General features: G+C 65.0%; 54 protein-coding genes (2 of these 54 running past the window's edge). 24 read left to right on the plus strand and 30 right to left on the minus strand.

Translation table 11 applies throughout. The features are described from left to right. Window positions 1-558: the 3' portion of a lactonase family protein gene (locus tag LB554_RS00855; protein WP_224582719.1), read on the plus strand. The gene continues 540 nt to the left of window position 1, outside the view; 558 of the gene's 1,098 nt are visible here — the last part of the coding sequence; its start codon lies off the left edge, out of view; its stop codon occupies window positions 556-558. A 25-nt stretch (window positions 559-583) separates the two neighbouring features. On the opposite strand, the gene LB554_RS00860 is transcribed toward LB554_RS00855, so the two are convergent. From LB554_RS00860 to LB554_RS00870, 3 genes are all read right to left on the minus strand, one after another. After that, a complete protein-coding gene (locus LB554_RS00860) occupies window positions 584-1,576 on the minus strand; it encodes a Tim44 domain-containing protein (RefSeq protein WP_224582720.1) in 993 nt (330 codons plus the stop codon). Between the two features lie 73 nt (window positions 1,577-1,649). Then, entirely contained in the window at window positions 1,650-1,949 is a 300-nt protein-coding gene (locus LB554_RS00865) for a zf-TFIIB domain-containing protein (protein WP_140617465.1), read from the minus strand. A 185-nt stretch (window positions 1,950-2,134) separates the two neighbouring features. Next, a complete protein-coding gene (locus tag LB554_RS00870; RefSeq protein WP_140877936.1) occupies window positions 2,135-3,124 on the minus strand; it encodes a zinc-dependent alcohol dehydrogenase family protein in 990 nt (329 codons plus the stop codon). A 103-nt stretch (window positions 3,125-3,227) separates the two neighbouring features. Here LB554_RS00870 and LB554_RS00875 point away from each other — a divergent pair, with 103 nt between their 5' ends. Together LB554_RS00875 and LB554_RS00880 are read left to right on the plus strand one after the other, a co-directional pair. Further along, window positions 3,228-4,130, plus strand: coding sequence for a LysR family transcriptional regulator (locus tag LB554_RS00875; protein WP_224582724.1), 903 nt, complete (start codon window positions 3,228-3,230; stop codon window positions 4,128-4,130). A 93-nt stretch (window positions 4,131-4,223) separates the two neighbouring features. Continuing rightward, window positions 4,224-5,870, plus strand: coding sequence for an acetolactate synthase large subunit (locus LB554_RS00880; RefSeq protein ID WP_224582726.1), 1,647 nt, complete (start codon window positions 4,224-4,226; stop codon window positions 5,868-5,870). 37 nt (window positions 5,871-5,907) lie between these two features. Here LB554_RS00880 and LB554_RS00885 read toward each other — a convergent pair whose 3' ends face one another. The 8 genes from LB554_RS00885 to LB554_RS00920 all read right to left on the minus strand — a co-directional run bounded on the left by LB554_RS00885 (window position 5,908) and on the right by LB554_RS00920 (window position 14,929). Continuing rightward, the gene (locus LB554_RS00885; RefSeq protein ID WP_140661558.1) at window positions 5,908-7,077 is read right to left on the minus strand and encodes a substrate-binding protein; all 1,170 of its coding nucleotides are present in this window, start codon (window positions 7,075-7,077) and stop codon (window positions 5,908-5,910) included. 41 nt (window positions 7,078-7,118) lie between these two features. Beyond that, on the minus strand, window positions 7,119-7,820 hold the full coding sequence (locus LB554_RS00890; protein WP_015319039.1) for an ABC transporter ATP-binding protein: 702 nt from the start codon (window positions 7,818-7,820) through the stop codon (window positions 7,119-7,121). A gap of 2 nt (window positions 7,821-7,822) precedes the next feature. Further along, on the minus strand, window positions 7,823-8,527 hold the full coding sequence (locus tag LB554_RS00895; protein ID WP_015319038.1) for an ATP-binding cassette domain-containing protein: 705 nt from the start codon (window positions 8,525-8,527) through the stop codon (window positions 7,823-7,825). Then, window positions 8,527-9,510, minus strand: a complete 984-nt coding sequence (locus LB554_RS00900; RefSeq protein WP_140715256.1) for a branched-chain amino acid ABC transporter permease — start codon at window positions 9,508-9,510, stop codon at window positions 8,527-8,529. The genes LB554_RS00895 and LB554_RS00900 overlap by 1 nt, the downstream gene beginning before the upstream one ends. Then, window positions 9,507-10,424, minus strand: a complete 918-nt coding sequence (gene urtB, locus LB554_RS00905; protein WP_224582727.1) for an urea ABC transporter permease subunit UrtB — start codon at window positions 10,422-10,424, stop codon at window positions 9,507-9,509. Before urtB ends, LB554_RS00900 begins: the two co-directional genes overlap by 4 nt. Further along, complete coding sequence (locus LB554_RS00910) at window positions 10,369-11,490, minus strand: class II histone deacetylase (protein WP_224582728.1); 1,122 nt, start codon at window positions 11,488-11,490, stop codon at window positions 10,369-10,371. The genes urtB and LB554_RS00910 overlap by 56 nt, the downstream gene beginning before the upstream one ends. An 80-nt stretch (window positions 11,491-11,570) precedes the next feature. Then, window positions 11,571-14,213, minus strand: a complete 2,643-nt coding sequence (locus LB554_RS00915) for a LuxR C-terminal-related transcriptional regulator (protein ID WP_224582729.1) — start codon at window positions 14,211-14,213, stop codon at window positions 11,571-11,573. 68 nt (window positions 14,214-14,281) lie between these two features. Further along, window positions 14,282-14,929, minus strand: a complete 648-nt coding sequence (locus LB554_RS00920; RefSeq protein WP_224582730.1) for a GNAT family N-acetyltransferase — start codon at window positions 14,927-14,929, stop codon at window positions 14,282-14,284. A 178-nt stretch (window positions 14,930-15,107) separates the two neighbouring features. Between LB554_RS00920 and LB554_RS00925 the strand changes: the two genes are divergently transcribed. Genes LB554_RS00925 through LB554_RS00940 form a run of 4 tightly spaced genes read left to right on the plus strand, consistent with a single transcriptional unit; the run spans window position 15,108 to window position 19,443 of the window. Then, window positions 15,108-16,409 (plus strand): ArgE/DapE family deacylase, encoded by a 1,302-nt coding sequence (locus LB554_RS00925; RefSeq protein ID WP_224582731.1) that lies wholly within the window; start codon window positions 15,108-15,110, stop codon window positions 16,407-16,409. Further along, window positions 16,406-17,464 carry a phosphotransferase gene (locus tag LB554_RS00930; RefSeq protein ID WP_224582732.1) on the plus strand — a complete coding sequence of 353 codons (1,059 nt, stop codon included), beginning with the start codon at window positions 16,406-16,408 and terminating at the stop codon, window positions 17,462-17,464. The genes LB554_RS00925 and LB554_RS00930 overlap by 4 nt, the downstream gene beginning before the upstream one ends. Before the next feature lie 5 nt (window positions 17,465-17,469). Then, on the plus strand, window positions 17,470-18,771 hold the full coding sequence (locus LB554_RS00935) for an aspartate aminotransferase family protein (RefSeq protein WP_224582733.1): 1,302 nt from the start codon (window positions 17,470-17,472) through the stop codon (window positions 18,769-18,771). A 15-nt stretch (window positions 18,772-18,786) separates the two neighbouring features. Then, a complete protein-coding gene (locus LB554_RS00940; RefSeq protein WP_224582734.1) occupies window positions 18,787-19,443 on the plus strand; it encodes a GntR family transcriptional regulator in 657 nt (218 codons plus the stop codon). A 21-nt stretch (window positions 19,444-19,464) separates the two neighbouring features. Here the strand turns inward: LB554_RS00940 and LB554_RS00945 are convergent, their stop codons facing one another. From LB554_RS00945 to LB554_RS00965, 5 genes are read right to left on the minus strand one after another with little or no spacing between them, the layout of a single operon-like run. Beyond that, window positions 19,465-20,769, minus strand: a complete 1,305-nt coding sequence (locus LB554_RS00945) for an NAD(P)/FAD-dependent oxidoreductase (RefSeq protein ID WP_224582736.1) — start codon at window positions 20,767-20,769, stop codon at window positions 19,465-19,467. Continuing rightward, window positions 20,766-21,749, minus strand: coding sequence for a branched-chain amino acid ABC transporter permease (locus tag LB554_RS00950; RefSeq protein WP_224582746.1), 984 nt, complete (start codon window positions 21,747-21,749; stop codon window positions 20,766-20,768). Before LB554_RS00950 ends, LB554_RS00945 begins: the two co-directional genes overlap by 4 nt. Next, entirely contained in the window at window positions 21,746-22,654 is a 909-nt protein-coding gene (locus tag LB554_RS00955) for a branched-chain amino acid ABC transporter permease (RefSeq protein ID WP_224582748.1), read from the minus strand. The genes LB554_RS00950 and LB554_RS00955 overlap by 4 nt, the downstream gene beginning before the upstream one ends. Then, the gene (locus tag LB554_RS00960) at window positions 22,651-23,400 is read right to left on the minus strand and encodes an ABC transporter ATP-binding protein (protein ID WP_140724478.1); all 750 of its coding nucleotides are present in this window, start codon (window positions 23,398-23,400) and stop codon (window positions 22,651-22,653) included. The genes LB554_RS00955 and LB554_RS00960 overlap by 4 nt, the downstream gene beginning before the upstream one ends. Next, entirely contained in the window at window positions 23,397-24,197 is an 801-nt protein-coding gene (locus tag LB554_RS00965; protein WP_140661551.1) for an ABC transporter ATP-binding protein, read from the minus strand. The genes LB554_RS00960 and LB554_RS00965 overlap by 4 nt, the downstream gene beginning before the upstream one ends. A gap of 126 nt (window positions 24,198-24,323) precedes the next feature. Between LB554_RS00965 and LB554_RS00970 the strand changes: the two genes are divergently transcribed. The 7 genes from LB554_RS00970 (at window position 24,324) to LB554_RS01000 (ending at window position 30,287) form a co-directional block, all read left to right on the plus strand. Further along, on the plus strand, window positions 24,324-25,058 hold the full coding sequence (locus LB554_RS00970) for a GntR family transcriptional regulator (protein WP_140617453.1): 735 nt from the start codon (window positions 24,324-24,326) through the stop codon (window positions 25,056-25,058). Then, window positions 25,055-25,537, plus strand: a complete 483-nt coding sequence (locus tag LB554_RS00975; RefSeq protein ID WP_224582750.1) for a DUF3830 family protein — start codon at window positions 25,055-25,057, stop codon at window positions 25,535-25,537. The genes LB554_RS00970 and LB554_RS00975 overlap by 4 nt, the downstream gene beginning before the upstream one ends. Before the next feature lies 1 nt (window position 25,538). Next, complete coding sequence (locus LB554_RS00980; RefSeq protein WP_140617451.1) at window positions 25,539-25,892, plus strand: TIGR04076 family protein; 354 nt, start codon at window positions 25,539-25,541, stop codon at window positions 25,890-25,892. Continuing rightward, window positions 25,889-26,944: an aldo/keto reductase gene (locus LB554_RS00985; protein ID WP_224582753.1), complete on the plus strand. Its 1,056-nt coding sequence runs from the start codon at window positions 25,889-25,891 to the stop codon at window positions 26,942-26,944. The genes LB554_RS00980 and LB554_RS00985 overlap by 4 nt, the downstream gene beginning before the upstream one ends. A gap of 5 nt (window positions 26,945-26,949) precedes the next feature. Beyond that, on the plus strand, window positions 26,950-27,372 hold the full coding sequence (locus tag LB554_RS00990; protein ID WP_015319019.1) for a DUF4440 domain-containing protein: 423 nt from the start codon (window positions 26,950-26,952) through the stop codon (window positions 27,370-27,372). Window positions 27,373-27,419: 47 nt separating this feature from the next. Then, window positions 27,420-28,679: an ABC transporter substrate-binding protein gene (locus tag LB554_RS00995; protein ID WP_224582754.1), complete on the plus strand. Its 1,260-nt coding sequence runs from the start codon at window positions 27,420-27,422 to the stop codon at window positions 28,677-28,679. Window positions 28,680-28,892: 213 nt separating this feature from the next. Next, a complete protein-coding gene (locus LB554_RS01000) occupies window positions 28,893-30,287 on the plus strand; it encodes an FAD-binding oxidoreductase (protein WP_224582756.1) in 1,395 nt (464 codons plus the stop codon). Between the two features lie 3 nt (window positions 30,288-30,290). On the opposite strand, the gene LB554_RS01005 is transcribed toward LB554_RS01000, so the two are convergent. The 8 genes from LB554_RS01005 to LB554_RS01040 form a co-directional block, all read right to left on the minus strand. Beyond that, a complete protein-coding gene (locus LB554_RS01005) occupies window positions 30,291-31,091 on the minus strand; it encodes an ABC transporter permease (RefSeq protein ID WP_140724495.1) in 801 nt (266 codons plus the stop codon). Next, on the minus strand, window positions 31,088-31,960 hold the full coding sequence (locus tag LB554_RS01010) for an ABC transporter permease (RefSeq protein ID WP_224582758.1): 873 nt from the start codon (window positions 31,958-31,960) through the stop codon (window positions 31,088-31,090). The genes LB554_RS01005 and LB554_RS01010 overlap by 4 nt, the downstream gene beginning before the upstream one ends. After that, the gene (locus LB554_RS01015) at window positions 31,957-33,060 is read right to left on the minus strand and encodes an ABC transporter ATP-binding protein (RefSeq protein WP_224582760.1); all 1,104 of its coding nucleotides are present in this window, start codon (window positions 33,058-33,060) and stop codon (window positions 31,957-31,959) included. Before LB554_RS01015 ends, LB554_RS01010 begins: the two co-directional genes overlap by 4 nt. A 76-nt stretch (window positions 33,061-33,136) precedes the next feature. After that, window positions 33,137-34,162 carry an ABC transporter substrate-binding protein gene (locus tag LB554_RS01020; RefSeq protein ID WP_023782299.1) on the minus strand — a complete coding sequence of 342 codons (1,026 nt, stop codon included), beginning with the start codon at window positions 34,160-34,162 and terminating at the stop codon, window positions 33,137-33,139. A gap of 53 nt (window positions 34,163-34,215) precedes the next feature. Further along, window positions 34,216-35,214: an AraD1 family protein gene (gene araD1, locus LB554_RS01025; RefSeq protein WP_224582762.1), complete on the minus strand. Its 999-nt coding sequence runs from the start codon at window positions 35,212-35,214 to the stop codon at window positions 34,216-34,218. 33 nt (window positions 35,215-35,247) lie between these two features. Next, the gene (locus LB554_RS01030) at window positions 35,248-36,027 is read right to left on the minus strand and encodes an SDR family NAD(P)-dependent oxidoreductase (protein ID WP_140724504.1); all 780 of its coding nucleotides are present in this window, start codon (window positions 36,025-36,027) and stop codon (window positions 35,248-35,250) included. Between the two features lie 11 nt (window positions 36,028-36,038). Continuing rightward, complete coding sequence (locus LB554_RS01035) at window positions 36,039-37,766, minus strand: IlvD/Edd family dehydratase (RefSeq protein ID WP_224582764.1); 1,728 nt, start codon at window positions 37,764-37,766, stop codon at window positions 36,039-36,041. Then, window positions 37,763-38,563 (minus strand): FadR/GntR family transcriptional regulator, encoded by an 801-nt coding sequence (locus LB554_RS01040; RefSeq protein WP_224582765.1) that lies wholly within the window; start codon window positions 38,561-38,563, stop codon window positions 37,763-37,765. Before LB554_RS01040 ends, LB554_RS01035 begins: the two co-directional genes overlap by 4 nt. Before the next feature lie 71 nt (window positions 38,564-38,634). Between LB554_RS01040 and LB554_RS01045 the strand changes: the two genes are divergently transcribed. Beyond that, window positions 38,635-39,546: an aldose 1-epimerase gene (locus LB554_RS01045; RefSeq protein WP_224582767.1), complete on the plus strand. Its 912-nt coding sequence runs from the start codon at window positions 38,635-38,637 to the stop codon at window positions 39,544-39,546. Between the two features lie 33 nt (window positions 39,547-39,579). Here LB554_RS01045 and LB554_RS01050 read toward each other — a convergent pair whose 3' ends face one another. Genes LB554_RS01050 through LB554_RS01060 form a run of 3 tightly spaced genes read right to left on the minus strand, consistent with a single transcriptional unit; the run spans window position 39,580 to window position 42,006 of the window. After that, window positions 39,580-39,792, minus strand: a complete 213-nt coding sequence (locus tag LB554_RS01050; protein WP_224524045.1) for a hypothetical protein — start codon at window positions 39,790-39,792, stop codon at window positions 39,580-39,582. Further along, complete coding sequence (locus tag LB554_RS01055; RefSeq protein ID WP_224582769.1) at window positions 39,773-41,056, minus strand: D-tagatose-bisphosphate aldolase, class II, non-catalytic subunit; 1,284 nt, start codon at window positions 41,054-41,056, stop codon at window positions 39,773-39,775. Before LB554_RS01055 ends, LB554_RS01050 begins: the two co-directional genes overlap by 20 nt. Beyond that, window positions 41,053-42,006, minus strand: coding sequence for a sugar kinase (locus LB554_RS01060; RefSeq protein ID WP_224582770.1), 954 nt, complete (start codon window positions 42,004-42,006; stop codon window positions 41,053-41,055). Before LB554_RS01060 ends, LB554_RS01055 begins: the two co-directional genes overlap by 4 nt. Before the next feature lie 258 nt (window positions 42,007-42,264). Here LB554_RS01060 and LB554_RS01065 point away from each other — a divergent pair, with 258 nt between their 5' ends. Beyond that, complete coding sequence (locus LB554_RS01065; protein WP_224582771.1) at window positions 42,265-43,299, plus strand: LacI family DNA-binding transcriptional regulator; 1,035 nt, start codon at window positions 42,265-42,267, stop codon at window positions 43,297-43,299. On the opposite strand, the gene LB554_RS01070 is transcribed toward LB554_RS01065, so the two are convergent. After that, a complete protein-coding gene (locus LB554_RS01070; RefSeq protein ID WP_015319004.1) occupies window positions 43,287-44,240 on the minus strand; it encodes an alpha/beta hydrolase in 954 nt (317 codons plus the stop codon). The two genes, LB554_RS01065 and LB554_RS01070, sit on opposite strands and share 13 nt — an antisense overlap. A 75-nt stretch (window positions 44,241-44,315) precedes the next feature. Next, on the minus strand, window positions 44,316-45,464 hold the full coding sequence (locus LB554_RS01075; protein ID WP_140661536.1) for a Gfo/Idh/MocA family protein: 1,149 nt from the start codon (window positions 45,462-45,464) through the stop codon (window positions 44,316-44,318). A gap of 601 nt (window positions 45,465-46,065) precedes the next feature. Between LB554_RS01075 and LB554_RS01080 the strand changes: the two genes are divergently transcribed. Genes LB554_RS01080 through LB554_RS01105 form a run of 6 tightly spaced genes read left to right on the plus strand, consistent with a single transcriptional unit; the run spans window position 46,066 to window position 51,357 of the window. Next, on the plus strand, window positions 46,066-46,887 hold the full coding sequence (locus LB554_RS01080) for a sugar phosphate isomerase/epimerase family protein (protein WP_224523744.1): 822 nt from the start codon (window positions 46,066-46,068) through the stop codon (window positions 46,885-46,887). A 4-nt stretch (window positions 46,888-46,891) separates the two neighbouring features. Next, window positions 46,892-47,968, plus strand: coding sequence for a Gfo/Idh/MocA family protein (locus tag LB554_RS01085; RefSeq protein WP_224523742.1), 1,077 nt, complete (start codon window positions 46,892-46,894; stop codon window positions 47,966-47,968). Continuing rightward, complete coding sequence (locus LB554_RS01090) at window positions 47,968-48,786, plus strand: sugar phosphate isomerase/epimerase family protein (RefSeq protein ID WP_224582772.1); 819 nt, start codon at window positions 47,968-47,970, stop codon at window positions 48,784-48,786. Before LB554_RS01085 ends, LB554_RS01090 begins: the two co-directional genes overlap by 1 nt. After that, window positions 48,786-49,616 carry an alpha/beta fold hydrolase gene (locus LB554_RS01095; RefSeq protein ID WP_224582773.1) on the plus strand — a complete coding sequence of 277 codons (831 nt, stop codon included), beginning with the start codon at window positions 48,786-48,788 and terminating at the stop codon, window positions 49,614-49,616. The genes LB554_RS01090 and LB554_RS01095 overlap by 1 nt, the downstream gene beginning before the upstream one ends. Beyond that, entirely contained in the window at window positions 49,613-50,335 is a 723-nt protein-coding gene (locus LB554_RS01100) for a ribulose-phosphate 3-epimerase (RefSeq protein WP_224582774.1), read from the plus strand. The genes LB554_RS01095 and LB554_RS01100 overlap by 4 nt, the downstream gene beginning before the upstream one ends. Then, the gene (locus LB554_RS01105) at window positions 50,335-51,357 is read left to right on the plus strand and encodes an ROK family protein (RefSeq protein WP_224582775.1); all 1,023 of its coding nucleotides are present in this window, start codon (window positions 50,335-50,337) and stop codon (window positions 51,355-51,357) included. Before LB554_RS01100 ends, LB554_RS01105 begins: the two co-directional genes overlap by 1 nt. A 174-nt stretch (window positions 51,358-51,531) precedes the next feature. Here the strand turns inward: LB554_RS01105 and LB554_RS01110 are convergent, their stop codons facing one another. After that, entirely contained in the window at window positions 51,532-52,860 is a 1,329-nt protein-coding gene (locus tag LB554_RS01110; RefSeq protein ID WP_224582776.1) for a dicarboxylate/amino acid:cation symporter, read from the minus strand. Window positions 52,861-53,163: 303 nt separating this feature from the next. Here LB554_RS01110 and LB554_RS01115 point away from each other — a divergent pair, with 303 nt between their 5' ends. Further along, window positions 53,164-54,981, plus strand: coding sequence for an ATP-binding protein (locus LB554_RS01115; RefSeq protein WP_411962608.1), 1,818 nt, complete (start codon window positions 53,164-53,166; stop codon window positions 54,979-54,981). Then, window positions 54,978-56,137 carry the 5' portion of a sigma-54-dependent transcriptional regulator gene (locus LB554_RS01120; protein ID WP_140724545.1) on the plus strand. 196 nt of this gene lie beyond the right edge of the window, so the window shows 1,160 of its 1,356 coding nt (coding positions 1-1,160); the start codon lies at window positions 54,978-54,980; its stop codon lies off the right edge, out of view. The genes LB554_RS01115 and LB554_RS01120 overlap by 4 nt, the downstream gene beginning before the upstream one ends.

A 56,137-nucleotide genomic window follows, 5' to 3' on the forward strand; every position in this document is an offset into this window, starting at 1 on the left:
GATCTCGGCATCGACCGGCTGGTGTCCTATCGGATCGGACAGGACGGAAGTCTGGTGAAGCTCGCAGAGTCCGCGCTCCCTCCGGGTGCCGGCCCGCGTCACATTGCCTTGCACCCGAACGGCCGCTTTGTCTTTGTCATGAACGAGCTGGATTCGACCGTCGCGTCGATGGCGCTCGACAATGCGACCGGCAGGCTATCGATCATCGACACCAAGCCGGCGGTGCCGGCCGAGGCCCGCGACAGCAATCACTGCGCCGATATCCAGATCTCGCCGGACGGCCGTTTCGTCTATGGCGGCAACCGTGGCCACGACAGCGTCGTCATCATGGCGGTCGACCAGCAGACCGGCAGCTTAAGTCTTGTCGGCTATGTCCCTTGCGGAGGCGCCACGCCACGCAACCTGGCGCTGACGCCTTCGGGCGGCCATCTGTTCTCCGCCAACCAGAATGCCGACCGCATTTCGATCTTCGTCCGCGACGCCGGCAACGGCATGCTGACCAATACCGGGCGCAGCATCGAGATCGGCACGCCGATGTGTGTCAAGATCGTCGCGTGACCGCCGGCCAGCAGACTAGCCGGGCTCAAGCCTCTTGGATGGCCGAGAGCTTCCAGGTCGAGCCATTCTGGCGCGTGAACGTCCACAACTCGGTCGTCTCCGTCGGATGCTCTTCGTCGCCCTCGACGACCTTGCCGCTCGCCCGTTCGCGCATCACGTCGCGAGACTCGTAGCGCAACGCCGCCGTGGCGTAGTCGCGGTCATCCTCGCGCCAGCTTTCCGCGATGTCGGCCTGCAGCAGGGTGACGTCGGACACTTCGTTCCTGAGACCTTTCCGGGCATTGTCGGCCAGCTCTTCCGAGAGATAGGATACCATTTCGGGCGTGACCGACCGGCGCAATGCCGCATGGTCTTCGCGCCCGAACGCTTCCTGGACATCGGTCAACAGCTGCTGGAACGCGTCAAGGTCGGCCTGGGCCAGCGTGATCTCTTCGGATCGGGTGGTCTCGTAGCCTCCGCCCGATCCCCCGCCAAACCCGGGAATTGTGAAGGAGCCAGCGCTGCTCGTGTTCTGCTGTGCCGTTGCGCGGTTCTCGAACCGTGAAGCTTGGGCATCGCCCATGCCGGCGAGCGCGGGCGCGGGGCCACGCGCGGATTGCGACCGGAAGAACCTGATGGCCAGCATGATCGCGCCACCGATGAGCAGGGCCTGGAGCAGGAATCCGAACATGCCGGCGAGGCCGCCGAAACCTTGGCCAAGGAGCAGTCCGATCAGGCCGCCGATCAGCAGGCCGCGCATCATCGTTCCACCGAAGCCGCTCATGAAGCCGGGCCTCTGCAGGCCGGTCTGTGGTTGCCGGGCAGCATTGTTGACGCCGGCGTTGGGTGTCATCGAACGCTCGACCGGAGCGGTCGGCGCCGGCGCGGTCCGGGTCGGCGGTGCCGATTGGAACGTGCGTGTGCCGCGGCTGCCGAAACTGCCGCCGCGCCGCGCCTCGGCATGATCGATCGCGACCATGGAGAATGCAAGGAACAGGCCGGCAAAGAGGGTGACAAATCGGCTTGTGCGGGAAATCATCGGGGTGACCTTTATCGCTGTGGTTTCGGGCGTTTTCGGCAAAGGGCCGGCCTTGGAAAGACCGGCCTCATGGTCAATCGAACAGCTCTTCGAAAAATGATTTCTTCCGCTTCGGATAGCGGTGGCCATGCGAGCGGGAATAGTCGCCATCGCGGTCCCGGCTGTGTTGCGGCTGGGCAAATGGCGCCGGCTGTGGCTGCGGCGCGGGAGACGCGTCCCTGGTGGACCGTTCGATGATCTTGTCGAGTTCGCCACGATCGAGCCAGACGCCGCGGCACTGCGGACAGTAGTCGATCTCGATCCCCTGGCGTTCGCTCATCACAAGGGCGACGCGGCAGGAGGGGCAAACCATGCCGAGGAGGGAAGATGTCATGTGGGGCTCCTAACCAGAAAGTAATGAGCCCACTTAACCGAAAGGAATGGAAACGGGCCCGTTGAAGCGGTCCGACATCACGGTCGCCAAAGCGACAGTCAGAGGGGCCCGGCCCGCACACGGGAGTTAGGAATGCGGGACGAAGCCTTCAAGGGGCAATGTTGCCGGTGAGAGCGATTTGCTGCTCAAACGGTCACCACGATCTTGCCGAACTGCCCGTTCGATTCGAGATAGCGATGCGCCTCGACGATCCGGTCGAAGGGAAAGATCCTGTCGATGATCGGCCTGAGCGCGCCGTCCGCGAGGCCTTCGAGGATGAATGCCTTGGCCGGCTCCAACTTCTCCGGGTTGCCGGTGATCTCATGCACGAGATAGCCGCGCAACGTCAGTGTCTTGCCCAGTACCGCAGGCAACGGGAACGGCGTCGGCTGGCTGCTGAGGCCGCCATATTCGATCAGAATGCCGCCTCGCGACATCGCCGCAGTCAGCGGCTCGAAGATCGGCCCGCCGATCGCATCCAGCACCACGCGCACGCCTTGCGGCCCGGCGATCTGGCTCAGTCTGTCGGCAAGTTCCTCTTCCTCAAGGACCACGACATGCGCCGCGCCGGCGTCGAGCAGAGCCTGCCTCTTCACCGATGTCCGCGTCACCGCGATTGCTATCGCACCAACGCTGTTGGCGATCTGGATCGCTGCAAGCCCGACGCTGCTCGAAGCCGCCGTGATGACGACGACCTCTTCGCGGCGCAGCCTGGCGATGTCGATCAGGGCGCCGTAGGCGGTGAGGTACGGCATCCAGACCGCCGCCGCGGTTTGCCAGTCGAGGGACGCCGGATGCTTGACGATGAGCCCCGCGGGAAAGGTGACAAGCTCACCGTAAGCCGGCCAGCGAACCATCGATTGCGGCGGGATGACGCTCACGGCGTCACCATGTGCCAGCCCCATCACGCCTTCGCCAATTGCCTCGATGACGCCCGCCGCTTCCAGCCCAAGCCCGGAGGGCAGGACGGGTGTCTCAATGTAGCTGCCCGCGCGCAGCAGCGCCTCGGCGCGGTTGAGGCCGAGCGCCTTGACGCGGATCTGAACCTCGCCCGGACCCGGTGGCGGAAGGTCGACCTCCTCGATGCGCAGGACCTCGGGACCGCCATGCTGGTGGAAGCGAATGATACGGGCCATTTGGCTCACTCCAAAATATTTGACACTGAATGAGCTATGACGCGAAAGTTTTGTGCGATAAACGGCTGTTTGGATTGTTCAGTAGAAACCAGGAGTTTCGAATATGGATAGGCTCGAGAGCATGGCCGTGTTCGTCAGGGCGGTCGATCTTGGCTCGTTCGCGGCGGCGGCCACCGCGCTCGATCTATCCGGACCGATGGTCGGCAAGCATGTCCGGTTTCTCGAGGAGCGGCTTGGCATGCGTCTGATTAACCGGACCACGCGCCGCCAGAGCCTGACCGATTTTGGCCGCGCCTATTATGAGCGGTGCCGCCTGGTGCTGGCCGAGGCCGAAGCGGCCGATGCGCTCGCCGCCGACCAGCTCTCGGAACCGCGCGGAAAACTGCGTGTCACCATGCCGGCGCATTTCGGGCGCCACTGCGTCACCCCCGTGCTGCTGAAGCTGGCAGGGCAATATCCAATGCTGGAACTCGACCTGTCGCTCAGCGACCGCTTCGCCGATCTCGCCGAGGACGGTTTTGACCTCGCCATCCGGACCGGCGGTCTGAACGACAAGGCTGGCGTGATCGCGCGTCGCCTTGCACGCCAGGACATGGTCGTCTGTGCCGCGCCTTCCTATCTTGAAATTCATGGCGAGCCACGGCGGATCGAGGACCTCGCCGATCACCAGGCGATTGTCTACCGCCGGCTCGGCATGATCGTTCAGCCGTGGCTATTTCCGCGCGAGGGGCAGACTGCGCTCGAGGTAACCCCAAACGGCCGGCTGCGGCTCGACGATCTGGATGCCATCGCCGATGCCGCCCTCGACGGCATGGGGCTGGCGTGGTTGCCTTACTGGCTGGCTCGCGAGCGCATCCAGGCCGGCACGCTGGTCGAGCTGTTGCCGGACCAGCCGCGCTATCCCTACGATTGCCATGCGCTCTGGCTTCGGACGCCGCATCTGTCGCTCAAGGTCCGGCTGGCCGTCGACGCATTGGCGGCCGCCTTGCCGAAAATGATGGCGTGATCGCCAACAGACGGCTTGCGCTCTTTGAGGCGTGACGTTCCGGTGCCATATGAAGGTGGCTGATGGGTGTGCGCATCGCAGGAGAGACGGTTGATGACCAAGGGTTCGGATCTGTTCGTGGCGGCCCTCGAAAATGAAGGGGTCGAACGAATTTTCGGCATTCCGGGCGAAGAAAATCTCGACATCGTCGAATCCATCCGCCGCTCGTCGATCCAGCTGATCCTGACGCGCCACGAGCAGGCGGCGGCCTTCATGGCCGCCACCTATGGCAGGCTCACCGGCAAGCCGGGTGTGTGCATCACAACACTTGGCCCCGGCGCGCTCAATTTGACCACCGGCTCTGCCTATGCGCTGCTCGGCGCGATGCCGATGATCATGATCACCGGCCAGAAGGGCATCCTGTCGTCCCGGCAGGCGCGCTTCCAGATCGTCGACATCGTCGCGGCGATGAAGCCGCTGACCAAGCTGTCGCGCCAGATCGTCTCGCCTAGGATGATCCCGTCGCTGGTGCGCGAAGCCTTCCGCGTCGCCCAGGAAGAGCGCCCCGGCCCCGTGCACCTCGAACTGCCGGAAGACATTGCGGCGGCGGAATGCGAGCCGATCGCGCTGGTGCCGACACATCCGGTCGAATTGCCCCTGGCCAGCGCTGGCGCGCTCGATCGCGCCGCCCGCATGATCATCGAGGCCAAGCGTCCGCTGCTGATGTTCGGCGCCGCGGCGTCACGGCCGCGCGTGACTCCCGATGTCGCCCAGTTCGTGCTGCGAACGCAGATTCCCTATTTCACCACGCAGATGGGCAAGGGCACGGTGCCCGGCGGCACCGAGCTCTACATGGGAACGGCGGCTCTTTCGGAACGCGACTACGTGCACGAGACCATCGAACAGGCCGATCTGATCATCACCATCGGCCACGACACGGTCGAGAAGCCGCCCTTCATCATGGGGGCGAAAGGACCGAAGGTTATTCATGTCGGCTACCAGACGGCTGATGTCGAGCAGGTCTATTTCCCGCAAGCCGAGATCGTCGGCGACCTCGGCCCGTCGCTGGCGCTGCTGGCGGACCGCATCGAGGGCAGGATTCCCAACGCGCAGGCCCTGCTGCCGCTGCGCGAAGGCATTTTGAGCCGCATCGCCGCGCGCGCCACCGAAGACCGTTTCACGCCGCAGCGCATCGTACATGATGTGCGCGCCGTGATGCCGGCCGACGGGATCCTCGCGCTGGACAACGGCATGTACAAGATCTGGTTCGCGCGCAACTACCGCACGCGCATGGCCAACACGCTGCTGCTCGACAATGCGCTGGCCACCATGGGTGCCGGCCTGCCGTCGGCGATGATGGCGGCACTGCTCTATCCCCGACGCCGTGTCATGGCCATTTGCGGCGACGGCGGTTTCATGATGAACAGCCAGGAACTGGAGACTGCTGTCCGGCTCAAGCTCAATCTCGTCATCCTGCTGCTGGAAGACCACGCTTATGGCATGATACGCTGGAAGCAGGCTGTCGACGAATTCCCGGATTTCGGCATGACCTTCGGCAATCCCGACTTCGTCAAATACGCCGAAGCCTATGGCGCCAGGGGCACCAGGGTTGGCGCGATAGCCGACCTGCAACCGGCGTTGGAACAGGCCTTCGCCGGCGGCGGCGTGCATCTCGTCGTGGTGCCCATCGACTATTCCGAAAACACCAGGGTGCTCGTCGACGAATTGCGAGAGCGACTGCCGGCGCCAAAGGCACCCTGACGGCAGCGGCAAAGCCGCCGTCAGGATCGGTTGATGCCTACAGCTTGCAGTAAGGCGTTACCGGCGCGATCGTGCCGAAATCCTTGACGATCTCGTAGCCGATGCCGTCCGCCGCCGCCTTGCCGACATAGGAATGGCAGAGTGTGTGGTTGTTGCTGGCATCGACCCGGATCTTGCCTTGTGGCGCATCGAACTCGATCGTCGGCAGCGCCTTGAGCACATCGTCGTCCTTCAGCGAGCCGGCCTTCTCCGCCGCCAGCGCGTAGAGATGCAGGCCGTTATAGCCGGCCTCGCCGATGCCATTGACCATCTTCTCCTGGCCGAATTTTTCGCGGAAGTTCGCGATGAACTTCTTGTTGACCGGGTTGTCGAGCGCCATCCAGTAGGGCTGCGGCGCGTAGGTGCCGGCGGCGACGCCAGGCGGCAGCGCGTCCTTGTTGAAGACCTCGTCGAGCGGTGCGATCAGAGGCTGCTTGATGTCGAAGCTGCGATACTGCTTGAGCTGCGTGACGGCGTCGTTGCCGACCACCATCGACCACACGACGTCGGGCTTCAGCGACTTGATCTTCTGGAAGGCCGGGCCGAAATCCGTGGTGCCGAACGGATAATAGTCGGCGCCGACAATCTTGCCGCCGGCCTTTTCATAGGCGGCTGTGATCGCCTCGGTCATTTTCTGCGGCCAGGCATAGTCGGACGCCATGATGTAGATGGTCTTGCCGAGGTTTTCGGCCACCCACGGCATCATCGGGTCTACCTGCTGCATCGGGATAGGTCCGGTGGCGACGAAGTAGCGATTGCATTCGCCGCCCTCGAAATTGGTCGGGTAGAAGAACAGCTTCTTGGCCTTCGAGGTGACGGAAAGCGTGGCGCTGCGCTCGGGCGAAATGATCGTTCCCATGATCACGTCGACCTTGTCCTCGTTGAGGAGCTTGCGGGCCTTGTCGATGGAGCCCTTGGTCGTGGTCTGGTTGTCCTCGATGAAGAGCTCCACCTGGCGCCCGCCAATGCCGTTGGCGGCGTTGAGTTCGGCGGCGGCGAGCTTGTAGCAGTTGAGCAGCGTCTCGCCGAGGATCGCCTGCAGCCCGGTGATCGGGATCGACAGCCCGACCTTGACCGTGTCTGCGGCGCGCAGGATTCCCGGCGCGCCGACCATTGCGAAGGCGGCCGCGGCGCCGCCGGATTTCAGAACAGTTCTTCTGTTTATCATTGTTGTGTTCCCTTCCAGTCCAGGCGCGCCCCATGCACGCCTTACAAAGCCAAGAGGTCCTTCAGCAGGGTCTCGTCGGCGAATGCTTCCGGCGTGCCCTCATGCACGATCCTGCCCTTCTCCATCACCAGGCAGCGGTCCGCCGCCTTAAGGACGAGATCGAGATTCTGCTCGACCAGGACGATGGCGATGCCGCGCTCGCGCGCGATGCGCGGCACCAGCTCGGCGATCGACTGCACGATGTTCGGCTGGATGCCTTCCGAAGGCTCGTCGAGCAGCAGCACCGACGGCAGGCCGCACAGTGCGCGGCCTATCGCCAGCATCTGCTGCTGGCCCCCCGAGAGCGTACCGGCGGTCTGCGCCTCGCGCTCGCGAAGGATGGGAAAATAGCCAAAGATGTCGGCTGGAATGTCGCCGTCGCCACGATCCCTGGCGGCGCGCGTGCCGACTTCCAGGTTCTGCCGCACCGTCAGCTGGTTGAAGATACCGCGGCCCTGCGGCACATGGGCGATGCCCGCCCGCGCGCGGCGGAAGGCCGGGGCGTTGGTGAGATCCTGGTCGCCGAGAACCACCGCACCGCCGCTCGCCTTCAGGCCCCCGGCGATGACGCGCAGCAGCGTTGTCTTCCCGGCGCCGTTGCGGCCGAGCAGGCCGACCACTTCGCCCGCCGCGACGCCGAGGTCGATGCCGTTCAGCACCGGGAGCAGGCCGTAGCCGGCCGACACGGCAAGTGTCCGCAGCATGGTCAGCGCCTCCCCAGATAGACGTCGCGGACCATCTCGTCGGCCTCAATGTCGTGGAAAGGACCGCTGCGAAGCCGGCGACCCTGGTGCAGCACCAGCGTTTCGCAATTCAGCGCCCGCACGAAGCGTATGTCGTGCTCGACGGCGACGATCGAGAACTCGCCCTTCAGCCGCAGCAGCATTTCGGCCGTCGCCAGCGTCTCCTGCGGCGTCATGCCGGCGGTTGGCTCGTCGAGCAAAAGCAGCCGTGGCTCGATGGCCAGCGCCATGCCGATCTCCAGCCATTGCTTCTGGCCGTGCGCCAGTTCGCCGGCCAATGTGGCAGCACGATTGGTCAGCGCGACCAGTTCCATCAATTCACCGATTGGCCGCGCCGGGGAGGGGGCACCCCATCGTGCGACCTTGAGGTTGTCCTCAACCGAGAGGCTCGGGAAGACCGACGGGATCTGGAACTTGCGGGCAATGCCGAGCCGGGCGATGCGATGCAGCGGCAGGCCGGCAATGTCGCGGCCGAGGAAATGGACGCTGCCGCTGGTCGGGCGCAACGTGCCGGTCAGCACGTTGAGGAAGGTACTCTTGCCGGCGCCGTTCGGGCCGATGATGCAGCAGAGCGCCTTGTCGCGGACCGTCAGGTCCAATCCTTCGAGGGCCTGCAACCCTCCGAAGCGGATGCCGACATTTTCGGCTTGGAGCAGGACGTCGCTCATCAGGCCTGGCTCCTGCCTTTGAACAGGCTCTTCAGCCGCGCATAGATCGACAGGATGCCGTCCGGCAGGACAAAGACGATGATGACGAAGACGCAGCCCAGCAGCAGCGGCCACAGGCTCGGATTGAAGCTGCTGATCGTCTGCTGTGCGCGCTGGATGAAGATTGCGCCCAGCACTGGGCCAAGCAGCGTGCCGCGCCCGCCGACCGCCACCCAGACAATGACCTCCGTCGACAGAAGCAGTCCGGACAGATCGGGGGCAACCAGCCCGGCCATGCAGACATAGAGCGCGCCAGCAAGCCCGGCGATGGCTGCCGAAAGGATGAAGGTGACGAGCAGCCGTAACGGCGCATTGTGGCCGAGTGCCGCCGCCCGGACCTCATTGTCCTGGATGGCGGTCAGCACCGTGCCCCAGCGGCCACGGCCGATCGACCACAGTGTCAGCACGGCCACCGCCACGATGGCCGCGACGAAGATATAGCTCGACAGGTCCTGGCTGAGATCGACATGCCGGCCGCCAAGATCGAATTCGATCGGCGGGATCCCGATCAGGCCGCTATCGCCGCCGGTGACCGAACTCCAGGAGATGGCCGCCTGCTGGCAGATGACGCCCATGGCCAGCGTGACGATGGTGAAGTAGCTGCCGCGGATGCCGCCGAAGAACAGGAAGTAACCGATGATGGCGGCGACGAAGGCAGCCCCCGCAATGGCGCCCACGATGCCGAGCAGGCTGCCGAAAGGAATCGCGTCATTGAGCGTGACCAATGCCATGATGTAGCCGCCGATGCCAAAGAAGGCGGCGTGGCCGAAACACAGGATTCCGGTGCGGCCCCAGAAGAAGTCGAGGCTCGCCGCGAACAGGCCGAAGATCAGCGCGTCGCGGATCACCGTCAGTTGGTAGCCGTCGGCGAAGAAGGGATAGGCGATGGCAAGCGCCACGCAGACGGCGAAGATCAGCAGCCAGTTGCGGTCCCGGGCGATCATCGCGACGCCCCGTTGAACAGGCCGTTGGGCCGCACCCGCACGGCGACGATGGCCGCCAGCAGCACGATGGCCTGCGCCAGCGATGGCGAGATCTGGTAGTTGAGGATGCTGGTCAGCCCGCCGACGAAGACGCTGCCGGCGACGAGGCCGCCAATCGAGCCGACCCCGCCGACGATGACGACGAAGAAGGCGTTGGCGAGATAGTTCACCCCCATCTGCGGCAGCACGATCGCCAGGGGCGCGACCAGTCCCCCAGCCAGCCCCGCGATTGCCGCGCCGAAGGTGAAGGCGATGGCGTAGGTGCGGCGCGTGTTGATGCCGACGCCCTCCGCCATTTCGCGGTTCTGGATGACGGTGCGGATGTCGAGGCCGAAGGATGTGCGGCTGATCAGCAGGATGACGCCGAGCAAGGTCACCATGGCGATGCCGATCAGGATCAGCCGATAGGCCGGATAGACGGTGAAGAAGAGGTCGAGCGTGCCCTCGACCGGCGGCGTCACCGGCTTGGCGCCGAGGCCAAAGGTCAATTCCAGCCCTTGCTGCAGGATGAGGCTGACGCCCCAGGTGGCAAGCACCGTCGACACCGGCCGCGAATAGAGGTGGCGAATGACGGCGAATTCCAGGATGCAGCCGACCACGGCGCCGGCGATCGGCGCCGCAGCCAGGCCCAGCCAGAACGAGCCGCCCATACTCTGGATGAAGTATACCGCGAAGGCGCCGACGGTGACGAACTCGCCATGCGCCAGATTGGTCACGTTCATCAGGCCGAAGCTGATGGCGAGCCCGAGCCCGACCAGCATCAGGATGCTGATCAGCGTCAGCGCATTGAGCAATGTCGTGATGGCGAAATCCATCGCTTCAGGCCGCGCTGGCGAGGCGTTGGCGCAAGCCCGCGAGCAGGCCTTCAGCGGCATCGATCACCGCCGCCTGATGCGGCTGCAGGTCCTGCCCCGCCCACTCGTCGATATGGTCCGACAGCGGGTCGACCACCTCGGTGCGGTGATTGGCCAGCGTCTCGATGACGGCGTGGCCGCAGAATGGCACATAGCCCTCGGAATAGCCGCCTTCATGGCTCATCATCAGCCGTCCACTCGAGACTTCGGCCGCGAGCGCAACCATGCGTGCGGCAAGGCGGCGAAAACATTCGCTGTTGAGCATCATGCGGCCGAGCGGATCGAAGCCGGACGCGTCGAAACCGGAAGCGACGATGACGAGGTGGGGCTTGAACGCGCGCAAGGCAGGACCGATGACGCGGTCGAACGTGGCTTCATAGGCGCCGGTGCCGCTGCCGGCCGGCAGCGGGACGTTGATGTTATAGCCTTCGCCGGGTCCCTTGCCGTTGTCGACGAGCGCGCCGCGTCCGGTCGGGTACAGATTGTCCTGATGGAGCGAAATCGTCAGCACCGACGGATCGGAATAAAACACCGTCTCGGTGCCATTGCCGTGATGCACGTCCCAGTCCACCACGGCGGCACGGCCGAGCAGGCCCTCGTGCTGCAGCCGCCGCACGGCGACGCCGATGTTGGAGAACAGGCAATTGCCCATGGCCTGGTCGGGTTCGGCGTGGTGCCCGGGCGGCCGCGCCAGCGCGTAGGCGTTGTCGACGCGGCCGGTCAGCACGGCTCGCATGGCGGCATAGGTGGTGCCGGCGGATAACAGCGCGATGTCGAAACTGTTGAGGCCGATCGGTGCCTGAGGCCCGGCGAAACCGGATCCGCCTTCGCTCAGCATCCTGATATCATCGACGTGGCGCTGCGTGTGGACGCGCAGCAGGTCTTCTACCGTTACCGGTTCGGCAATGATCGGAACGAGATGGCGTGCCAGGCCGCTGACCTGGATGAGATTGTTGAGCCGTCGTTTCGATCCAGGCGATTCCAGGTGGCGTCCGGGTTCCACGAAACGGCCGGGAGGCATCATGTCGGCGCTGGAGCCGGTATCATGCCACATCAGCTGTTCGTGAAAAACGTAGCCTGTCGCCATCCGCGGCATCCTCTAAAAACCAGACGCTAGCAGGCTAACAATCGCCCGGCCCGACCCTAAAGAGGGGCCATGTCAGTTATCTATGCCCCTCCTTTCGGAGGGGTGCGGAGGTTTGCGGCGACCTCCGCGGCGCGCACCGCCTGGACGCGGTTCGATACCGAGAGCTTGCCGAAGATGTTTTTCAAATGCCACTTCACCGTCGTTTCGCTTACCGACAGTGCAACGGCGATATCGCGATTTGACATGCCTTCCGACAGAAAGTGCAGCAGCTCGGACTCGCGCTGGGTGAGCTGTTCTTTCTCGACCGTCGGGGCGGCTGTTTTGCGCGTCGTCACGGGCATCGTCTGCGCGGCATCGATGATGCGCGTCGCATAGGCCGACAGTGACGGGTCGGCCTTTGCCTGGGCCGCCCGCAGCCGCATCAAACCCTCGACGACAGACCTGCCTTCGTCGACGAAGGAGCGGATGAAGCCCGAGGGTTGCGCAAGGCGCAATGCTTCGTGCAGATGGCGGTCTGCCTCCCGCTGGTCATGGCCGGCGCTCTTGGCGCGCAGGATCAGCGCCAGTATGTGCCGGCGCATGCGCCCGCTGCTTTTCGTTCGCTCCAGCAGCGCGTCGAAAATCGCCGCCGCCGCGGCGTAGGATTTCTCCGCCGTAAGCAGCCGGCCTTCGGCGAAGAACTCGAATTCGTTGGCGATGGTAGAGGCGGTTTCAGCGCTTTCGCGGCGATGCTCGTCGAGCAGCGCGCGGGCTTCCGGGGTGCGGTTCTGGTCAAGAAGCAGCCGGATGCGATCGTGCACCAGCACCGAAGCGAGGCGGCGGTAGACGGAGCCGCGCACGCGCTGGTAGACGCGCTCCAGCATGTCGAGGGCGGCTTGGCCGCGACCGGTCAGCTGCAGCACCCGGGCGTAGGTGGGCACGCTGGCCAGCGGATAGACAATGACCGCTGCGCCCTCGATCAACGGCCCGAGATTCTCGACCAGCGCCAGTGCTTCGCCGGATGCGTTGGTCTCATAGGCGAGTTCGGCAAGCAGCGTTCCGGCGAGGGCCTCGGCATAGGAGTTGGCGCCGATCCGCGTCCTGGCCTCGATGATCGCGTTGCGCAGCAGCCGTTCGGCCGCGGGCAGGCGGCCGGCCGAGCGCTCGATGACGGCCATGTAGCAGTTGGCGATGGTGACGCCGAGCAGGCTGCCGCTTCGCTCATGGGCCTTGCGCGCCGCGTCCACAGCAGCGCGCGCCCCCTCAAGGTCGCCCAGCGCGTAGAGATTGTAGCCGATGACGTTTGCGGTCGCGCCTTCCATGAACCAGGCATCGGGGGCGATGACGCGCAGGGCCGCCAGTGCGGTGTCGCGCGCGTCCTCGAACTGTTCCAGCGTGCTGTGCACGGCCGCTGCAAGGACCTCGAGTTCCGCCTCGATGGTCGTGCCGGCCAGCGTGCCTGGGTCCTTGCTATCGGTCGGCCCGGTTTCGACGAGCTGGCGCGCATTGGCGAGGGTCTGCTGGGCAATCTCGGGCTGGCTGCTGTGCACCGCAAGCCACAGCACGACGAGTTGCAGCCGGATGCGCTGGTCGATCAGTTTCCTTGGCAGCAGCGCCAGCAGCTGGCGCACATAGAGAAGCTGGCATTGGGCGATGAGTTCGAGCGCGTTGTTCTCGATGAACACCGCGGCGCGGGCTTCGTCGCCGGCGGCGAGCGCATGGCCGATGGCCTCGGTCAGCATCTTGCGTTCACCGAACCATTCCGAAGCCGCCAGGTGCAGCGGTGCGATCATCTCCGGCTCGCGCCGTTCCATTTCACGGCTGAGGAAGTCGTGGAAAAGGTGATGATAGCGGAACCAGCGCCGTTCCTCGTCGAGCGGCACCAGGAACAGGTTGCGGGTCTCGATCTCGGTGATGGCAACCTCGGCGTCCGCCGCCCGCATCACCGCCCGGCAAGCCTCGGCGCTGAAGCGCTCGAAAATCGAGGAATAGAGCAGGAACTTCGCCAGCGCCGGCGGCAGTTCCAGGAACACTTCTCCCATCAGGAAGTCGGCGACGTTGCGGTTGGCGCCGGTGAAATTGCCGATGACTGTTTCGGGCGCATGGGCCGCACCGAGCGACAGCGAGGCGAGCTGCAGGCCGGCGGCCCAGCCTTCGGTGCGCGAGCACAGTGTTTCCACCGTGCCGCTGCTGACAGAGAGGCCAAGCTTGTCGTTGAAGAAGGCTTCGGCTTCCGACGAGGCGAAACGCAGATCGTCCGGGCCGATTTCAAAGATATCGCCGAGCACCCTGAGCTTGCCGAGCTGCAGCTCGGGCAGGTTGCGCGAACCGATGACGAAGACGACATTGGTTGGTGCCTGCCGGGTCAGCCGTTCCATGAACCGCTTCACCGCCGGTGCATCGATGGCGTGATAGTCGTCGAAGAACAGGGTGATGTCGGCGTGGCGTGCCGCCAAACCCGACACGAGTGCCGCAAGCACCACGTCGAGCTGCGGGATGGGGCTCGACTGGAAGGCGAGGTCGAGCTCGGCCGGGTTCTGGACGAGATGGCGCAACGCCCCCACCAGATGCGACAGGAAGGCGCCTTCGTCATTGTCCGTCGCCTCGCAGGACAGCCAGGCCGTCAGCCGGCCGTGGCGCGCGACTTCGGCCGCCCATTGCGCCATCGTCGTCGATTTGCCGAAGCCGGCGGGCGCGGCGAACAGCACGATGCGCGTGTCGACATGCCGCTCCAGCCTCGACAAGATGCTCTCGCGCCGTACCCACCGGCGATGGTGAGGCGATGCCAGGCTGGCGGGTTGCGACGACGGTCTCATCTGGCGCCGGGCACCCATTCCGTTTCGATCAGCGGAATTTGCGGCGCGCAATCGCGCGGCAGGGTTCCCTTGATCCTGGGATCATCGGTGATTTCGAAACCGGTTGCATAGGGTTCAAATCCGCAAGCCCTGTAAAAACCGATAACGCTGTGATGATCGAAGCTGCTGGTGTGCAGCCAGATGCGGATGGGGCCTAGGCGCCATGCCTGGTCGAGCGCGCCCGCCATCAGCCGTTTGCCGAAGCCTTGGCCAGTCAAGGAGGGAAACAGGCCGAAATAGGTGATCTCGATCTCGTTGCTGTCGGCGACCGAGAATTCGACCATGCCGACATGGCCCCCACTCTCATCATGGCCGTAGTAGAGATGCTGACTTGGGTCGGCGAAATGCGCCGCGATGTCGGCGTCCGACATTTCGGCGGCGCGGTCCCATAGCCAGGGAGCGCCGATCTCGAGGAAGACTGCGCGGTAGACGGCGGGATCGGGCTTGGTGACGCGGGTCATCGCCAGCGGATGCGCGAGACCGGGCATCGCTGCACGCGCCTCCATCCACGTCACCGCATTGATGATCTTGCCTGCCGGCACGCGCCGGTAGCCCGGCGCGAGATCGGTGGTTTCATCCGGCAATGAGCCTTCAGTGACTTGCATCTGTCCTCGGTCTTCCGCCGCGCAGCCTGGCCGGCATCTCAAGAAGCTGATGCCAACTCTGCGGCCGCCTGCCAAGTGGCTCCAGAGGTGGGCCATCATTTTGGCTCGCCTGCCGCCTTGCCTTTTCGGAGAATGGCATATGAGATATGATACACCATCCCTGGAGAAGCGGAATATCATGCCTGAGCGAATTGCGGACGAGGCCATCTTGCGGGCGGTCGACGATGGCTTCGACCGCCAGCTCGCCTTCTTGGCGGACCTCGTACGCTTTCCCTCGCAGCGTGGTGAGGAACACGCCGCGCAATCCTTCATGGCGGCCGCCTATGAAGCCAATGGCTATGCGGTCGATATGTGGCGTGTGGATGTCGATGCGATCCGCGACCTGCCTGGATTCTCGCCCGTAGCGGTTTCGTACGATGACGCGTTCAACGTCGTCGCCACCCACACGCCGAAAAACGCCACCGGTCGCTCGCTGATCCTCAACGGCCATATCGATGTGGTGCCGACCGGACCGCTCGACCGCTGGGTGCGAGATCCCTACGATCCAGCGATCGAGGATGGCTGGATGCATGGCCGTGGCGCCGGCGACATGAAGGCCGGCCTGTCGGCCTGTCTCTATGCGCTGGCCGCCTTGCGCGGCCTCGGCTATCAGCCGGCGGCGAAAGTGTTCCTGCAGTCGGTGGTCGAGGAGGAGTGTACCGGCAATGGCGCGCTCGCTTGCCTGCAGCGCGGTTATCGCGCCGACGCCGCCTTCATTCCCGAACCGCTGGAACCAAGACTGATGCGGGCGCAGGTTGGGCCGATCTGGTTCAGGGTCGAGGTCGACGGCGATCCGCAGCACGCGTCGGGCGCCTTTTCCGCCGGCGCCAATGCCATCGAGAAGGCCTTCCTCATCATCCAGGCGCTGAAGCAGCTCGAAATCGTCTGGAATGCCAGAAAGGTTGACGACAGGCATTTCTGTAATCACCCGCACCCGATCCGATTCAACCTCGGCAAGATCCAAGGCGGCGAATGGACATCGAGCGTTCCCGCCCGCTGCGTCTTCGAGATGCGGGTCGCGACCTATCCCGGCCAGAAGCTCGAGGACGCCAGGGCCGAACTCGAGGCCTGCATCGCCGATGCCGCCCGCGCCGATCCGTTCCTCGCCAATCGCCCGCCCAGGATGACCTACAACGGCTTCATGGCCGAGGGCTATGTGCTGGAAGGCGCCGACGAGATGGAAGCCGTGCTGCGCCGCAGCCACACCGCCGTGTGGGGTGAGCCGTTGACGGAACAGGTCACCTCGGCGACCACCGATGCGCGCTTCTTCGGCCTTTATGCCGACACGCCGGCAATCGTCTACGGCCCGATCTGCCGCATGCCGCATGGCTATGACGAGGCTGTCGATCTCGATTCCGTGCGCAAGGTCACCCAGACCATTGCGCTCTTCATCGCCGACTGGTGCGGCCTCGAACCCATCGATGCCGAGGTCAGGCCATGAACGCGGCCGCATCGGATGCTTTCGGCGAGACGCTCGCGGACGATGCGCCCGATGTCTCGATCGCCGAGGCGCTTGCCCTGTTGCGTCGGCACTATGGGCTCACTGGCAGCGCGCGCACGCTGCCAGGCGAACGCGACCACAATTTTCACATCCAGACGGAAGGCGAGGGCGAATTTGTCCTGAAGGTCTCGCATCCGGCGGAAGAGGCTGATTTCACCGATTTCCAGAACAAGGCGCTCGACCACATACTGATCGTCGACCCGGCTTTGCCGGTTCCCTCGGTGCGCAAGAGCCTTGAAGGCGAAGCGCAGTTCATGGTCGACCTCGGCGGATCGGTGCCGCGCATCGTGCGGCTCGTCACCTATCTGCCGGGCCAGCTGCTTTCGCGCTCGCCCACCTCATCGGCACAGGATCGCAATCTCGGCATCTTCCTCGCCCGGCTTGGCCGGGCGCTGCGCGGCTTCTTCCATCCGGCCGCCGGCAGCGACCTTTTGTGGGACATCCGCAAGGTCGCCAAGACGCGGCCCATGCTGGCGCATATCGTCGATGCCGGCCACCGCGCCATGGTCGAGCGCGCCATCGACGCCTACGAGGAGCACGCGGCGCCGGTTATTCCCGGGCTGCGCGCCCAGATCGTCCACAACGACATGAACTCCTACAATGTGGTGATGGACGCTTCGCGACCGGAAATGGTCAACGGCATCCTCGATTTCGGCGACATGATCCATTCGCCGCTGATCTGCGATCTCGCCATCGGGGCCGTCTATCGCTGGCCGGCCGAAGGTCATCCGCTGGCGCCCGCCGCGCGCTTCGTCGCCGGCTATCAGTCCGTGCAGCCGCTCGAGATCGAAGAACTTGGCATCCTCTTTCACCTCATTCGTGCCCGCCTCGCACTCATCGCCAACATCGCCAGCTGGCAGGCCGAGCGTTTTCCAGCCAAGCGCGACTATGTCCTGCGCCTCATCACCGAGGTCTGGGCCTCGCTTGAGCGGCTGGACGGACTGTCGTCCGCGGACGCCCGCCGCTATTTTCTCGACCATTCCAAGCCGGAGTAGATGCCGTGTCCCTGTCCTCGCCACATCCTGCAAATGTCGATTCGGCGGCATCCGAGCAAGCGCTGCTCGAACGTCGCGCCAGATTGCTCGGGCCGACCTATCGCGCCTTCTACCGCAGCCCGATCCATCTGGTGCGTGGCAGCGGTGTCTGGCTCTACGATGCCCAAGGCCGAAAATACCTCGACGCCTATAACAACGTCGCCTCCGTCGGACACTGCCACCCGCGCGTCGTAGAGGCGCTGTCTGGGCAGGCCGCCACGCTCAACACGCACACGCGCTATCTCAGCGAGATCATCCTCGACTACGCGGAAAGGCTGCTCGGCACGCTTCCCTCCCATCTCGGCCATGCCATGTTCACCTGCACCGGCAGCGAGGCCAACGATCTCGCCATCCGCATCGCCCAGCACTCGACCGGCAACACCGGCGTGATCATCACCGACTTCGCCTACCACGGCGCGACCATCGCGACAGCACAGCTGTCGCCGGCTGCGGTCGGGGCAGCGGGCGTGCCCGCCCGGCATCGGGCCGTGGCAGCGCCGGACACGTTCCGCGACGGCGGCCGCGCCGCGCATGATTTCGCCAGAAATGTCGCCGCCGCCATCGAGGATATGTGCGCGCAAAACATCCGCCCGGCGGCGCTGCTGCTCGATTCCGCCTTTTCCAGCGACGGCATCTTCTTCCCCGACGCTTCCGTCATGCGCGAGGCGGCCGATCATGTCAGGAAGGCCGGCGGCATCGTCATCGCCGACGAGGTCCAGTCCGGTTTCGGCCGGCTCGGCCAGGGCATGTGGGGCTTCGCCAACTATGGCCTCGCGCCTGACATCGTCACCATGGGCAAGCCGATCGGCGACGGGCATCCGATGGGCGCGGTGATCGTGCGGCCGCAGCTGGTGAGCTCGTTCGGTTCGAACACCGGCTACTTCAACACTTTCGGCGGCAATCCGGTCGCCGCCGCGGTCGGCATCGCCGTGCTCGATGTGATCGAGGGCGAGGGGCTGATCGAGAACGCGCGGACGGTTGGCGCCTATACAGGAGAATTGCTGCGCGCCTTGCAGAGACGGCACGGCATGGTCGCCGATGTCAGGCACAACGGCCTCTATTTCGGCGTCGAGCTGATGGCGGAGGATGAGGCCACTGCTGCTGCCAAGACTTCATCCGTCGTTGAAGCCATGCGCGAGGACGGCGTGCTGATCTCGTCGTGCGGTCCGCGCGGCAATGTGCTGAAGATCAGGCCGCCGCTGCCCTTTGCCAGGGACAATGCCGAGCAGCTGGCCGAGGTGCTCGATCGCGCACTGTCGAAATGGTGAGCTGAGCGGGCACGCATGCTGAAGCTCGAGCATCAAACCCTCAATGACCGGGCCTACGGCGCGCTCAAGCAGGAGTTGATCTCGGGCGGCTTCAGCCCGGGCCAGACACTGGTCATCCGCAAGCTCGCCGAGAGCTTTGGCATTTCGACCACACCGATCCGCGAGGCGCTGCAAAGACTGGTCGCCGAGCGGCTTCTGGAAATACAGAACAACCGCTCGATCATCGTGCCCTTGCTCTCCGCACCCACTTTCGCGGAACTGACGCGCATCCGCATCGCCGTCGAGGGACTGGCGGGCGATATGGCCACGTCACGAATGACTGAAAGCGGGCTGGCCGACATCCAAGCCGCGCTCGCCGGCATGCAGCGGGCTATCGAGGCGCAGGACGCCACGGCCTATCTGGCCCTGAACGAAGCCTTCCATTTTGCTATTTATGAGCACGCCGGCGCGCCGATCCTCTTGAACATGATCCGCGATCTCTGGGGGCGCGTCGGACCCTATCTCAAGCTCCTGATGCGGGCCGATCGCTACATTCCGCAATCCAATGACGCACACCGCGGGATCGTCGCCGCGCTGGAACAGCGCAACGGCCCGGCCGTTCGGGCTTCCCTTGAAGAGGATATCTCCGTGGCGGCCGCGGTCCTCTCCGACAGTCTCCATATGGCGCACTGATCGCGGGCAGGCTCGGTCGGCCTATGCCGTCTCGTCCATCCGGTCGCGCAGGATGCTCCAGCCGAGCAGCATGTTGGGCGCGTGCCGCAGCAGGGCATGGAACGGAATTGGCGCCGGCGGTGCGAAGGGCAGCGGCAAATCACGCGCTTCGGCTCCAGCGGCCCAGTCGGCCAGCACCTTGCCCATCGCCGTGGTCATGGCAATGCCGCGTCCATTGCAGGCGCGACCGGCTATCAGCCCCGGTCCGAGGTCCAGGAGATGCGGCAGGAAATCCGGTTCGACCGCTGCCATCCCCGACCAGCTGTAGGCAAGGGGGGGCAAATCAGGCAGGTCGAGGTGCCGGCCAAGCCGTCGCCAGATTGTTTGCGGCACGCGCGTATCGGCGCCGGCGCCAAGAATATGCATGCCGCCGCTGATCAGCCGGTTGTCGGCGTCGAAGCGAAAGGTGAAGAGGTTGCGCCTGGTGTCGCCGACGCCTTGTCCGCCAGGCAGCAGACGCGTTCGGATTTCATGCGGCAGGGGCGCGGTCGCGATCTGGAAGACCTTCAGCGGAATATAGGTTCGCCGCAGCAACGGATCGAGCGACCCGCCATAGGCGTTGGTAGCGATCAGCACCTTGGCCGCGCGTACCAGGCCCAACCGTGTTTGAAGTGCCCAACCATCGGCGACGCGATCGATCGAGGTGACCGGCGTGTGCTCGAAAATCTTCGCGCCGGCCTTCTCCGCCGCATCGGCGAGCCCCCGCGCATAGGCGACCGGATTGAGCACGCCGCTGGAACGATCCATCCAGCCACCGACATAGCCGCGCGCGCCGGTCAGCGCTTCGACCTCTTGCCGATCCAGGGTGACGACAGGCCGGCCGCGCCGCGCCCATTGGTCCGCGCGGGATTTGACCTTCTCCAGGGCCGCCGGCGAGTGCGCCGGCTGGATCCATCCGTTCTGCACCGCATCGCAGTCGATGCCGTGCCGCCGGATCAAGCCGAAGACGAGGTCGGCACTGCCGGCGGCAAAATCGATGAGGCGTTCGCCGCGCTCGGGGCCAAGATGCGCGAGGATGCTGTCGGGGTCCATCCTGGCGAAGTTCGGCACGACGAAACCGGCATTCCTGCCGGTCGCGCCCCAGGCGATGATCTCGGCTTCGAGAACGGCGATGGAAAGTCCTTTTCCGGCGGCGTGCAATGCGGTTGAAAGGCCAGAAAATCCGCCGCCGACAATGGCAAGGTCGACATCGAGGTTGCCACTCAGCGCAGGCCGCTTGCGGCGATCGCGGCTGATGGCATGCCAAAGCGAAGTGCCGTTCGCACTCTGCCGGACCAGGGAATTCATGAACCGGAACTGCTTTTGTCCGTGGCGATCCGCGTGCGCTTGCCGAAGCGCGTCCGCAGCGGCCTGTCGCCGAACAATCCGTTCGGCCGCATCAGCAGGATCACGCAGAGCATCACGCCGATGGCGACGATCTGCAGCGAAGCGGCGCGCGCCTGCTGCTCGGGCGGGAAGAACACGCTGGTCAGCGTGCCCGATCCGGCCCAAATCCCCCAGACCAGGACACTGCCGATGACCGCGCCGAGATTGCTGCCCGAGCCCCCGACGATCAGCATCACCCAGACCTGAAAGGTGAGGATCGGCAGGTAATTGTCCGGCGCGATGAAGCCGGTGAAATGCGCCTGCAGCGCGCCGGCCAGCGCCATGATGGCGCCGCCGACGGCAAACGCCTGGACGCGGTAGAAGCGCGCGCTCTTGCCGAGAGAAATCGCCGCCCGCTCGTCTTCGCGGAGCGCCTTCAGCACACGGCCCCACGGACTGCGCGACAGGTGCTCCAAGGCGAGATAGGCAATCAGCGTCACAGCACAGACGACGGCGAGGTTCGACAGGTTGAACAGCAGCGGCGTCTCCGCCAGGCCGCCGAAGGGGCGCGGGATGAAGCCGATGCCGAACGGGCCGCCGGTCAGGTTCTGCGCGTTGAGTGCGACCAATTGCACGACGACGGCCACGCCGAAAGTGGTGATCGCCAGATAGTCGGATCTAAGACGCAACGTCGCCATGCCGGTAAGCGCGGCCGCAATGCCGCCAACGATCATGGCACCCACCCAGCCGGCGAGGATGGGCAGGCCAAAGCCGCCGAGCCGCGCGGGATCGTCCGGTGTCGTCAGCAGCGCCGAGGTGTAGGCGCCGATGGCGACGAAGCCCGCCAGGCCGACATTGAACAGGCCGGTCAGGCCCCATTGCAGGTTGAGCCCCAGCGTGACCAGTGAGAAGATCAGCGCCGTGGTCAGGAAGAAGGCGCCGTATCCGACCAGATCGATCATCTTTCCCGAACTCCGAAAAGGCCGATCGGCCGCACGAACAGCACAGCCATCAGGATGATGAAGGAAACGGCGGCGCGCCATTCGGCGCCGATCAGCTGGACCGCGCCGGCTTCGGCGAGACCGATGATCAGGCCGCCGAGCACCGCGCCCGGGATGCTGCCGATGCCGCCGAGGATGGCGGCGGCGAACATCGGCAGCAGCATGTCGAAGCCCATGAACGGGCGGATCTGCACCAGGATGCCGATCATCACGCCAGCCACGCAGGCGAGCGCGCCGCCGATGATCCACGTCACCCGCACCACGCTGGCAACGTCGATCCCGACGACGAGGGCCAGTGCCGCGTTCTGGCTCAAGGCCTGCATGGCGCGGCCAGTCTGCGTGCGCGTCATCAACAGATGCACGCCGAGCACGAGTATGGCGGTCAACACGAGCAACGCGATCTGGTCGGGCGTGATGCGGATGCCGAAGCCGACCGGCATGGCGATCTGGATCGCCCGGCTGAAATAGGTCGGCCGTGAGGTGAAGGTGAACTCGAGCAGGCTGCGTAGCGCCATTGAGGCGCCGAAGCTCGCCATCACCACGATGATCGCCTGGCCCTGCGAGCGCAGCCGCGAAAACAGGATCTTGTCGAGCAGCAGCGCGAGCAAGGCGGTGAATGCCATACCGACGATCAGGGCAACAAGAAGCGGCCAGCCGAAGGATAGCGGCCCGATCGGCGCCACCTTGCCGAACATCGCACCGATGGCACTGACCACGGCCAGCGTCGCATAGGTGCCCCAGGCCATGAAGTCGCCATGGGCGAAGTTGGAGAAACGCAGGATCGAATAGGTGAGCGTCACGCCGATGGCGCCGAGGCCGATCATCGAGCCGGTCAGCAATCCGTCGACGATGAATTGCAGGCTCATGCCGCGCCTCCCTTACCTGCGTGAGAAGGGCGCTGACCAAGATAGAGTTCGGCGACGACAGGGTCGTTCCACAATTCGGAGGCTATGCCTTCGTGCCGGTCCTTGCCTTCGGCCAGCACATAGGCACGGTCGCCGATGGCAAGCGCTGCCTTGGCGTTCTGCTCGACCAAAAGGATGGTGACTCCGGACTTGCGGATGCCGGCCAGCATCTCGAATACCATCGCGACGAACTTCGGCGACAGGCCGGCGGACGGCTCGTCCAGCACCAGCACCTTGGGATGGACGACCAGCGCCCGCGCCACGGCAAGCATCTGCCGCTGGCCTCCCGACAGATTGCCGGCGGCGGTGCGGCGCTGGCGGACAAGGTCGGGGAAGGCGGCGTACATTTCCTCGATGCGGGCCGGGATATCGCGCCGCTCGAGGATGCCGCAGGACACCTTGAGGTTGTCCTCCACCGACATCAGCGGAAAGATGTTCTCGGTCTGCGGCACGAAGGCGAGACCAAGCCGGACCATGGTGTGGGCCGGCGCGGCGGTGATGTCCCTGCCGTCCAGCAGCACCGTGCCACCGGTGATCGGCACGAGGCCGGCGATCGCCTTGATGAAGCTCGACTTGCCGGCGCCGTTGGGGCCGAGCACGACGACGATCTCGCCTCTGTCGACGGTGATCGAGGCGCCGCGCACGATCGGCACGCCGGGCTCATAGCCGGCTTCGAGGTCGCGGACATCGAGAACGGTCTCGCTCATGCGGTGCCTCCGAGATAGGCCTCGATGACGCGCGGGTCGCGCGCGACCTCTTCTGCCGTGCCTTCGCTCAGCAGTTGGCCGCTCGCCATGACAAGGACGCGGTGGCAGAGCCGCGTCACCATGTCGATGTTGTGCTCGATCAGCAGGAAGGTGATGCCGCCCGCGTTGATGTCGCGGATGCGGTCGATGATGACTTCGAGCAACGTCGCATTGACGCCGGCGGCGGGTTCGTCAAGCAGGATGATCGCCGGGTCGGCCATCATGACCCGGGCAAGTTCGAGCAGCTTGCGCTGGCCGCCGGACAGCACGCGCGCCGGCTCATGGGCGAGATGGCTGAGGGTGACGAGTTCGAGCAGGTCGAGGGCTTTCGTCCGGGCGGCTTTTTCCTGTGCCGCCACCCGCCACGGCGTGAGGAAGTTAGCCAGCAGCTTTTCGCCGGCCTGGCCCTGTGCCGCGAGCATGATGTTTTCGATCAGCGTCAGATTGGGCAGCGGGCGCGGGATCTGGAAGGTGCGGCCGAGCCCTCTGCCGATGCGCAAATGAGCGGCTTCGCCCGAGACGCGCGTGCCGTTGAGAAGGATGTCGCCGCTGGTCGGCAGGATGCTGCCTGCGAGCAGGTCGAACATGGTCGTCTTGCCGGCCCCGTTGGGTCCGATCAGGCCGAGGATTTCGCCGGCTTTGACATGAAACGAGACATCGTTGACGGCGACAAGGCCGCCGAACCGCCTGACGACGTTGCTTGCCGTCAGAACCGGGACACGGGTCTCCTTCCCCTGCCTTTCCGCTGCCTCGCTCATCAAACCCTCTGGCCGAGGACGGTCGTCGCCGTCTTCTGATTATGATTTGTGATCACACTTGCTTTGATCACGCTATTCGGCTTTAATTTCATCTGCAAGCCGAAAACCCGCCGAGAACGGAATTCCATGCAAAAGGCTGCCATCGAGAAAAACAACGAGGCGATCGCGGCCCAGCTGGCTCCGGTCGGCCGCGAGACGGTGCAGGATCGCGTCTATTCCGAGCTGCGTCGGGCCTTGATCGGCGGCCTGTTCGAGCCAAGCCAGGTGCTGACTATCCGTGGGCTGGCCGATGCGCTGGTCACTTCGACAATGCCGGTGCGGGAGGCGCTTGGCCGGCTGATCACGGAAAAGGCGCTGGAGGCGCTGCCCAACCGTTCGGTGCGGGTGCCGCCAATCACGCTGGAGCGCCTCGACGATCTCTTGCGTGCCCGCGTCCTGATCGAGGGCGAGGCGATCGCGCTGGCCGCCGCCCGCATGGGGCCGCGCCAGATCTCCACCATCGAAACCATTCTCGGCGAGTGGGACGAGATGCGGGCGCTGAAACACAAGAAGGATGTCGACCGCGAAGTGACGCTCAACCAGAGCTTTCACTTCGAGATCTATCGCTCCTGCGGCTCGGCCGTGTTGATCCCGATGATCGAGAGCCTGTGGCTGCAATCAGGTCCATGCATCCGCGTCGCCATCTACGCCTTCTCGGAAGCCGGCGAGGTCGACACCGCCCAGTATCATCGCCGCATCGTCGAGGCGCTGGCCACGCAGGATGCTCGGGCGGCGCGCGAAGCACTGGTCGCCGACATCAGCCGGCCCTTCACCTTCCTGCGCAGCAAGCTGCAATCCGCCGCCGCGAAAGGCCAGATATGACCTCCATCAGGATCAGCGAGCCCCGCTCCAAGCTTTCCGTCACTGCGCTGCTGCTGCCGGAAAAGGCGCCGGAGAATGCGGCCTTTCTCACAGCCTATCTCGCCACGCCACGTGTCGTCCCCGCCATTCACGCCATGTGGACGGGACCTGAGATCTCCTCTCCGGTTCCATCAGCCGATCTCGAGGGGCAGGCCTATGCCCAGCCGCTGCCGGCGGAGAACGCGACCCTGACGCCGCAGCCAGGTGACATCGTGTTGTCCTACGTGCCGCCGCGCATGTGGGGCGGCAACCCCAACGCAATCTTCGACATCGGCCTGTTCTACGGGCAGGGCGCGCGTCTGCTGTTCCCGATCGGCTGGCTGGCCGGCAGCGTCGTCGCGCAGGTGGAGCCCGAGGAGCGCGATCAATTCGCGGCTGCCTGCGGCATCATCCGCCGCAACGGCGCCTGCGACATCACCTTCAGCCTGGTGGAGGCCTGAAATGGCTGACGACAGTTTCGAACTCTTCGATCTCCGCGTCGAGGCGGTCATTCCGCGGGGCAAGCCGATCTATTGCGGCGCCAGGGCCGGCGACTATTTCGAGCTCAAGGGCGAGATGCTGTCGATGCCGGCCGGGCAGGGCTTTTCGATCTATTCGATCTCGGCGGTGCTGCCGCTCCTGGCGGCGAAGCAGCGCCCGACCCACCCGAACGACTGGATGACCTCGGACGCGGAGATCGCCTGTCCCGATCCCAACTGCGCCAGCAGGCTGCGGATCGTCAGGCTGGCCAAGCGGCGATTCAGCCATGCCGAAACCACGGCCGTGCCGCTGCCGAAAGGGAATGACCTGACATGACCGCCAAGACATTCGAGCTCAGCCCGGGCTACACGATTTCGCGCGTCATACGCGGTGGCTGGCAACTGGCCGGCGGCCATGGCGCCATCGATCGCAGCCAGGCTGTGAGCGACCTGATCGCCACCTTCGATGCCGGCATCTGGACCTATGACTGCGCCGATATCTACACCGGCGTCGAGGAATTGATCGGTGCCGCGCGCTTGCGGCTGGCCAATGAGCGCGGTCTCGATGCAGCCGCCAAAATGAAGGTGCACACCAAGCTCGTGCCCGACCTTGAACGGCTCGCTACGATCAGCCGCGACTATATCAGGGGCATCGTCGACCAGTCGCTGCGCAGGCTTAAGACCGAGCGGCTCGACCTCGTGCAGTTTCACTGGTGGGATTATGCGCAGCCGCGCTATATCGAGGCGATGGGTTGGCTCAACGAGCTTCGGCGCGAGGGCAAGCTGCGCAATCTCGGCACCACCAATTTCGATACGCCCCGGCTTGCCGAAATTCTGTCAGCCGGCATCCCGCTGGTCAGCCAGCAGCTGCAATATTCGGTGCTCGACCAGCGTCCGGCGAACAGCCTCGCCGGGCTTGCGGAGGAAAACGGCGTCAGCTTTCTCTGCTACGGTTCTGTGGCCGGCGGCTTTCTCAGCGACAAATGGCTTGGTGTCGCCGAACCCGGCACGCCGCTCGAAAACCGCTCGCTGGTCAAGTACAAGCTGATCATCGACGATTTCGGCGGCTGGGACCTGTTCCAGCAACTGCTTCGCGCGCTGAAGGCGGTGGGCGACCGCCACGCCGTCGACATCGCCACCATCGCCAGCGCCTGGGTGCTGGAGCAGCCGCGAGTGGCCGCGGTCATCGTCGGTGCCCGCAACCAGGCCCATGCGCTGGCCAACGCCAAGATCATGGATGTCGTACTCGACGCCGATGACCGTGCGCGGATTGCAGCCGTGATAGCGAGAGGCAACGGCCTTGAGGGAGATGTCTACACGCTGGAGCGCGACCGCCACGGCCGCCACGGCTCGATCATGCACTACAATCTCAACGCGGGCCGGATATGAAGACCATGGACGACAGGTTGTTTTCGCAGGCCAGCGCCGAAGTCGTCGATCTGCATCGCTTTTTCGTCGACTGGTTCGTCGCCTCGCGCGCCGACAAGGTGGATTTCGGCCGCTTCGAAGCCGTCATGGGCGAAGGCCTGACCATGATCGCACCAGGCGGCCAGATCCTCGACCGCGATGCCGTGATCGACCATGTGCGCTCCAGCCGCGCCACTTGCGACGACGGCTTTGCCATCTCGATCGAGGACATCCGGCCCGGCTGGCAGGATGGCGACACGATCGTCGTCCTCTATGTCGAGGCGCAGCTGCGCGCGGGCAAGCACAGCCGCCGCCAGTCGAGCGCGGTCTTCACCACCCGTTCATCGGCGCCCAACGGCGTCCAATGGCGGCATCTGCATGAAACCTGGCTGCAGGTGCCGGAACACTGAGACTTTCCAGACGTCAAATCAGTTCGTGTAACTCAAGGGGAACAACAATGAGAAAGACGATACTCCAGCTCACCACGGCACTTGCTCTCGTGACGATGGCGGGTGCCGCACAGGCCGCCGACTGCAAGATCACCGTCGGCCTCGTCATGGAACTGACCGGTCCGGCCGGCGAATACGGCCAGGCCGGCGCCAAATCGGTCGAAATGGCCTTCCGCGACATCAACCAAGCCGGCGGCGTGCGCGGCTGCGATCTCGTCACCGACACGCGCGACAGCCAGAGCCAGGGCAACATCGCGGTCGATGCCGCCACCCAGCTGGTGCAGGTCAAGAAAGTGCCTGTGATCATCGGCGGCATCATCTCCTCGGTGTCGATCCCGATCCTGACCTCGGTGACCGCGCCGGCCAAGATCGTCCAGGTCTCGCCGGCGTCGTCCTCGCCGACGCTGACGACACTCGGCCGCGACGGCAAGACCAACGGCATCTTCTTCCGCACCATCACCTCGGATGCGCTGCAGGGCGTCGCCGCCGCCAAATACGCCGTCGACAAGGGCTTCAAGAAGCTGGCGATCATCCACGTCAACAACGACTTCGGCGTCAACATGGTGGCCGAATTCTCGCGTGCCTACAAAGCGCTCGGCGGCACCATCGTCTCCGACACGCCCTACAACGAGAAGCAGTCGAGCTACGCCTCGGAAGTCACCGCGGCGATGGGTGGCGAACCGGATGGACTTTACCTGGTCAGCACGCCCGTCGACGGCGCCACCATCGCCCGCACCTGGATTTCGCAGGGCGGCGTGCAGAAATTCCTGCTCAATGACGGCATGAACAGCCCTGATTTCATCGAGTCCGTCGGCGCCGATTATCTGAAGGACGCCTATGGCACGTCTTCAGGCACCAGCCCGACTGCCTCGACGGAGTATTTCACCAAGAACTACAAGGCGTTTTCTGGCATCGAACCGTCAAATCCCGCGGCAGACCGCTCCTATGATGCCGGCGCCATTGTCGGGCTCGCCATCGCGATTGCCGGCTCCGAGAACCCGGCCAAGATCAAGGACGCCATGTACAAGGCAGTCGATCCCGCCGGCACGCCGATTTATGCCGGCAAGGAAGAATTCGCCAAGGCGCTCGGCCTGATCAAGGACGGCAAGCCGATCCGCTATGAAGGCGTCATCGGTCCCGTCGCCTTCGACAAGTTTGGCGACATCACCGGCCCGTTCCGGCTGTGGAAGATCGCCGACGGCAAGGTGACGACCGATGGTGAAATGACCACCGACGACGTCAACGCGCTGCAGGCCAAGCTTCAGTAAGCCGTCGCTGTACTTCCGGCATCGATCTCGCCCATCGCGATCGATGCCGGCATAGTCTGAGGCAGCTCGATATCGCTTGCACGACAAGCGGGCGCGATTAGGATCGGCCGGCTGCAATTCAGGGATGGCGAGCGTGCTGGACAAGGATACTCATCGGGCGATCCGGTTGTTGGACGCTGATGATGCGCCCTGTCACGCAGGCGCCTGAGCCGGATGTCGCCTGAAACACAACGGCTGCTCTCCGCGCTTGGCAACAGGCTGGGCGCGGGCGGCGTGCTCGCCGGCTCCGACGTGGACCAGCGCTATCGTGACGATCCCGACGGCAAGCTCGGCGTGCTTCCCGAAGCCGGGCTGCGCCCGCGCGATGCCGAGGGTGTCGCGGCGGCACTCGCCGCGTGCAACGCTCTTGGCCAGCCGGTCGTCGTCCAGGGCGGGCGCACCGGGCTGGCCGGTGGCGCGCGCGTCCAGCCGGGCGAGGTCGTGCTGTCGCTGGAGCGCATGACCGGCCTTGCCGCCCCGGATTGTCAAGCCGCCACCATCGTCGCCGAAGCTGGCGCGACGCTGCAATCGGTGCAGGAAGCGGCCGACGGCGCCGGGCTGATGTTCGGCGTCGATATCGGCGCGCGCGGCTCCGCCACGGTCGGCGGCAACATCGCCACCAACGCCGGCGGCATCCGCGTGCTGCGTTATGGCATGTACCGGGCACAGGTGCTGGGGCTGGAGGCGGTACTCGCCGATGGCACCGTGCTGACGTCGCTCAAAGGCCTGCCCAAGGACAATTCCGGCTACGACCTCGGCCAACTCTTCATCGGCGCGGAAGGGACGCTTGGCGTCGTCACCCGCGCCGCGCTCCGGCTGCATCCCAAGCCCGCATCCGAGGTGAACGCCTTCTGCGCGCTGCCTTCGCTCGATGCGGCGATCGCCCTGCTTGGGCTGCTGCGGCAAAAGCTCGGCCCGCTTTTGTCCGCCTATGAGGTCAATATCGCGCCGCTCTATGACGTGATGGTCGCCAGCATGGCCATGCCGGCGCCGCTTCCGGCCGGATCACCCGTCTACGTGCTGGCTGAAATCCAGGGCAGCGAGCCAGAACGCGACGGCGAGCGCTTCGCCGCGGTGTTGATGCAGGCGGTCGAGGACGGCGTCGTCGACAATGTTGTCGTCTCCCAATCGCCGCGCGAATTCCGCGCGCTGTGGGATGTGCGGGAGGACGCCAACCGCGTCCTGTTTTCGATGAAAGGCCTGATCGGCGTCGACATCAGCATCCCGTTGGCGCGAATGGGGGCGTTCCTGCAAGAAGCGGATGCCGCCATCCACGCGGTCGATCCCGGTGCCGACATCTACGTCTTCGGCCATCTCGGGGACGGCAACCTGCACTATCAGGTGCTGACGGCGGACCCGGCGGCGGCCTACGGTATCATCTATCGCGGCGTGGCGGCGGCCGGAGGTGGCGTGTCGGCCGAGCATGGCATCGGCCTCGACAAGAAGCAGTGGCTGAATCTGGTGCGCAGTGACGCCGAGATCGCCACGATGCGGCGGCTGAAGACGGCGCTCGATCCGAAGAACATCCTCAATCCCGGACGAGTCTTCGACCTTGACCCAACCGTTTGAAACTCAGGTACGTTCCGTCGCCATTTGCCTGGGAATGAGAAAACGGGCGGCGAGCACGCACAGCAGCACGGTGAACATCAGGATCAGCGCCACCAGCGCGTTGATGTCGGGCGAGAAGCCTAGCCGCATCATCGCCCACAGCCGGACCGGCAGCGTGCTTTGCGTGCCGGTGACCAGGATGGTGATCATCGTCTCGTCGAACGACAGGGCGAAGGCCAGGATGGCGCCGCCGACCATGGCGCTCGACAGGTTCGGCAGGATGATGCGCCAGAAGGTCTGCCAACCGCTGGCGCCGAGATCGTAGGATGCTTCGACCAGCGTGCGGCTCATCGACTGCAGCCGCATCAGCACAGTGCGGTAGACGATCGCCAGCACGAACACGGTGTGGCCGATGACAACCGTCAGCAGCGAGCGTTCGAGGCCGATCTCGCGGAAGAAGATCAGCAGCGCCAGGCCGCTGATGATGGGCGGCATCAGGAATGGCAGGAAGATGATGAACTGCAGAACCGAACGTCCCGAGCGGCGGCCGTGATAGTAGAGCGCCAGCAGCGTCCCGCTGACCACGGACAGGATCACGGTACAGACGCCGACGATCAGCGTGGTGCGCAACGCGGTCAGGATGTCATGGTTTTCAGCCAGCGCCACATAGGTCGAAAAGGTCGGCGACGACCAGTCGACATTGCCATGCGAAATGGTGAAGAACGACGACACGATCGGCACGAACAGTGGGCTGTAAAGCAGTACCGCGACCAGCGTCGTAATCGCGGCCAGGAAAACAGTGGAAGGCCGGGGCAGCGCGCTCATACCGACGTCCCCCGGCTGCGCCCGAACCGTTCGCCAATGAGAATGGCGGCGATCACCACGATCGCAAGCGCCACCGACAGCGCGGCGCCGAACGGCCAGTTATAGGCCGTGCCGAACTGGCTGTAGAGGATGCGGCCGAAGGTGAAGCCGCTGATCCCGCCGACCATCTGCGGTGTCAGGAAATCGCCGATCGCCAGTACGAAGACGAAGCTCGCCGCCGAGGCGACGCCGGGCAGGCTCAGCGGCAAGGTGATGCGCAGGAATGTCTGCAGGCTGCTGGCGCCCAGGTCATCCGAGGCGCGCAGCAAGGTCTGCGGGATCCGCTCCAGCGACAGGAAGATCGGCAGGATGGCGAACGGGATCAAAAGCAGGCTGAGCGTCAAGAGGATCGCGTTCATGTTGAAGACGAAAAGCGTCGATGGCTGATCCAGGATGCCGAGCGCCACCAGCGCCTTGTTGAGGAAGCCGTTGAGGCCGAGGATGCTGCGGATCGCGTAGATCTTGATGACGTAGCTCATCAGCAGTGGCACCAGCAGCAACATCAGGAGGGCATAGCGCCACCGCCCTTTCAGCGTCGTCAGGAAGTAGGCGGCGGGATAGGCGAGCAGGATACAGATCACGGCCACCGATATGCACAGCACGATGGTGTTCCAGAACACCGGCAGAAAGATCGGGTCGGTGAAGAACCTGACATAGTTGCCGAGCGTCGGTGCATGGACGATCGTACCCTGGTCGACGCTGAAGAAACTGTAGACCAGGAAGATTGCCAGCGGCACGAGGACGAAGATAACCGGCAAGGCGAATGCCAGCACCGTCACCAACCCTGACAGTCGCCGTTGCGCGGCGTGTGTCGAGCCGGTTCCGCTCATGCCAGCACCAGATGGCCTTCATGCGGCGCAAACGAAAGCCAGACCGTCTCGCCGGATTTCAAGATGCTGCCGTCGATCCGGCTCGGCATGCGCAGCCGCAGGCGCTGCGCGGCATCGTCCGCCCCCGCCATGATCGTGGCGACGGTCGACGAGCCGGCAAAGGCGAGATCGGCAATGGCACCGGAAAAGCGATTGGCGCCATCACGGGCGTCCGCGAGATGCAAGGCTTCAGGGCGGAACGCCGCGAAAGCCGCGGCGCCATCCGGGGCAATCTTCAGATGCGGCTGGTCGCTGATCGAGCAGACCAGCCGTCCGAGTGCCGTCTCGATCGGTCGCTGCTCGCCTTGCACCGGACCGAGTTTTCCAGCCACCAGATTGTTCTCGCCGAAGAAGCGCGCCACGAATTCGCAATTCGGCTTGTAGTAGAGCTCATGCGGCGTGCCGAGCTGGCGGATATGGCCGGCCTGCATGACGCAGATCCGATCGGCCATGCCGATCGCTTCTTCCTGGTCGTGGGTGACGAACAGGAAGGTGGTCTTGATCTCGCGCTGGATGGATTTCAGGAACTCCTGCATCTGCCGGCGCAATTCGAGATCGAGTGCCGCCAGCGGCTCGTCGAGCAGGATCAGGCGCGGCTGGCAGATCAGCGCCCGGGCGAGCGCGACACGCTGGCGCTGGCCGCCGGAAAGCTGTGCCGGAAAGCGCTCGGCGAAACGTCCGAGCTGCACCAGATCGAGGGCTTGCGCCACGCGGCTGGCGATCTCCTTGCGCTTGATATGGCGCACCGAAAGCCCATAGCCGACATTGCCGGAGACGGTCATATGGGGGAACAGCGCATAGTCTTGGAACACCGTGTTGAACGGCCGCTTGTTGATCGGCATGCGGCTGATGTCCTGGCCGTCCAGCCGGATCTCGCCTGACGTCAGCGGCTCCAGCCCGCCGATCAGCCGCAGGACCGTGGTCTTGCCCGAACCCGACGGCCCAAGAACGGTGAGGAACTCACCGTCCCGGAGCGACAGGTCGATGCCGTGCAGCACGGGAACCGTGCCGTAGGATTTCGAGACGGACCGCAGCGTCAAGAGGTCGGTGTTCTGGCTCATGGGATATTCTCGCATACGCTTCGGCGGTCCGGAACGTCCGGACCGCCGGGTCCTTCGAAGTCAGGCGCGGAAGGGATCAGGGCGTCGCCTTGACCTCGTTCCACAAGTCCGAACGCTTGAGCGGATCCTCGACATTGTTGAGCCAGACCAGCTTGTCGTTGCCGCCCGCACTGCTCGACTCGACCACCGTGTTGCCGAATCCGGTGCGCTCGGAAAGCGCGCCGCTGACCTTCTTCGTCAGCATGAAGTCGATCCATTTCTCGGCCGCGGCATTGTCGCGGACGCCCTTGGAGATCACCCAGTTGTCGAGCCAGGCAAGTGCGCCTTCGCTCGGATTGACGTAGGCGACATGGGCGCCGATCTTCTGCAGTGCCTTCACCTGCTGCTGGCCATAATTGGCCCAGATCAGCGCAACATCATTGTTCTGGTAGATCTGCTGCGCCTCGTCGGCGGTGGTGTAGAAGCTCAGCACATTGCGCTTGAGCTCGACCAGCTTGGCCTTGACCGCCGCCATCTGTTTTTCGTCGAGGTTGAACGGATCCTTGTAGCCGAGCGTCAGCGCGGTGAACGAGAAATTGTGCTCGCCATTGTCGTAGGCGAGGATCTTGCCTTTGTAGGCCGGATCCCACAGGACGGACATCGAGGTCGGCGCCGGCTTGACCTTGTCGGTGTCGTAGATCAGCCCGATGGAATCGAAGCAGAATGGAATACCATAGACCTTGCCGTCCTTGGTGTCGCCGCTGACCTGAGACAGATCGCGGAAGCGCGGCAGCACGTCCTTCTGGTTCGGCAGCTTGGTGATGTCGATCGGCGACACCAGATCGGCCTTGATGTAGCGCTGCAACTGGGCGGTGTTGACGGCGAAGACGTCGAAGTCCTGCCCTTCGCTGCCCTTGATCTTGGCCCAGATTTCGTCATCGCTGCCGATGAAGACGACATCGACGCCGATGCCGGTGGCGGCGGTGAAGTCCTTCACCCAGTCCGGGTCGGCATAACCGTCCCAGGCCAGCACGCGAAGGTTCGCGGCCAGCGCCGCCGACGTCATCAGGCCGATGCCGAGCCCGATGGTCGCTAGTCTCAGAAACGCTTTCTTCAGTCCCATTTTTAATCTCCCATTGTCGTTCTGGTGGACCGTAATTTCCGGGGCTATCGCCGTCATAGCTGGGTGACGGCGACCAGTCCCTCGTCCGGCACCGACACCATCCGGTTGCGCAACGGCTTGCCGAATGTCTGTGCCTGGATTTCATACTCGTCGCCGGAAGCCGTCTTGACGCCGGAGGCGTAGCTCATCACCGCCGCTCCGAAGAAATAGGCGTGCAGGTCGCCCGCCCTGCGGTGCATCGGGTAGCGGAAATGGAAGTGTTCGAGATTGGCGATCGAATGCGACATGTGCGCTTCGCCCGACAGGAATTCCTGTTCCCAGATAACAGTGCCGTCGCGCAGAATGCGGGAATGGCCACGCACTTCTTCGGGCAGGTCGCCGATCAGAAGCTCCGGTCCGATCGAGCAGGAGCGGAGTTTCGAGTGGGCGAGATAGAGGTAGTTCTCGGCCTCCGTCACATGGTCGGAATATTCGTTGCCCAGCGCATAGCCGATGCGATAGGGGCGGCCATCCGGCCCATTGAGGTAAAGGCCGACGATCTCGGCTTCTTCGGCGCCGGCTTTCGCGAAGGCAGGCATCGGCAGATCGGCGCCAGGCGGCACGACACAGGTGCCGACGCCCTTGAAGAACCACTCGGGCTGGATGCCGATCTTGCCGGCACCGGGCTTGCCCCCGTCCAAGCCCATGCGGAAGATCTTCAGCGAATCCGACTCCTCGGCGTCCTCGCCATGGGTCAGCACATGCATCTTGTCGCGCGCGGCGGCACTTCCGGTGTGGGTGAGGCCGGTGCCGGTGACCAGGAAGCGCGCCGGTTCCGGATGGTCGACGGGAGCGAGCACGCGGCCATCGCGCAGCAGTTCGCCATAGTCGATCGTGGCCGCAGCAGTCCGCTTCTCGACCAGCGCCGCGATCGACGCACCCTGGGCGATCGCCGCTTCGGCGAGCTCCAGCACGGTGCTTGTCTTGTCGAGTGGATGCAGGCGATTGCCGTCATCGGAAACGCGGCCGACCCGCCTGCCGCCATCGATCGTTGTGTACTGAACAAGACGCATGAAATACCCTTCTTCCCTAGAGGCCGTACGGGGTCACACCCAGCCCGCGTCGACGATGAACTGTTGGCTCGTGCACATCAGGCTGTCGTCGGCGGCGAGGAACAGCGCCATGCGCGCAATGTCGGATGGCTGCAGCCGGTCGGGCAGGCACTGCCGCTCCGCGATCTGGCGTTCGCCGGCGGGGTTCAGCCATAGCCGCATCTGGCGCTCTGTCATCACCCAGCCAGGCACCATGCAGTTGACGCGGATGCGCTCGGGGCCGAGTTCGCGGGCCAGCGCCCGCGTCATGCCGTAGACAGCGGCTTTCGCGGTGACATAGGCAGGGCAGTCGGGATCGCCGACCATCCAGGTAATGGAACCGAAATTGATGATCGAGCCGCCGCCCAGCGAGCCCATCTGCGGACGCACCGCCTGGGCGGCGAAGAACTGGTGGCGCAGATTGACCGCCATGCGGTCGTCCCAATAGGCCACCGTGACGTCCTTGGTCTGGTGGCGGTCGTCATTGCCGGCATTGTTGCACAGCACCTGGATCGGGCCGTTGTGCCGCATCGCCTCGACGGTCGCCGCCTGCAGCTGCTCGACATTGCGCAGGTCGCAGGGAATGAATAGCGGCGCGGCATGCCCTTCGGCCGCGATCGCATCGACCAGGCGCCGTGAAGGCTCCTCGGCCAGATCCACGAAGGCGACGCGGCTGCCTTGCGCGCAGAAATGGCGCACCAGGCTTTCGCCGATGCCGCTGCCGCCGCCGGTTATGAACACGCTGCGGCCCTTCAGGCTGGGGTAGGTCGCGTAGCTGCCGATCTGATCCGTCACCGCGCGCCTCTCTAATGGGAATGCCGGGGAATGCCGGCATCGCGCCGACCGACGAGAAAGTCGAAGTCGCAGCCCTTGTCGGCCTGCAGCACGCGCTCGACATAGAGGCTCTGGTAGCCACCCTGCGGCGGCTCCGGTGGCTTCCAGTCACGGCGGCGGATCGCCAGTTCCTCGTCCGAAACCAAAAGCTCGAGACGGCGGCCGGCGACGTCGAGCTCGATGAGATCGCCGTCGCGCACCAGGGCCAGCACACCACCGGCCGCGGCCTCCGGCGCCACATGCAGCACCACCGTGCCGTAGGCGGTACCGCTCATGCGCGCGTCCGAAATGCGCACCATGTCGGAAACGCCTTCTCTGAGCAGCTTGGCTGGCAGCGGCATGTTGCCGACCTCGGCCATCCCGGGATAACCGCGCGGTCCGCAATTCTTCAGCACCATCACCGAGGAGGCGTCGATATCCAGCTCCGGATCGTCGATGCGGGCATGGTAATGCTCGATGTTCTCGAAAACGACCGCCTTGCCGCGATGCTGCATCAGTTCGGGCGTTGCCGCGGACGGCTTGATGACCGCTCCGTTGGGCGCCAGATTGCCACGCAGGATCGAGATGCCGCCCTCCTTGGTCAGCGGCTCGCGCAGCGGCCGTATGACCTCACGGTTGTAGTTGGGCGCGCCGTCGATCAGTTCACCGATGGTCTTGGCGCTGACGGTCATGGCGTCGCGATGAAGAAGCCCCACTTCATCAAGCGACGCCATGACCGCAGCTAGCCCCCCGGCATAGTAGAAATCTTCCATCAGGAACCGGCCCGACGGCATCAGGTCGACAATGGTTGGCACGCCGCGGCCAAGGCGGTCCCAGTCATCGAGGCCCAGATCGACACCGACCCGGTTGGCGATGGCGATCAGATGCAGCACCGCATTGGTCGAGCCGCCGATCGCGCCATTGACGCGAATGGCATTCTCGAAGGCTTGCCTGGTAAGGATCTTTGCAATCGTCACGTCGCGGTGGACAAGATCGACGATCTGCCGTCCGGCCAACTGGGCAAGCACGCTTCGGCGCGAATCCACCGCCGGGATCGCGGCGTTGTCGGGCATGCCGATGCCGAGCGCCTCCACCATGCTGGCCATGGTCGAGGCGGTGCCCATCGTCATGCAGCTGCCGGCCGACCGGCTCTGGCCCTGCTCGGCGGCAAGGAAGTCGGCGACCGGCATGCGGCCGGCCTTGACCTCCTCGGCGAATTTCCAGACATGCGTGCCCGAGCCGATATCCTGTCCGCGGAACTTGCCGTTCAGCATCGGCCCACCGGAGACGGCGATGGTTGGCAGGTTGCACGAGGCAGCCCCCATCAAGAGCGCCGGCGTGGTCTTGTCGCAACCGACAAGCAGGATGACGCCGTCGATCGGATTGCCGCGGATGGATTCCTCGACATCCATGCTCGCCAGGTTGCGAAACAGCATGGCGGTGGGGCGCATGTTGCTCTCGCCCAGCGACATCACGGGAAATTCGAACGGCAGGCCGCCGGCCTCATAGACGCCGCGCTTGACGTGATCGGCGAGCGCCCGCAGATGCGCATTGCAGGGGGTCAGTTCCGACCACGTGTTGCAGATGCCGATCACCGGGCGGCCGTCGAAAGCGTCAGCGGGAATGCCCTGGTTCTTCATCCAGCTGCGGTGCATGAAAGCGTTCTTGCCTTCACCGCCGAACCAGGCTTCCGACCGCAATTTGCGTTTGGTCTCGGTCACGATTGCAGGCCCCGCTCGTTGCGGCGTTTGTTGCGGTTCTCGACGCTGCGGCGCACGTCATCCTCGGCATTGTCGATAAGCACCAGCAATGCCTTTTGCGCGCCGGCGGCGTCGCCGTCGGCAATCTTCTCGGCGACTTCCCGGTGCAGCGGCAAGGAATGGCGCTGCCCTTCCGGATTGTCGTTGGAGAGGCGAAAGCTCATTACCAATGCGGTCTCGACCAGTGCGGCCAGCGAGGCGATCAGCTCGTTGCCGGTCATGCGCAATATGGTCTGGTGGAACACCAGATCGGGCTTGGCGAAGCGGTCTCCGTCATCGCTCAGTGCTTCCATTTCAGCCAGCGCTGCATGGATCTCGGCGATCTGAGCCGGCGTCGCACGCTGCGCGGCAAGGGCCGCCGACATCGGCTCGATGGCGCGGCGTAGTTCAAACAGCGCCCGCACATCCTCCGCACTGACACCGCCGGTATAGCGCCAGGACAGGACGTCGGGGTCGAGGAAATTCCAGTCGGCGCGAGGACGCACCCGCGTGCCGGTCTTCGGCCTGGATTCGACCAGCCCCTTGCCCGCCAGCACCTTGATCGCCTCGCGCAGCACGGTGCGGCTGACCCCCAGCATCTCGCTGGAATCGTCGGCATTAGGCAGCGCCTCACCGGGCAGGAAGTCGCCCTGCACGATGCGCAGCCCGATCTGCTCGACGACGGTGGCGTGCAGCGCGGTGGAACCGCTGGAAACCGCGACCGCGACTCGTGACGTGCGGGCCGTGCTGAATGATTTTCTATTCTTCATACTATTCATATGATATGTCTTATAGGCGTGGGGATTGGAGTCAAGGGATTGGGGGAGTGCCGATGACAAAGAATTTCGCTGTGGCCGTCGCGCAGTACACGGGACTGGTCTCGATCAGCGACGGCATCGCGACGGTCGAAATTGCTCCCGCCGCTGGTGGAGCGCTGGCGTCGTATCGATGGTGGCGGGATGGTTCGGCCGTGGATTGGCTGCGTGCGGCTCACCCAGCGGCGATCGGCCGTGGCGATGCCGGCGCCATGGCCTGCTTTCCGCTCGTGCCCTATTCCAACCGCATAAGGAATGGCCGCTTTGAATTCGCGGGGCGCCCCATTCAATTGCCGACGGCCCCGGACGATCCACATCATGAGCACGGCCATGGCTGGCGTCACCCGTGGGCCGTCGTGAGCCATGAAGCGAGCATGATCGTCCTGCGCTATCGCCACGCCGCCGATTCCTGGCCATGGAGCTACGAAGCCGAGCAAGTGATCTCGCTGGCCGAAGGCAGGCTTCGCATGACCATTACCATGCGCAACCTGTCGGACGCGCCGATGCCGGTTGGCCTCGGTCTCCATCCTTACTTCCCGTCGACACCGTGGACGCATGTCCAGGCACGGGTATCAGGCATGTGGGAAACCGATGCGGAGGTGCTGCCCATCCGGCATGTCCCGCCGCCCGTGGGGGCCGATCCATCCATCGGCTTTGACGTATCGGAAGTGGACTTCGACACGGTCTTCACCGGATGGGCGCGCCGCGCCCGGATTACCTGGCCCGAACACGGACGGCAGCTGGACATCGAGGCATCGGCGCCGCTCGACTTCCTCGTCCTCTACACGCCGCCGGGCGAACCGTTCTTTTGCGCCGAGCCGGTCAGCAACATTACCGATGCTTTCAACCGGATGGGCGACAAGGAGATCGACACCGGCTGCATTGTGCTGGCCCCTGGCCAGAAACAATCCGCAAGCGTCCGCTTCATACCCTCGCTGGCTGTTTGATCTTCGCCGCGACTTGCCCGACGCGAGGCCAGGTCAGAACGGATAGTGCTGGCCCGGGTCCTCGATCGTCACGCAACGCAAATCGGTGAATTCGGCGATCGAGGCCTTGCCGCCGAAGCGACCATAGCCGGAGCCCTTGACGCCGCCGCCGACGCGCAGCGCGGTCTGGAGTTGCGCCGCACCAACGGGCGCCCTGGTCCTGGTGCCGCAGCCATGACTGTCGGGATCAGCCGGTTGCGCCGGCATAGATGTCGAGAACGTCCGTCACGCCTGCGATGAGGAGTTCCCTGGCCTTTGGCGCGACGGATCCGCTCGCTACCGCGCTGTCGAGGTGGCCGAGATACTGGCTGATCAGGGGTGAGGGGATGTCGCGCTCGCCCAGCGCCTGCATCAGCGCGTTCACGGCCTGCCGCGCCGCCGGCGCAGGCCAGTAGTAGCGGATACGATCGCTGTAGGAAAAATGCCGCTCGATCCGCTGCTCGGCCTCGGAGCCGTGATAGTAATTCTTCCAATTGCCGGACGCCGCCAGCATGACGCGCTCCATGGCCGCCGGCAGGCTTTCCCGCGATGGATCGGGAACCAGAATGTCGGCGATGTGGCTCAGGCCGTAGAGGGCTTCCCGCAGCGCGAAGGTCAGCCAGGGCCCGACCTTGAGTATGGCAAAACCATCGTCGACCAGCGCGCTCAACGCCGCAGCGGGCTGGTAGTCGGTCGAGTGGGCCTCGAAGACGAATTGCGGCAGGTCTCGCAGCGTGCCGGCAAGCGCCCGGGCGCGTTCCGGCCGGTAGGTGATGACCTCGGCATTGCCGAATTCGACGCCCGGCTGCACGACGACGCCGATCGCCCGCGAGAAAGCCTGGTCGAGGCCGCGCCGGCTAAAGGCATCGTGGTGGATGCGAACCGTCTCACCCGCAGCCTCCGGTGTCGTCACCGCCAGATGGTCCATGGCCTCCTGTGCGCCGCCCGGCACCGGCACTTCCGTGCCGATGACATAGACAGGCCTGGTGCCGCCTGTTCGTTCAACCGCGGCCTCCGCCACCTCGGCCAGTTCGGCGGCGCGCGCGGCGATGGTGGCGTCGGGCGGTGCCGCGCCTTCGCCGGCGCAGCCCATGCTGGCGTCCAGGTGGATCTTGGTGAAGCCGGCCTGGGCATAGGCATCCACCATGCGTGCGGCTTTTTCCATCGCCTCGGGCGCCGGCAGGTGCTTCCAAGGATTGGGGCCCAGATGATCGCCGCCGAGCACCAGCCTGTCCAGGGGAAAGCCGGCCTTTCCGGCGATCGTCTCGACGAAGCGGCGGAAATCGCGCGGTGTCATGCCGGTATAGCCGCCCTCGTGGTTGACCTGGTTGCAGGTGGCCTCGATCAGCACATCGGCGCCGCGCGCCTTGCCGTGGCGCAGCGCCGCTTCGACGACCAGCGGATGGGCCGAGCAGATCGAGGTGATGCCACAGCGTTCGCCGGCCGCACGGCGCGTGGCGATGCCAGCCAGTCGATCGGTCGCCTGGCTCATGCCGGTGCTCCGGTCCGGGCGGTCTCGATGAACGCCTCAACGGTGGCGAGCGAGGCGATACCCTCCATCGGTCCCTTCTTCGTCACCGCCAGCGCGCCGCAGCCATTGGCTATTCGCAGTGCCCTTTCCGGTGCCTCTCCACGCAGCCAGAAGGAGACGAAGGCCGCGGTAAAGCAGTCTCCGGCGCCGGTCGGATCGATTTCCTCGACGACGAAGCCGGGTGAGGCTGTGCGCCCCGACTGGTCGTAGTGGACGGCGCCCTGCGCGCCCTTCTTGACGACGATAGTGGAGATGCCGCGGTCCAGCATTTCGCGTACCGCACTTTCCTCGTCGTTTGCCTCGGCGAAGGTGAAGAGTTCCGGCCCGCTCGGCAGGAACACGTCGGTCTTTGACAACACGAAGAGCAAGGCGTCGCGCATGCCCGGTAGATCGAGCATCTCCTTGCGGATGTTGGGGTCGAAAGAGACCGTGCCGCCGCGCATCTTGACGGCTTCGATCCCGTTGCGGGCAATTTCGATCACCTCGGGCGAGAACAGCGATGTCCCCATGACGTGAAAATGGTCGGCGCCGGCCAGCAGCGCGCGCGCTTCCGCGCCCATCTCGATCAGGCCGGCGGCACTCTGCTTGATGTTGTAGACGAAGTGCCGGCTGCCATCGCTCTCATAGGTGACGAAGGCGGTTCCGGTCGCGGCACCCTGATGGACGGTGATGGCCGAGATGTCGGCGCCGTCGGCACGCAGGCGCTCGATGTTCAAATGGCCGAAATCGTCGTCGCCCACTGCCGCGATCAGCCCCGCCGGCTGGCCGAGCCGCGCCGCCTGATCGACGAAGATGGCGGGAGCGCCCGAGGGAAACGGACCGACCAGCGGGCCGGGAGCGCGAAAACTCTGGCCGATCCGCTCGGCCATGATCTCGACCAGGATCTCGCCGGCACAAACCAGTTTCTTCATGTCCTCACCATCTGCCGGACGGACGGCCTCCGCTTGGCCAGAAATTCCTTTATCCGTGCATGTTCAAAACCTAAATTGTCGTTTTCGGAGCGTCAATAAATAATTTGACGTGCGCAATGCTTCTGCGTTGTACTGGAAACCGTGGAAATTTGACTGAATAAGTTGGCTCAAGCAATGCTGCCTCACCGCGACGATCGCAAGACTGATTCTGGCCAGAGCGTTAAGGCTGGCATCGAGGATAAGGGGCCTGAAATATAGATGGCGGAAAAGACCCACCGGACGATGGATGATTTCGCCAGGGCGTCCGGCGTTTCGCGGCCGACCCTGTCGAAGTATTTCGACGATCCGGCCAGCGTGAAGCCGGCGACCCGGGCGCGCATCGAGGCGGCGCTTAGTTCGTCCGACTATCAGCCGAATGTTTTTGCCCGCAACCTCAACCGCAAGCGCACCCGCAATGTCGGCATCGTCGTACCGGCGATCACCGATCCGTTCTACGCCGAGATGGTCAGCCGCATCGAACGGCGCTGTCGCGACGAAGGGTTTTGGCCGATCGTCATCTCCTCGCACGGTTCGCCGAAACTGGAGGCGGAATCGGTCAGGACGCTGATGTCGCTGAAGGTCGCGGGTGCTATCGTCGCGCCCTTGGGCTTGGTCTCCGAACCCGGCGTCTTCGAACGGATGAGCGAGGACATCCCGATCGTCTATTTCGACACCTATATCGAAGGCGACACGCCATTCGTCGGGAATGACAACCACCAGAGCACCTCGACCATCGTCGATTATCTCTGCCGGTCCGGCGAACCGCCTGTCTATGTCGACATCCCGCACGTCAACCACAATTCGGGCGAACGCCTGCAGAGCTATATCGACGCGATGCAGGCCGCGGGCCTGGAGCCCACCGTTCTCAAGGCGGCGGGCGACTATAGCTGGGACTTCGAGCGCATCGGCCACGAATGGATGGACAGGACGCTGGAGAGAGGCGGCCTGCCGGCCCGCACGCTGCTCTGCGCCAATGATCGTCTCGCCTTCGGTGTGATGGCGGCCGCCTTTTCGCGCGGGCTGAAGATCGGCCGCCGCGCCGATTGCGATTTTCGCGTCGCCGCCCACGATGATCATCCGTTGAGCCGCTACACCTGTCCCGCGCTGACCACCATGGCACAGGACTTCGCCGCCATGGCCGGCCGCAGCGTCGAGATCCTGCTGGCGTTGCTGGACGAGGCCGATCCGTCCGGCCATGATCTGGCGCGCAACGTCAAGCTTGGCGCCACCCTGGTGATGCGTCAGTCGGCCTGAGTGATCGGCTCCGGCGTCTGCAGGCGGAGCCAGGCCGCCGCCTCGCTTACCGTTTGCCGCGCGGCCAGGATGTGGCGGCCCATCGAGACGAAGCCGTGGATCTGACCCGGCCAGTGTCGCAACGCCAGCGGCACTCCGTCGGCGCGCAGGCGCTCGGCATAGGCCGTGCCTTCGTCGGCAAGGATGTCGTGGCCGGCGATCACGACGAAGGCCGACGGTGCGCCGGCGAGGCTGGAGGCCAGCAGCGGCGATACGCGCCAGTCCGCGATATCATCGGGCGTTCGCACATAGTGGTCGCGGAACCAGGCCATGGTGGCGGCGGTGAGTCCGAAGCCTTCGCCGAAACGCCGGTAGCTGTCCGCCGTCTGGCGGGCATCGGTGTTGGGATAGATCAGGATCTGGGCGGCGAGCGGCGGCGCCAGCCTGTCGCGGGCGAGCAATGCCAGCACGGCGGCAAGGTTGCCGCCGGCACTGTCGCCAGCGACGGCAATACGGGTAGGGTCGATGCCGAGTTCTCCAGCGGCCATGAAGCGCAGCGCTGCCGCGCAATCCTCGAGCCCGGCGGGAAACTTGTGCTCCGGCGCCAGCCGGTAATCGGGACAGACGACGACGGCGTTGCCGAGATTGGCCAGCCAGCGGCAGATATCGTCATGCGAGGAGAGATTGCCGATCACCCAGCCGCCACCATGCAGATAGAGCACGGCGCGCGCCCCCGTCCGCGGCGCGCCGATACCGCGATGGATGCGGATCGTCACCGGGCCGTTCGGCCCGTCGATCTGCTGCTGCTCGGTTGCCGCGACCGGCTCGTGCTCGCCCTGCAGCGTCGGGAACGAAGCGTTGTACGTGGCCCGCGCCGCCGCGACGCTGTCATTCTCGAAGGGTTCGCCGCCGGCGGCACGGCCGATTTCCAGGGCACGCAGCGCATCTGGGTCGAGCGTCATCGTCATCTCCGTCAAAGCAATTCCAGGAAAAGTGTGCAGCGGTTTTCCGTCCGGATTGCGTGAAACAAGGAACGCTTAGGCGAGCAGGCCGCGCGCCTCGTCTTCGCCAAGCAGGGCCGGCTGGACGACGTCACCTGCTATGGCGACCGGACTTTTCGTCTCGCCCGAATGCAGGATCGCTTCCATGATCTCCAGCACATGCAGCGCCAGATTGCCGGAAGCGCGGGGCGTCGCGCCTGTCTGCAGCGAACGCACCAGGTCGGCGACGCCGAGCATGCGGTAGTTGGCGCGGTCGGGCGCCGCGTAAGGCCAGTTGCAGGCGCCGTAGAGTTCGCCTTCGCTGGCGAAATCCTTCCAGTCGGCGCCGCGTTCCGACAGCGACACCGTGCCGCCGAACGTATCCGGGTCGGGCAGCCGCAGCGAGCCTTCCGTGCCGTGCAGTTCGATCGGATGATTGGAATGCCTGAAGACATCCCATGACGCGCCGAAAGTGACGGTCGCGCCGGAGCGGAATTCGAGCAGCGACAGCACACTGGTCGGCGTGCCGACCTTGAATTTGGTGTTCTTGAACGGCCCTTCGGCCGTGATCAGGCGTTCCTCTTGGCCGCGTGTCACCATCGCCATGACGCGTGCGACCGGGCCGAGCAGATTGACCAGCATGGTCAGATAATAGGGACCCATGTCGAACACCGGGCCGCCGCCCGGCTGATAATAGAATTGCGGGTTGGGGTGCCAGTGCTCCATGCCGCGCCCCATCATGAAGGCGGTGCCGGTGACAGGGCGGCCGATGGCGCCCTCGTCCATCAGGCGGCGCGCTTTGCGTCCGGCTGCGCCAAGGAAAGTGTCCGGAGCCGAGCCGAGCAGCAGGCCGCGTTTGGCCGCCTCCGCCACCAGGCGGCGGCCGTCGCCGGCCGAGGTTGCGAGCGGTTTTTCAGTGAAGACATGCTTTCCCGCCGAAAGGGCGGAGAATGAAATATCGAAATGCGCCGCCGGAATGGTCAGGTTGAGGACGAGGTCGATCTCGGGATCGGCCAGCAGCGCATCGACGTCAAGGGGCCGGATACCGTATTCCTTGGCTCGCAGCGCCGCCATCTCGGCTGAAATATCGGCGCAGGCGCGCAATTCGATGCCGCCGAAAAGCGCGGCATTGCGCAGGTACGTCATCGAGATGTTGCCGCATCCGATGACACCGATGCCGAGTTTGGCTTGTGAGTTTGCCTGCATTCTGTCGTACCTCCCAATGCGATCACGTCTGCCCGATCGTCGCGACGGTGCCGGATCGGGCTCGAAATGGCTATACAACGTCTCAAATATTGACGCGCGTAAAATTTTTATAGAACATGCGGAAATGCTGGTGCGGTGTCGGGAGGCTGCTGGCCCTGGGAGGAGAAAATGACGGACATGAAAACCAGCCGATCGCGGGCGCCAAAGCCCGTGGGTCATTCGGCCTCGGATATTTCGAGGGCGGCCAAGGGATCGCGACGGGTTCAGGCATAGATCACCATGGCCCCGATCCTATCAAGCTGGCTGCGTATTGGACCGGGCAGGCCATCGTCCGTGATCACAGCGAAAAGGCATTGGAGGTCCCGCTGACGCCCTTGCTCGAATCCGCATGACCCAGGCTCGGTCAAATAGGATGTCCCTCCCAAGGAGACTGACGGTCCGTGTGTTGCAATGGATGATTGGACCCTGTCTGCTGGCGGGCGATATCGCCGCGCCTCTGCCGTTGTCACCGTTCCGCTGATTGCACTCGTGCCGTTCTTCCATCACCGAAGGGCTGACGCAGGGCGGCATCAAGGAATGGGCGGGATCAAGGAATGAAAGGATGAACGTGGAAGACCTCAAAGTCGGCTGCCAGACCTTCACCTGGGAAATGCTGGGAGACCGGTTCACCGGCGGCCCCGACGATCTGTTGAAGGCGATCGCCGATGGTGGCTATGCCGGCATCGAGATCACCGACACCATGATCGGCCACTATGCCGGCAAACCCACCGAGTTCGCCGCCGCGCTGAAGTCGTCCGGTCTGGCGCTCGTTTCCTTCGCCTTCGGCTCCAGGAGCGGCTTCACGCTAAAGGACGGGATCGGCACCGATCTCGAAACCGCCAGGCGCTGGATCGATTTCGTGGCAAACTTTCCCGATGCGCTGGTGTCGATGGGCTCGGCCACCGTCGTCTCCGACGGGCCACGCCACGACAAATTCGCTGTCGCGGCCGAGGTTTACAACAAGGCCGGCGAACTCGGCCGCAAGGCGGGTGTCCAGGTGGCGGTGCATCCGAGTTCGCACCACAACACGCTGCTGTTCGACCGCGCCGATTACGACGCGATTTTTGCCTTGCTCGACCCCGATCTGGTCGGCTGGGTGCCGGATACCGGTCACATCCTGCGCGGTCACAGGGACATGGCCGACACGCTCACCACCTACCGCGACCGCATCCGCTACATCCACCTCAAGGACGTCGATGCCGACGGCACCTGGGCGATGCTGGGCCAAGGCGTCTGCGACACGCCTAAAGTCATCGAGATCGCCGGTACCGCGCCGAACTTCAACGGCTGGCTGGTGCTGGAAGAAGAATCCGACACCGCCGCCACCGATCCGGCCGGCGCGGTCAAGACCAACCGCCGGACGATGCGCGGCTACGGGGCCTGAGACGATGATCAAGAAACAGGACAGACGCCTCAGGGTCGGTGTGCTCGGCTGCGGCCCGATCGCCCAGTTCGCGCATCTGGAATCCTGCGTCAAGGCCGGCAATGCCGACCTTTACGCCATCTGCGATGCGGCACCCGATTTGCTCGCCCGGATGGACGCCACCTATGAACCAAAGAAGATGTATGCCGACTATGACGCCATGCTCGCCGATCCCGAGCTCGAAGCGGTCATCGTCGCCACGTCGGATGCCTATCACGTGCCGATGTCGATCAAGGCGCTCGATGCCGGCAAGCATGTTCTCTGCGAAAAGCCGATCGGCACCTCGGTCGAGGAAGGCGAGGCGCTGGCCGAGGCGGTGAAACGCTCCGGCAAGGTGCTGCAGGTCGGCCACATGAAGCGCTTCGATCCGGCGCTGGAGGCCGCCCGCGACTTCGTCCGCGACGAGATGGGCGAGGTTCTGGCACTGAAGGCCTGGTATTGCGATTCCACCCACCGCTACACCAACACCGACGCCGTGCAGCCGCTGCCCGTCACCAGCAAGCTCGCGAAAAAGCCCGGCGGAAATCCCAAGGCTGATCTCAGGCAATATTTCATGCTGGCGCACGGATCGCATCTGGTTGACACCGCCCGCTTCCTCTGTGGCGACATCGTTGCCGTGCGCGCCCGCCTCAACGAGCGCTTCGGCGCCTATTGCTGGTTCGTCGAAACCGAATTCGCCAGCGGCGCGCTTGGCCATCTCGACCTCACCGTGGCCGTGCGCATGGACTGGCACGAAGGGTTTCAGCTCTATGGCGAGAACGGCTCCGTCATCGCCAGGACCTTCAACCCCTGGTATTTCCGCGCCAGCGAGGTCGACATCTTCCATGAGAAGGACGCGACCTCGCGAAAACCGCTTGGCGCCGACGGCCACTTCTTCCGCCGCCAGCTCGAGGGCCTTGCCGACACCGTGCTCACCGGCGCGCCGATGCGCGGCGCCAATGTCGGGGACGGCATCGCGTCGATCCGCGCCATGGTGGCGATTGCGCGCTCTGTGGAGACTGGCGAGCGGATCGAGCTTGCCTCGGTTTCGGGTGCGGTCTGATGCGCCTCGGCATCTTCGCCAAGACATTTGCGGGCACCGACCCGGCCACCGTGCTGGCTGCCGTGAAGCAGGCCGGCTACGAGACGACGCAGTTCAATCTCGCCTGCGCCGGCCTGCCGTCGATGCCGGATGCCGTACCGGCGAATGCCGTCGCCGCCATTGGTGCCGCCGCGCGATCGTCAGGCGTTTCGCTGGCCGCGCTGTCGGGCACCTACAACATGGCGCATCCTGACAAGGCTGCGCGCGACGACGGGCTGAGGCGCCTGGCGGTGGTCATCGACACTGCAGCCAAGCTCGACATCCCACTGGTGACGCTCTGCACCGGCTCGCGCAATGCAGCCGACCAATGGGCATACCATCCCGACAATGCCGATCCGTCGGCCTGGTTCGACATGGCCGTCGAAATGGCGAAGGCACTGGCGCTGGCCGAGGAGGCCGGCATCGATCTCGGTATCGAGCCCGAGCAGGCCAACATCGTCACCTCGGCCATGAATGCGACCCGGCTGATCGCCGAGATGGGTTCGAAGCATCTGAAGATCGTGCTCGACCCCGCCAACCTGTTCGAGCATGCAAAGCCCGATGAAGCGAGAGCCATCGTCGCCGCCGCGATCGATGAGGCCGCTGGCCACATCGCCATGGCGCACGCCAAGGATCGTTTTGCCGACGGCCGCTTCGCCACATCAGGCCAGGGTGTCGTCGACTTCCCGGATTTCGTCGCGCGGCTGAAGGGGGTGGGTTTCGATGGCGCGCTCGTCACCCACGGCTTGTCCGCCGACGAGGCTCCTGGCGTCGCAATCTTCCTGCGGGGGCTGCTCTGATGGGTGCCGCGCCGACGATCATGCTGCGCGACGACGCTGCGCTCCACGTCTTCGACACGGGGCAGGGGCTTCCCATCGTCTTCCAGCATGGCCTCGGCGGCGATGCCGCGCAGGTGGCGCTGAACTTTCCCGACAGTCCGCCGCGCCGCCGGCTGACTGTGGAATGCCGCGCGCAGGGCGGCTCAGGTGCCGGCGGCAAGCGTCCGTTTTCGGTCGGGATGTTCGCCAACGATGTGCTCGCCGCTGCCGATGCAGCTGGCATTGAGCGCTTCGTTGCCGGTGGCATCTCGATGGGCGCCGCCATTGCACTGCACCTGGCGGCCCGCCACCCGGCTCGCGTCACCGCTCTTGTGCTGGTGCGCCCGGCCTGGACCTTCGACGCGGCCCCGCAAAACATGCGCCCTTACGTCGAAGTGGCGGAACTCATCCGCGACCACCCGCTGGAAGAGGCGCGCGACATCTTCGCGGCTTCGGCAACGGCGGCCCGCTTTCGCAGCGAGGCGCCGGACAATCTCGCCTCGCTGCTCGGTTTCTTCGCCCGCGAAAACGCGGTTGTCTTTGCCGAGGTGATGCAGGCGATCGCAAATGATGGGCCGGGCGTGACGCGGGCCATGGCGACCGGCCTCGCAATCCCGACGCTTGTCATCGGCAGCGGCATCGACCTCGTCCATCCCTTGGCGACCGCCCGCGAACTGGCTGAGACCATCCCCGGCGCCGCCTTCACCGAGGTGACGCCGAAAGCCGCCGACAAGGATCGCCATTTCACCGAAATCCGCGCCGCCATCGGCGGCTTTCTCGATAGAAATTTCAACAACCAGGACCAATCATGATCTCGAAACCTTTGTCAGGCCCGGCCGCCATCGCCGCATTGCCGCGCGACCGTCTGATCGCCGAATTCTCATCGTGGTCGGCCAATCTCGCCAATTTCGAGAGCGACTTGCAGCGCATCGAACCCTATGTCGATGTGCACCACATCGACGTCGCGGACGGCCATTTCGCGCCGTCCTTCCTGTTCTTCCCCGATCTCGTCGCCCGTATCGCCAAACTGACGGCCAGGCCCGTCCACGTCCATCTGATGGTCGACCAAGCAATCGTCGAAGAACAGACGCGCCAGTTCATCGAGGCCGGCGCCGACATGATCAGCGTCCATGCCGAGAACGGCGAGGCGGGTCTGCGCGCGGTGCGGCTGGCGCATGAACTCGGCGCCGAGGCCGGCGTCGTGCTGAGGCTGGAGACCCCTGTAGAGGCGATGAAGCCTTTCGTCTCCGAAGTGGCGTTCGTCACGCTTCTTGGAACCGCGATCGGCGTCAAGGGCCAGGGCCTGTCGGAGAAGGCCTGTGACAGGCTGGGCGAAGCCCGCGCCATCCTGAGGAACGCTGGTCGTGAGTCGGCCGTGGTGCTCGCCGCCGATGGCGGCATCCGCCACGAAACCGTGCCGTTGCTGCGCGCCGCCGGCGCCGAAACCGTGGTGCTCGGTTCGCTCGCTTTCGGCGACAAGGATCTCGCCAGCCGCATCGGCTGGCTGCATGGTCTGAAGGTCGCGGCCTGATGAGCATTGAAGTCGCCCTCGCGATCGATCTTGGCGGTACCGAGCTTCGTGCCGCCCTGGTCGACCGTGACGGCAAGATCCTGGCCTTCGCGGCTGTGCCGACGCAGGCGCAGGCCGGCCCCGACGTGGTGATCGGCCAGATCGAGGCGCTGGCCGCGACCATTCATGCCGCAGCGCCGGGGCTGTCGATCCTCGGCGTCGGCGTCGGCGCGCCGGGCCCGCTCGATCCGCTGGCCGGCATCGCCGTCGGACCGCCGACGCTGGCCGGCTGGCAGGACGTGCCGCTGGCCGACATCCTCGAGCGGCGGCTCGGCCTGCCGGTGCGGCTGGAGAACGACGCCAATGCGGCAGCGCTCGGCGAATGGCGCTTCGGCGCCGGCCACGGTGCGCGCTCCCTGGTCTTCGTCACCGTCTCGACCGGGATCGGCGGTGGCGTCGTCGCCGACGGACGCATCCTGCACGGCCGTCGCGGTCTTGCTGCGGAGATCGGCCACATGACCATCACCAACGAAGGCGAGCGCTGCGTGTGCGGCGTCGTCGGCTGCTTCGAGGCGATCGCTTCGGGAACCGCGCTCGGCCGCCGCGCCAATGCCGCAACGTCTCCTTTGGACGGTTCGACGCTGCGCCGCCTCTCGGCCAACGCCGAGGTCACGGGTCGCCACGTGGTCGAGGCCGCAGCGCTGCAGGACGACCTCGCTCTGGCTCTGCTCGAGGAGGAGGCGCGCTGGCTGGGCGTCGGCTTCACCAACCTTTTGCACCTCTATTCGCCCGACGTGCTGGTCGTTGGCGGCGGCATCGCCAATGGCCTCGACCTGATGGCGCCCGTCATCGGGGCGACCATCCGCCAGCGCGCCATGCGCGCCTATCGCGACGTGCCGGTCGTCCAGGCCCGGCTCGGCCGCCATGCCGGGCTGGTCGGCGCGGCCAGCCTCGTCCTGTTCGATGATTTGGGCACGTTGGCGGCTCCCATTCCCGTCGGCCCAAGCACATATCCGGACACGCGGAGGGACTTCAAGGGCTGAGCTCAAGCTGGCGCGGTCCTGTCTTGCTGCAAGCCGGTCTGTCGCGCTGCGACTCTTTCGCGGCCGTTGGCAAGGCCCTGCCACCGCTGCGCAAAGCCGTCTGATAGCGATGACATATGACCATGGCCGCAAGCGGCGTGCTTGCGGCCATTGTCCGTCGTATGAAACCGTGGATCACTCGGCGGGAACGATGTCCGCCGGCAGGCTGTCGTCGGCGGTCCCAGCCAGCGCTCTCGCCAGCTTGGCCTCGTCGAGTTCGCCTTCCCAGCGCGCCACGACCAGCGTCGCCACCGCATTGCCGACGAAGTTGGTCAGCGCCCGGCATTCCGACATGAAGCGGTCGACGCCGAGGATCAGCGCCATGCCGGCGACCGGCACCGAGGGAACCACCGAAAGCGTGGCGGCCAGGGTGATGAAGCCTGCCCCGGTGATGCCGGCGGCACCCTTGGACGACAGCATCGCCACCAGCAAAAGCAGGATCTGGTCTGATATCGACAGATGGATGTTCGTCGCCTGGGCAATGAACAGGGCGGCAAGCGTCATGTAGATGTTGGTGCCGTCGAGATTGAAGGAATAGCCGGTCGGGATGACCAGTCCGACCACCGAGCGCTTGGCGCCGGCCTTCTCCATCTTCTCCATCAGCGAGGGCAGGGCCGCTTCCGACGACGAGGTGCCGAGCACCAGCAGCAGCTCCTCCTTGATGTAGCGGATCAGCGACAGGATCGAGAAGCCGTTGTAGCGGCAGACGGCACCGAGCACGACGAACACGAACAGGAACGAGGTCGCGTAGAAGGTTCCGACCAGCATTGCGAGGTTGATCACCGAGCCGATGCCGTATTTGCCGATGGTGAAGGCCATCGCACCGAACGCGCCGATCGGGGCTGCCTTCATCAGCACGCTGACCAGCTTGAACATCGGCGCCATCAGCGCCTGCAGGAAATTGAGCACCGGCGTGCCCTTGTCGCCGACCAGCGCCAGCGCGATGCCGAACAGGACCGAGAAGAACAGCACCTGCAGGATGTCGCCGTCTGCGAAGGCGCCGACGATCGTGCCGGGAATGATGTTCATCAGGAAGCCGGTGACCGACTGGTCATGTGCCTTGGCGGCGTAAGTGTTGACCGTCGAGGCGTCGAGCGTCGCCGGGTCGATGTTGAAGCCGGCGCCCGGTTGCACGACATTGGCCACGATCAGGCCGATGATCAGCGCCAGTGTCGAGAAGGTGAGGAAGTACAGCATCGCCTTGCCGGCGACGCGTCCGACCTTTTGCAGGTCGCTCATGCCGGCGATGCCGGTTGCCACCGTCAGGAAGATGACCGGAGCGATGATCATCTTGACCAGCTTGATGAAGGCGTCGCCCAATGGCTTCATGCTCTCGCCGATCGACGGATAATAGTGGCCGAGCAGGATGCCCACGGTGATCGCCACCAGCACCTGCACGTAGAGCTGGGCATAGAGGGGCTTGCGCTGCGCGGCGGGCGCGGCGGATTGGTCTGCGATATGCATCGAACTCTCCCTGGCCGGATGGACGGAACCCGCCCTGCGTGACTTCTCCCATCGCGGCGTTCCGGTCGCCCGCCGCTGCAAGGACTTTTGCAAGCGCTGTGCCAGATGCCGGATAGACCGGAATCCCTGGATTCAGCCGTTTCTGCCTTGCCTTTGACAGAGGGTTGTGCGGATTTCCGCACAAGCCTTGTTTGCCAGGGCGGAATTTCGCATTAGACTGGGGCAAAGCCGGGGAGCAAAGGGAGAGGGCCGACGCCACAACAGCGCATCGATAGCGGATCCCCGGGGTTTGCCGGCCGCGACCTGCTGCGCGAAGCGGTAGCGCGCCTGCGCGGCCGTTGGCTGTTTGCGGCAATAGCGCTGGCTGTGCTTGCCGGCGCGGTTGCAACCGCCGGGCGCATCGCCGAGGGTCAGGCCGCCGATGACCTGCGCGACGGGGCATTGGCCGCCTTGCCGCTGGCGGCCGGAACCCTGACCGGCGAAATCGAAAAGCAACGTCTCGTGCCGCTGGTGCTGGCGCGCGACGATGCGGTGCGTGATGCGCTGCGCCGCGCCGGGAAAGTCGAGGAAACAGCGCTCGACGCCAAGCTGAAGGCCATAGCCGGCGATGCGTCGGCGTCCGCCATCTATGTCATCGACACGGCGGGCATGGCGATATCGGCCAGCAATGCCGGCCAGCCGGACAGCTTTGTCGGTATCGATTATAATTTTCGCCACTATTTCACCGATGCGATGGCCAAGGGCGCGGCCAGCCAGTATGGCCTCGGCACGATCAGCGGCAAGCCGGGACTCTACCTTGCCGGCCGTGTCGACGACGGTGGCAAACCGCTTGGCGTCGCGGTTCTGAAGGTCGAACTCGGCGGTGTCGAAGCCAATTGGCGGGCGAGCGGCTTTCTCGTTTTCGTCACCGACGAGCGCGGCGTCGTTCTGGCCACCAGCCAGCCCGACTGGCGGTTCCATGCGCTGGCGCCGCTCTCCGCCGCGGATGCCGCCGCGGCGCATGACCAGCTTCAACTGGTCGACGCCGCCTTCGAGCCGCTGCCGATACGACGTGGCGCCGGTGACGGCCTGGCGACGATCGAAGAAGCCGGAAAATCGCGCCGGTTCGTCGAGGTGGTGCAGGACTTGCCCGGTGCCGTCCCCGGCTGGCGCCTGTGGCTGCTGACGCCCGCCGATGCCGCCTTGACCGCCGCCGCCAACACGGCGCGCCTGACGACACTGCTCGGGCTGCTGCTGATGGGGCTGCTTGCTTATGTGTTCACCCGGCGCCGGCGCACACGCCGGCTGCGGCAGGAGGCGCTGGCGCGCATGAATGCCGAACTCGAAAGCCGGGTCAGTTCCCGGACCGCCGAACTGACGCGATCGAACACGGCCCTTGCCGGCGAAATCGCCGAGCGCGAAAACGCCGAGGCCAAGGTCCGCCGGCTGCGCGACGATCTTGCCCAGGCCAACCGGCTCTCCATCCTCGGCCAGATCGCCGCCGGTGTGGCGCATGAGATCAATCAGCCGGTCGCCGCCATCCGCACCTATGCCGAGAATGCCCGCCGCTTTCTCGAGGCCGGCAAGACCGAACCGGCAAGCGGCAACCTGACCTCGATCGTCTCGATGACCGAGCGCATCGGCGCGATCACCAGCACGCTGCGCACCTTTGCGCGACGGCCTGGCGTCGCTGCCTCGCCCTTGCCGGTACGCGAGGCGATCGAGGGCGCGCTGTCGCTGCTGTCCGGCCGCATCCGCGATTCCGGCGTCACCATCGTCAAGCCGGGCGGCACCGCATCGCCATTGGTGATGGCAAGCCGCATCCGGCTGGAGCAGATCCTCGTGAACCTGTTGCAGAACGCGCTGGACGCCATGAAGGACCGGCCTGATCCCCGCATTGAGATCGACCTCGCCGAACGCGGCGACCGCGTGCTGATTTCGGTGCGCGACAATGGCCCCGGCCTCGATCAGGACGCCGCCGCCAATCTGTTCATGCCGTTCCAGACCACCAAGGAGAAGGGGCTTGGCCTCGGCCTGGTGATCTCGCAGGAGATCGCCCAGGAATTGGGCGGCACGCTGCGGCTCGACCCCGACACCGCCAGCGGCGCATCCTTCACCATCGACTTGAGGCGGATCGAATGACGCAGGGATCGGGGCTGGTCGCGCTCGTCGACGACGATGCGGATCTGCTGCATGCCACCACGCAACTGCTCGAACTTGCCGGCTTCACGGTGATCGGGCTCGACGCCGCCGAGGCAGCGCTTGGTGTCGTCGACAGGGACTTCGAGGGTGTGGTCGTCAGCGACATCCGCATGCCCGGCATGAATGGGCTGCAACTCTTCGACCGCGTCAAGGCTGTTGATCCCGACTTGCCGGTGATCCTGGTCACCGGGCATGGCGATGTCGATCTTGCGGTCGCCGCGCTCAAGGATGGGGTCTATGATTTCATTCCGAAACCCTATGCGGGGGAGCGTCTGGTCGAGGCGCTGAAGCGTGCATCGGAGAAGCGGCGGCTGGTGATGGAAAACCGGCGGCTCCGCGAAGCCGCCGCACTTGCCGCGGACGGCATGCCGTTGATCGGCGAAGCGCCGGCCATAAGGCGGCTGCGCGAGACCTTGCGCCAGATCGCCGACATGGACGTCGACGTGCTGGTGGAGGGCGAGACCGGAACCGGCAAGGAAGTGGTGGCCGACCTCCTGCACCGGTGGGGCCGGCGGCGTGCAAAGCCGTTCGTGGCACTGAACTGCGGCGCTCTGCCCGAGACCGTCATCGAAAGCGAGCTGTTCGGGCACGAGGCCGGCGCGTTTACCGGGGCGCAGCGACGGCGGATCGGCAGCATAGAGCATTCCAGCGGCGGCACGCTGTTCCTCGACGAGATCGAATCCATGCCGCCGGCCCTGCAGGTCAAGCTGTTGCGGGTGCTGGAGACGCGCAGCCTCACCCCGCTCGGCTCGAACGAAACAAGGCGCCTCGATCTCCGGGTCGTCGCGGCGACCAAGGTCGATCTCGGCCGGCAGGACCAGCGCGGCGATTTTCGCGAGGATCTCTATTTCCGCCTCAACGTGGTGACGCTGCGCATTCCGCCGCTGCGCGAGCGGCGCGGCGATATCGAGATGCTGTTCGGCCACTTCCTTGGCAAGGCGGCGAAACGGTTTGGCCGGCCTGTCGCCAAGGTGAACGCCGCCGTGAGCCATCATCTCCAGTCGCACGACTGGCCGGGCAATGTGCGCGAACTCGCCCATTTCGCCGATCGCGTCGCGCTCGGTCTTGGTCCCGATGACGAAACCAGGTTCTCGCC

It is taken from the genome of Mesorhizobium sp. CO1-1-11, from assembly GCF_020164995.1.
GTDB classification, from domain to species: domain Bacteria; phylum Pseudomonadota; class Alphaproteobacteria; order Rhizobiales; family Rhizobiaceae; genus Mesorhizobium; species Mesorhizobium australicum.

Excerpts from the sequence above, each read along its gene's own strand:
- LB554_RS01070 (WP_015319004.1), bottom strand. The coding sequence starts at position 44,240 with ATGACGCTCGACCCAGATGCGCTGCGTGCCCTGGAAATCGGCCGTGCC.
- LB554_RS00865 (WP_140617465.1), bottom strand. The coding sequence starts at position 1,949 with ATGACATCTTCCCTCCTCGGCATGGTTTGCCCCTCCTGCCGCGTCGCC.
- LB554_RS01040 (WP_224582765.1), bottom strand. The coding sequence starts at position 38,563 with ATGAATAGTATGAAGAATAGAAAATCATTCAGCACGGCCCGCACGTCA.
- LB554_RS00960 (WP_140724478.1), bottom strand. The coding sequence starts at position 23,400 with ATGAGCGAGACCGTTCTCGATGTCCGCGACCTCGAAGCCGGCTATGAG.
- LB554_RS00900 (WP_140715256.1), bottom strand. The coding sequence starts at position 9,510 with ATGATCGCCCGGGACCGCAACTGGCTGCTGATCTTCGCCGTCTGCGTG.
- LB554_RS01065 (WP_224582771.1), top strand. The coding sequence starts at position 42,265 with ATGGCGGAAAAGACCCACCGGACGATGGATGATTTCGCCAGGGCGTCC.
- LB554_RS00920 (WP_224582730.1), bottom strand. The coding sequence starts at position 14,929 with ATGCAAGTCACTGAAGGCTCATTGCCGGATGAAACCACCGATCTCGCG.
- LB554_RS01100 (WP_224582774.1), top strand. The coding sequence starts at position 49,613 with ATGATCTCGAAACCTTTGTCAGGCCCGGCCGCCATCGCCGCATTGCCG.
- LB554_RS01095 (WP_224582773.1), top strand. The coding sequence starts at position 48,786 with ATGGGTGCCGCGCCGACGATCATGCTGCGCGACGACGCTGCGCTCCAC.
- urtB (WP_224582727.1), bottom strand. The coding sequence starts at position 10,424 with ATGCCGCTGAAGGCCTGCTCGCGGGCTTGCGCCAACGCCTCGCCAGCG.
- LB554_RS00925 (WP_224582731.1), top strand. The coding sequence starts at position 15,108 with ATGCCTGAGCGAATTGCGGACGAGGCCATCTTGCGGGCGGTCGACGAT.
- LB554_RS01080 (WP_224523744.1), top strand. The coding sequence starts at position 46,066 with ATGAACGTGGAAGACCTCAAAGTCGGCTGCCAGACCTTCACCTGGGAA.
- LB554_RS00880 (WP_224582726.1), top strand. The coding sequence starts at position 4,224 with ATGACCAAGGGTTCGGATCTGTTCGTGGCGGCCCTCGAAAATGAAGGG.
- LB554_RS01110 (WP_224582776.1), bottom strand. The coding sequence starts at position 52,860 with ATGCATATCGCAGACCAATCCGCCGCGCCCGCCGCGCAGCGCAAGCCC.
- LB554_RS00945 (WP_224582736.1), bottom strand. The coding sequence starts at position 20,769 with ATGAATTCCCTGGTCCGGCAGAGTGCGAACGGCACTTCGCTTTGGCAT.
- LB554_RS01015 (WP_224582760.1), bottom strand. The coding sequence starts at position 33,060 with ATGAGCCAGAACACCGACCTCTTGACGCTGCGGTCCGTCTCGAAATCC.
- LB554_RS00890 (WP_015319039.1), bottom strand. The coding sequence starts at position 7,820 with ATGCTGCGGACACTTGCCGTGTCGGCCGGCTACGGCCTGCTCCCGGTG.
- LB554_RS01075 (WP_140661536.1), bottom strand. The coding sequence starts at position 45,464 with ATGCAGGCAAACTCACAAGCCAAACTCGGCATCGGTGTCATCGGATGC.
- LB554_RS00930 (WP_224582732.1), top strand. The coding sequence starts at position 16,406 with ATGAACGCGGCCGCATCGGATGCTTTCGGCGAGACGCTCGCGGACGAT.
- LB554_RS00940 (WP_224582734.1), top strand. The coding sequence starts at position 18,787 with ATGCTGAAGCTCGAGCATCAAACCCTCAATGACCGGGCCTACGGCGCG.
- LB554_RS01085 (WP_224523742.1), top strand. The coding sequence starts at position 46,892 with ATGATCAAGAAACAGGACAGACGCCTCAGGGTCGGTGTGCTCGGCTGC.
- LB554_RS00875 (WP_224582724.1), top strand. The coding sequence starts at position 3,228 with ATGGATAGGCTCGAGAGCATGGCCGTGTTCGTCAGGGCGGTCGATCTT.
- LB554_RS01020 (WP_023782299.1), bottom strand. The coding sequence starts at position 34,162 with ATGGGACTGAAGAAAGCGTTTCTGAGACTAGCGACCATCGGGCTCGGC.
- LB554_RS01060 (WP_224582770.1), bottom strand. The coding sequence starts at position 42,006 with ATGAAGAAACTGGTTTGTGCCGGCGAGATCCTGGTCGAGATCATGGCC.
- LB554_RS00965 (WP_140661551.1), bottom strand. The coding sequence starts at position 24,197 with ATGAGCGAGGCAGCGGAAAGGCAGGGGAAGGAGACCCGTGTCCCGGTT.
- araD1 (WP_224582762.1), bottom strand. The coding sequence starts at position 35,214 with ATGCGTCTTGTTCAGTACACAACGATCGATGGCGGCAGGCGGGTCGGC.
- LB554_RS00995 (WP_224582754.1), top strand. The coding sequence starts at position 27,420 with ATGAGAAAGACGATACTCCAGCTCACCACGGCACTTGCTCTCGTGACG.
- LB554_RS01050 (WP_224524045.1), bottom strand. The coding sequence starts at position 39,792 with ATGCCGGCGCAACCGGCTGATCCCGACAGTCATGGCTGCGGCACCAGG.
- LB554_RS01010 (WP_224582758.1), bottom strand. The coding sequence starts at position 31,960 with ATGAGCGGAACCGGCTCGACACACGCCGCGCAACGGCGACTGTCAGGG.
- LB554_RS00910 (WP_224582728.1), bottom strand. The coding sequence starts at position 11,490 with ATGGCGACAGGCTACGTTTTTCACGAACAGCTGATGTGGCATGATACC.
- LB554_RS01005 (WP_140724495.1), bottom strand. The coding sequence starts at position 31,091 with ATGAGCGCGCTGCCCCGGCCTTCCACTGTTTTCCTGGCCGCGATTACG.
- LB554_RS01055 (WP_224582769.1), bottom strand. The coding sequence starts at position 41,056 with ATGAGCCAGGCGACCGATCGACTGGCTGGCATCGCCACGCGCCGTGCG.
- LB554_RS00990 (WP_015319019.1), top strand. The coding sequence starts at position 26,950 with ATGGACGACAGGTTGTTTTCGCAGGCCAGCGCCGAAGTCGTCGATCTG.
- LB554_RS00980 (WP_140617451.1), top strand. The coding sequence starts at position 25,539 with ATGGCTGACGACAGTTTCGAACTCTTCGATCTCCGCGTCGAGGCGGTC.
- LB554_RS00860 (WP_224582720.1), bottom strand. The coding sequence starts at position 1,576 with ATGATTTCCCGCACAAGCCGATTTGTCACCCTCTTTGCCGGCCTGTTC.
- LB554_RS00985 (WP_224582753.1), top strand. The coding sequence starts at position 25,889 with ATGACCGCCAAGACATTCGAGCTCAGCCCGGGCTACACGATTTCGCGC.
- LB554_RS00895 (WP_015319038.1), bottom strand. The coding sequence starts at position 8,527 with ATGAGCGACGTCCTGCTCCAAGCCGAAAATGTCGGCATCCGCTTCGGA.
- LB554_RS01000 (WP_224582756.1), top strand. The coding sequence starts at position 28,893 with ATGTCGCCTGAAACACAACGGCTGCTCTCCGCGCTTGGCAACAGGCTG.
- LB554_RS00955 (WP_224582748.1), bottom strand. The coding sequence starts at position 22,654 with ATGAGCCTGCAATTCATCGTCGACGGATTGCTGACCGGCTCGATGATC.
- LB554_RS00870 (WP_140877936.1), bottom strand. The coding sequence starts at position 3,124 with ATGGCCCGTATCATTCGCTTCCACCAGCATGGCGGTCCCGAGGTCCTG.
- LB554_RS01105 (WP_224582775.1), top strand. The coding sequence starts at position 50,335 with ATGAGCATTGAAGTCGCCCTCGCGATCGATCTTGGCGGTACCGAGCTT.
- LB554_RS00950 (WP_224582746.1), bottom strand. The coding sequence starts at position 21,749 with ATGATCGATCTGGTCGGATACGGCGCCTTCTTCCTGACCACGGCGCTG.
- LB554_RS00970 (WP_140617453.1), top strand. The coding sequence starts at position 24,324 with ATGCAAAAGGCTGCCATCGAGAAAAACAACGAGGCGATCGCGGCCCAG.
- LB554_RS00975 (WP_224582750.1), top strand. The coding sequence starts at position 25,055 with ATGACCTCCATCAGGATCAGCGAGCCCCGCTCCAAGCTTTCCGTCACT.
- LB554_RS00885 (WP_140661558.1), bottom strand. The coding sequence starts at position 7,077 with ATGATAAACAGAAGAACTGTTCTGAAATCCGGCGGCGCCGCGGCCGCC.
- LB554_RS01090 (WP_224582772.1), top strand. The coding sequence starts at position 47,968 with ATGCGCCTCGGCATCTTCGCCAAGACATTTGCGGGCACCGACCCGGCC.